Annotated in this window: 46 protein-coding genes and 1 tRNA gene (1 of these 47 running past the window's edge); 24 read left to right on the top strand and 23 right to left on the bottom strand. The window is 45.1% G+C overall.

Annotation, left to right across the window (positions count from 1 at the left end; all coding sequences use genetic code 11):
* From CVU62_12210 to rimO, 3 genes are all read left to right on the top strand, one after another.
* A protein-coding gene (locus CVU62_12210) for a hypothetical protein (GenBank protein ID PKN36858.1) crosses the window boundary here: on the top strand, window positions 1–747 show its end. Its footprint begins 4302 nt before the window's first position; the window shows 747 of its 5049 coding nt (coding positions 4303–5049); its start codon lies off the left edge, out of view; the stop codon is at window positions 745–747.
* A 159-nt stretch (window positions 748–906) separates the two neighbouring features.
* Complete coding sequence (locus CVU62_12205) at window positions 907–3174, top strand: cell division protein FtsK (GenBank protein PKN36857.1); 2268 nt, start codon at window positions 907–909, stop codon at window positions 3172–3174.
* Window positions 3175–3194: 20 nt separating this feature from the next.
* Window positions 3195–4520, top strand: coding sequence for a 30S ribosomal protein S12 methylthiotransferase RimO (rimO, locus tag CVU62_12200; protein ID PKN37040.1), 1326 nt, complete (start codon window positions 3195–3197; stop codon window positions 4518–4520).
* Window positions 4521–4544: 24 nt separating this feature from the next.
* Here rimO and CVU62_12195 read toward each other — a convergent pair whose 3' ends face one another.
* A complete protein-coding gene (locus CVU62_12195; protein ID PKN36856.1) occupies window positions 4545–4736 on the bottom strand; it encodes a hypothetical protein in 192 nt (63 codons plus the stop codon).
* On the opposite strand from CVU62_12195, the gene CVU62_12190 reads away from it, so the two are divergent.
* Both CVU62_12190 and CVU62_12185 read left to right on the top strand, forming a co-directional pair.
* Window positions 4720–6657, top strand: coding sequence for a hypothetical protein (locus CVU62_12190; GenBank protein PKN36855.1), 1938 nt, complete (start codon window positions 4720–4722; stop codon window positions 6655–6657). The genes CVU62_12195 and CVU62_12190 overlap by 17 nt on opposite strands.
* Window positions 6654–7358: a hypothetical protein gene (locus CVU62_12185; protein ID PKN36854.1), complete on the top strand. Its 705-nt coding sequence runs from the start codon at window positions 6654–6656 to the stop codon at window positions 7356–7358. The genes CVU62_12190 and CVU62_12185 overlap by 4 nt, the downstream gene beginning before the upstream one ends.
* Before the next feature lie 95 nt (window positions 7359–7453).
* Here the strand turns inward: CVU62_12185 and CVU62_12180 are convergent, their stop codons facing one another.
* Window positions 7454–7786: a hypothetical protein gene (locus CVU62_12180; protein ID PKN36853.1), complete on the bottom strand. Its 333-nt coding sequence runs from the start codon at window positions 7784–7786 to the stop codon at window positions 7454–7456.
* A 211-nt stretch (window positions 7787–7997) separates the two neighbouring features.
* Window positions 7998–8465: a YaiI/YqxD family protein gene (locus CVU62_12175; GenBank protein ID PKN37039.1), complete on the bottom strand. Its 468-nt coding sequence runs from the start codon at window positions 8463–8465 to the stop codon at window positions 7998–8000.
* Window positions 8466–8938: 473 nt separating this feature from the next.
* Between CVU62_12175 and CVU62_12170 the strand changes: the two genes are divergently transcribed.
* The 5 genes from CVU62_12170 to CVU62_12150 all read left to right on the top strand — a co-directional run bounded on the left by CVU62_12170 (window position 8939) and on the right by CVU62_12150 (window position 16090).
* The gene (locus CVU62_12170; GenBank protein ID PKN37038.1) at window positions 8939–10498 is read left to right on the top strand and encodes a biotin carboxylase; all 1560 of its coding nucleotides are present in this window, start codon (window positions 8939–8941) and stop codon (window positions 10496–10498) included.
* A 19-nt stretch (window positions 10499–10517) separates the two neighbouring features.
* Window positions 10518–13460, top strand: coding sequence for a hypothetical protein (locus CVU62_12165; GenBank protein ID PKN36852.1), 2943 nt, complete (start codon window positions 10518–10520; stop codon window positions 13458–13460).
* 421 nt (window positions 13461–13881) lie between these two features.
* Window positions 13882–14172: a hypothetical protein gene (locus CVU62_12160; GenBank protein PKN36851.1), complete on the top strand. Its 291-nt coding sequence runs from the start codon at window positions 13882–13884 to the stop codon at window positions 14170–14172.
* Window positions 14106–14780 carry a hypothetical protein gene (locus CVU62_12155; protein ID PKN36850.1) on the top strand — a complete coding sequence of 225 codons (675 nt, stop codon included), beginning with the start codon at window positions 14106–14108 and terminating at the stop codon, window positions 14778–14780. The genes CVU62_12160 and CVU62_12155 overlap by 67 nt, the downstream gene beginning before the upstream one ends.
* 275 nt (window positions 14781–15055) lie before the next feature.
* Window positions 15056–16090 carry a hypothetical protein gene (locus CVU62_12150; protein PKN36849.1) on the top strand — a complete coding sequence of 345 codons (1035 nt, stop codon included), beginning with the start codon at window positions 15056–15058 and terminating at the stop codon, window positions 16088–16090.
* Window positions 16091–16253: 163 nt separating this feature from the next.
* Here CVU62_12150 and CVU62_12145 read toward each other — a convergent pair whose 3' ends face one another.
* The 13 genes from CVU62_12145 to CVU62_12085 all read right to left on the bottom strand — a co-directional run bounded on the left by CVU62_12145 (window position 16254) and on the right by CVU62_12085 (window position 31149).
* The gene (locus tag CVU62_12145) at window positions 16254–17816 is read right to left on the bottom strand and encodes an AMP-dependent synthetase (GenBank protein ID PKN36848.1); all 1563 of its coding nucleotides are present in this window, start codon (window positions 17814–17816) and stop codon (window positions 16254–16256) included.
* A gap of 544 nt (window positions 17817–18360) precedes the next feature.
* A complete protein-coding gene (locus CVU62_12140; protein PKN36847.1) occupies window positions 18361–18630 on the bottom strand; it encodes a DNA-binding protein HU in 270 nt (89 codons plus the stop codon).
* Window positions 18631–18792: 162 nt separating this feature from the next.
* Window positions 18793–20361 (bottom strand): bifunctional ADP-dependent NAD(P)H-hydrate dehydratase/NAD(P)H-hydrate epimerase, encoded by a 1569-nt coding sequence (locus CVU62_12135; GenBank protein ID PKN36846.1) that lies wholly within the window; start codon window positions 20359–20361, stop codon window positions 18793–18795.
* 72 nt (window positions 20362–20433) lie between these two features.
* Window positions 20434–21468: an alcohol dehydrogenase gene (locus CVU62_12130; protein PKN36845.1), complete on the bottom strand. Its 1035-nt coding sequence runs from the start codon at window positions 21466–21468 to the stop codon at window positions 20434–20436.
* A 61-nt stretch (window positions 21469–21529) separates the two neighbouring features.
* Window positions 21530–22924 carry an aldolase gene (locus CVU62_12125; GenBank protein ID PKN36844.1) on the bottom strand — a complete coding sequence of 465 codons (1395 nt, stop codon included), beginning with the start codon at window positions 22922–22924 and terminating at the stop codon, window positions 21530–21532.
* 21 nt (window positions 22925–22945) lie between these two features.
* Window positions 22946–23884, bottom strand: a complete 939-nt coding sequence (locus CVU62_12120; protein ID PKN36843.1) for a fructose-bisphosphatase class I — start codon at window positions 23882–23884, stop codon at window positions 22946–22948.
* Window positions 23885–24081: 197 nt separating this feature from the next.
* Window positions 24082–24732: a nitroreductase gene (locus tag CVU62_12115; GenBank protein PKN36842.1), complete on the bottom strand. Its 651-nt coding sequence runs from the start codon at window positions 24730–24732 to the stop codon at window positions 24082–24084.
* 119 nt (window positions 24733–24851) lie between these two features.
* Window positions 24852–27509 carry a DNA mismatch repair protein MutS gene (locus CVU62_12110; GenBank protein PKN36841.1) on the bottom strand — a complete coding sequence of 886 codons (2658 nt, stop codon included), beginning with the start codon at window positions 27507–27509 and terminating at the stop codon, window positions 24852–24854.
* The gene (locus CVU62_12105; protein ID PKN36840.1) at window positions 27500–27910 is read right to left on the bottom strand and encodes a phage holin family protein; all 411 of its coding nucleotides are present in this window, start codon (window positions 27908–27910) and stop codon (window positions 27500–27502) included. The genes CVU62_12110 and CVU62_12105 overlap by 10 nt, the downstream gene beginning before the upstream one ends.
* Before the next feature lie 71 nt (window positions 27911–27981).
* Window positions 27982–28848, bottom strand: coding sequence for a MipA/OmpV family protein (locus tag CVU62_12100; GenBank protein PKN36839.1), 867 nt, complete (start codon window positions 28846–28848; stop codon window positions 27982–27984).
* A 182-nt stretch (window positions 28849–29030) separates the two neighbouring features.
* A complete protein-coding gene (locus CVU62_12095) occupies window positions 29031–29528 on the bottom strand; it encodes a rubrerythrin (GenBank protein ID PKN36838.1) in 498 nt (165 codons plus the stop codon).
* 157 nt (window positions 29529–29685) lie between these two features.
* The gene (locus CVU62_12090; GenBank protein PKN36837.1) at window positions 29686–29844 is read right to left on the bottom strand and encodes a rubredoxin; all 159 of its coding nucleotides are present in this window, start codon (window positions 29842–29844) and stop codon (window positions 29686–29688) included.
* Window positions 29845–29937: 93 nt separating this feature from the next.
* On the bottom strand, window positions 29938–31149 hold the full coding sequence (locus tag CVU62_12085) for an MBL fold metallo-hydrolase (protein PKN36836.1): 1212 nt from the start codon (window positions 31147–31149) through the stop codon (window positions 29938–29940).
* A 188-nt stretch (window positions 31150–31337) separates the two neighbouring features.
* Here CVU62_12085 and CVU62_12080 point away from each other — a divergent pair, with 188 nt between their 5' ends.
* Window positions 31338–32276, top strand: coding sequence for a hypothetical protein (locus tag CVU62_12080; protein PKN36835.1), 939 nt, complete (start codon window positions 31338–31340; stop codon window positions 32274–32276).
* Between the two features lie 33 nt (window positions 32277–32309).
* Here CVU62_12080 and CVU62_12075 read toward each other — a convergent pair whose 3' ends face one another.
* Entirely contained in the window at window positions 32310–32573 is a 264-nt protein-coding gene (locus CVU62_12075) for a hypothetical protein (GenBank protein PKN36834.1), read from the bottom strand.
* Between the two features lie 288 nt (window positions 32574–32861).
* Here CVU62_12075 and CVU62_12070 point away from each other — a divergent pair, with 288 nt between their 5' ends.
* Complete coding sequence (locus tag CVU62_12070; GenBank protein PKN36833.1) at window positions 32862–34973, top strand: tail-specific protease; 2112 nt, start codon at window positions 32862–32864, stop codon at window positions 34971–34973.
* Window positions 34974–35015: 42 nt separating this feature from the next.
* On the opposite strand, the gene CVU62_12065 is transcribed toward CVU62_12070, so the two are convergent.
* From CVU62_12065 to CVU62_12050, 4 genes are all read right to left on the bottom strand, one after another.
* Complete coding sequence (locus CVU62_12065) at window positions 35016–35486, bottom strand: hypothetical protein (GenBank protein ID PKN36832.1); 471 nt, start codon at window positions 35484–35486, stop codon at window positions 35016–35018.
* Between the two features lie 236 nt (window positions 35487–35722).
* Window positions 35723–36334, bottom strand: coding sequence for an indolepyruvate ferredoxin oxidoreductase (locus tag CVU62_12060; GenBank protein PKN37037.1), 612 nt, complete (start codon window positions 36332–36334; stop codon window positions 35723–35725).
* 221 nt (window positions 36335–36555) lie between these two features.
* Window positions 36556–38496, bottom strand: coding sequence for an indolepyruvate ferredoxin oxidoreductase (locus tag CVU62_12055; protein ID PKN36831.1), 1941 nt, complete (start codon window positions 38494–38496; stop codon window positions 36556–36558).
* A gap of 137 nt (window positions 38497–38633) precedes the next feature.
* On the bottom strand, window positions 38634–39794 hold the full coding sequence (locus CVU62_12050) for a hypothetical protein (protein ID PKN36830.1): 1161 nt from the start codon (window positions 39792–39794) through the stop codon (window positions 38634–38636).
* A 356-nt stretch (window positions 39795–40150) separates the two neighbouring features.
* Between CVU62_12050 and CVU62_12045 the strand changes: the two genes are divergently transcribed.
* Window positions 40151–40226, top strand: a tRNA-Asn gene (locus tag CVU62_12045).
* Between the two features lie 357 nt (window positions 40227–40583).
* Here the strand turns inward: CVU62_12045 and CVU62_12040 are convergent.
* On the bottom strand, window positions 40584–43703 hold the full coding sequence (locus tag CVU62_12040; protein ID PKN36829.1) for a hypothetical protein: 3120 nt from the start codon (window positions 43701–43703) through the stop codon (window positions 40584–40586).
* A 400-nt stretch (window positions 43704–44103) separates the two neighbouring features.
* Between CVU62_12040 and CVU62_12035 the strand changes: the two genes are divergently transcribed.
* From CVU62_12035 to CVU62_12005, 7 genes are all read left to right on the top strand, one after another.
* The gene (locus CVU62_12035) at window positions 44104–44502 is read left to right on the top strand and encodes a hypothetical protein (GenBank protein ID PKN36828.1); all 399 of its coding nucleotides are present in this window, start codon (window positions 44104–44106) and stop codon (window positions 44500–44502) included.
* 11 nt (window positions 44503–44513) lie between these two features.
* Window positions 44514–45770, top strand: coding sequence for an acyl-CoA dehydrogenase (locus tag CVU62_12030; GenBank protein PKN36827.1), 1257 nt, complete (start codon window positions 44514–44516; stop codon window positions 45768–45770).
* Window positions 45771–45809: 39 nt separating this feature from the next.
* The gene (locus CVU62_12025; GenBank protein PKN36826.1) at window positions 45810–46598 is read left to right on the top strand and encodes a hypothetical protein; all 789 of its coding nucleotides are present in this window, start codon (window positions 45810–45812) and stop codon (window positions 46596–46598) included.
* Between the two features lie 3 nt (window positions 46599–46601).
* Window positions 46602–47423, top strand: coding sequence for a hypothetical protein (locus CVU62_12020; GenBank protein PKN36825.1), 822 nt, complete (start codon window positions 46602–46604; stop codon window positions 47421–47423).
* A 121-nt stretch (window positions 47424–47544) separates the two neighbouring features.
* Window positions 47545–48807 (top strand): thiolase, encoded by a 1263-nt coding sequence (locus CVU62_12015; protein ID PKN36824.1) that lies wholly within the window; start codon window positions 47545–47547, stop codon window positions 48805–48807.
* Window positions 48808–48818: 11 nt separating this feature from the next.
* A complete protein-coding gene (locus CVU62_12010; protein PKN36823.1) occupies window positions 48819–49649 on the top strand; it encodes a short chain dehydrogenase in 831 nt (276 codons plus the stop codon).
* A gap of 192 nt (window positions 49650–49841) precedes the next feature.
* Window positions 49842–51410: an AMP-dependent synthetase gene (locus CVU62_12005; protein PKN36822.1), complete on the top strand. Its 1569-nt coding sequence runs from the start codon at window positions 49842–49844 to the stop codon at window positions 51408–51410.
* Between the two features lie 195 nt (window positions 51411–51605).
* On the opposite strand, the gene CVU62_12000 is transcribed toward CVU62_12005, so the two are convergent.
* Complete coding sequence (locus tag CVU62_12000; protein ID PKN36821.1) at window positions 51606–52280, bottom strand: hypothetical protein; 675 nt, start codon at window positions 52278–52280, stop codon at window positions 51606–51608.
* A gap of 521 nt (window positions 52281–52801) precedes the next feature.
* Between CVU62_12000 and CVU62_11995 the strand changes: the two genes are divergently transcribed.
* From CVU62_11995 to CVU62_11980, 4 genes are all read left to right on the top strand, one after another.
* Window positions 52802–53731: a hypothetical protein gene (locus CVU62_11995; GenBank protein PKN36820.1), complete on the top strand. Its 930-nt coding sequence runs from the start codon at window positions 52802–52804 to the stop codon at window positions 53729–53731.
* A 197-nt stretch (window positions 53732–53928) separates the two neighbouring features.
* Complete coding sequence (locus tag CVU62_11990) at window positions 53929–55023, top strand: C4-dicarboxylate ABC transporter substrate-binding protein (protein ID PKN36819.1); 1095 nt, start codon at window positions 53929–53931, stop codon at window positions 55021–55023.
* On the top strand, window positions 55023–55187 hold the full coding sequence (locus tag CVU62_11985; protein ID PKN36818.1) for a benzylsuccinate synthase: 165 nt from the start codon (window positions 55023–55025) through the stop codon (window positions 55185–55187). Before CVU62_11990 ends, CVU62_11985 begins: the two co-directional genes overlap by 1 nt.
* 70 nt (window positions 55188–55257) lie before the next feature.
* Window positions 55258–57671 (top strand): formate acetyltransferase (locus CVU62_11980; protein ID PKN37036.1); only part of this gene is annotated, 2414 nt, incomplete at its 3' end.

The following is a 57671-nucleotide window of genomic DNA, read 5'->3' as shown; positions in this document are numbered from 1 at the left end:
CTGGGCAATGCCTTGAAAGAAGGCCTCTTTACAAGCGACCCCTACATCATGAGAGTACAGTGCAAATCCATTCTCTGTACCCCCATCATGAGCAAGGGCAAATTATCGGGCATCCTTTATATGGAAAACAACCTGAGTGAGAATGCTTTTACGCCGGAACGTCTGGAAATTCTCCGAAGCTTTTCCGTTCAGGCCGCCATATCCATCGAAAATGCAAGACTCTTTGACTTGGCCACGACCGACGGCATGACCAAGCTCTATGTGCACAGGTATTTTCAACTTCTCCTGGATCAGGAAATAAAACGTTCGCGCCGTCATAACAAAAAGTTTTCGCTGATCATGATGGATATTGACAATTTTAAATCTTTCAACGACACCTATGGCCATCAACTGGGCGACAAGGTGTTGAAGGACGTGGCCGTAGCCGCCAAGAGAATCTCACGCTCCGAGGATATCACGGCGCGTTATGGCGGTGAAGAATTCGTCATGATCCTGCCCGAAACTGATTCCCGCCAGGCCATGATCGTCGCCGAGAAAATACGCGCGAGCGTTGCCGAAATAGAAATACCCCATGAGAATCAAAAACTGCATGTCACTATCAGCCTGGGAGTCTCTACTTTTCCGGGAAATGCCGATGAAAAGGAAGCTCTTATCCACGCGGCCGATGAGGCTCTCTACACATCGAAACATAGAGGAAAGAACTGTGTGAGCCTGTTTGAAAAGAAAAGTACGGCTGTAGAAAATTGAAAACACAAGCACTAAAGAAAGTTAAGCAATACCCTTCATCAATATAAAGACAAAAGCCGGATGCGGAAAATAAAGATTCTTACTTTACTTGTCAAATCCTCTTTTTTCTGAAATAATTCTTGCGGTTGACAAATTATTATTTTAAAGTACAAAAATAATATGGAAGAGAAAATAACCGAGAAACAAAAGGATAATAAAAGAACCAGGGAGATTAAAGGAGTGGTTTGTCTTTCCCTGGCTTTATTTTTGCTTTTGTGTCTGGTTTCCTACCGTCCGCAAGATCCTTCATTTACCCATTTTGTTGTTAGTGGCCAGGCAACTCATAATTTTACCGGCAAAGTCGGATCTTATACAGCCGATTCTCTGATTCGCCTTTTGGGCATTTCTTCATTCCTTTTTCCGTTCATTCTTCTGGCTTGCAGTTTTAAATATTTTTTAAGACCGGCGTTTACTATTAACACCAAAAGAATTGTCGGGTTTTTATTTTTTGTTCTCTCTTTTGCCGGCCTTATGGCTCTTCTTTTCCATGGAAGCATTACCGTTTACGGAGAATCGCTGAAGAACGGCACCGGCGGATTAATAGGTGTTTCCCTTGTCGACTTTCTACGAATATCTTTTAACGTTGCGGGAACGTATATCATCTTAATTCTGACTTTTGTGGTAGCACTGACTTTCATGATTGAATTTTCAATTATGTCTGTAACAGAAAGAATCACTCAATTTTTCGCAGCACTATTCAATCTCTGCAAAAGCCGTATTTCTTCATTTGTAAATTATGTTCTCAACAGTGTAAAAATAGAAAAAAAACCGCAAGCGGTGATTATCGAAGATACTCCACCGGTTGTAAAAAAAATAAATCTCAAAAAAATCGAGCAAACCAATTTTAATTTCACTAAAAACACCACAGACGAAAAGTTCCAACTGCCTCCATTTACATTACTGGAAGAGGCCCAGCACAAGGATGTCCGGGTAAAACGTGACTCTCTGGTTACCAACTCCCGTATTCTGGAAAAGAAATTATCCGATTTCGGTGTTGACGGACGTGTGGTAGAAGTAATGCCCGGACCTGTAATCACAATGTACGAGCTGGAACCGGCCCCGGGTGTTAAAATCAACAAAATAGTCAATCTCTCCGATGATCTGGCTTTAGCGCTGATGGCGCCGAGTATTCGTATCCTTGCCCCCATTCCAGGCAAATCTGTCATCGGCATCGAAATACCCAATCTAAAAAGAGAGCCGGTTTTTCTCAAAGAAGTCCTCGACAACGAGTCTTTTCTGGAATCATCTTTCCGTCTGCCGATTGCGCTGGGTGTTAATTTTGTGGGCACACCCGTGGTCGCCGACCTGACAAAAATGCCTCATCTGCTCATTGCCGGCACTACCGGCTCCGGTAAAAGCGTCGCTCTCAACGCCATGATCTGCAGTATCCTTTTTAAAGCTCAGCCGGATGACGTCAAATTCCTGATGATTGATCCCAAGAGGCTGGAGTTATCTTCTTACGAAGGCGTTCCACATTTAATACATCCTGTAGTCGTTGATCCGAAAAAAGCTTCGCAGGTGCTGCGCTGGACGGTAGAAGAAATGGAAAGACGCTACAAGATACTCAACGATCTCAAGGCAAAAAGTATTGACGCCTATAACGAACTGCTTTTAAAAGGCCTGAAGAGCAAAACTGTTCTGGCGCTACCCAAACAGGTTGATCCTGATATAGAACCTGAACAAACAACCGACACAACTGACAGTGCCAACGTTGAGCAGCAAATAAAACACACAAAACTTCCTTACATTGTCGTAATTATCGATGAATTAGCCGATCTGATGATGGTTGCGCCGCGGGACGTGGAAGAATCACTGACGCGTCTGGCGCAAATGGCTCGTGCAGCCGGTATTCACCTTATCATCGCCACGCAGAGGCCTTCTGTTGATGTCATCACCGGCTTGATTAAGGCTAATTTCCCCACGCGTATTTCATTTCAGGTTTCTTCCAAAATTGACTCGCGCACAATCATTGACCAGCAGGGAGCGGAAAAACTTCTCGGGGCCGGAGACATGCTTTTTATTCCACCGGGCACATCCAAACTTTCCCGCATCCACGGCGCTTACGTTTCGGACAAAGAAATCTCGCGTATTGTTGATTTTATTAAAATGCAGGCGCAGCCGGCGTACGATTCTTCCATCGAAAAATTCGCACTGGCCGCCGCGCAGACTCAACATGAAGGTGATGATGATTTCGATGTAAAATATGACGAAGCCGTGGCGTTGGTCGGAGAACTGGGACAGGCATCCATATCACTTGTCCAGCGGTACATGAAAATCGGTTACAACAGGGCGGCGCGAATGATTGAAAAAATGGAGTCCGAAGGAATTGTCGGGCCGTCGGATGGCGCAAAACCCAGAAAAGTTCTCATTAGAAAGCTCCCCAGTTGAAGAAATCAAATAATAAAAAAATACGTATCATTAGTCTGGGCTGTCCAAAGAATCTGATTGATTCGGAAGTTATGGGAGGCCTCTTAAATCAATCCGGCAGCATACTTGTTGATAGTAATGATTCCGCTGACATTGTCATCGTCAACACCTGCGCCTTTATCAATCCCGCCAAGGAAGAAGCCATCGAAGAAATATTAATGCTGGCCGAAGAAAAAAAGAAAAACCAGCGGCTGCGGATTGTCGTCGCCGGTTGTCTCGCCCAACGCTATGGCCGAGAACTTTTCACCCAGATGCCGGAAGTGGATTTATTTATCGGCACAGGAGAAGTTGGCAACATCGTCAGCCATATAGACAAATTAAATCAGGAAAAACACAAACGGAATACAGTAATCACCAAACCTGATTTTTTAATGAACTTCAAGCACCAGCGGATATTATCTTCAACCGCTGCAAGCGCGTATTTAAAAATTTCCGACGGCTGTTCCAATCGCTGTTCCTACTGCGTCATACCCTCCATTCGAGGTAAGGCACGCAGCCGCAAACCGGATGATATTCTTCAAGAAGCCGAAACACTAATCAGAAGAGGAATAAAGGAAATAATTATCACCGCTCAGGACACCACAAGTTTTGGCAGGGATTTAAAAGGCCGCCCGCGCCTGTCCGCTCTGTTAAACGATATGACTAAAATCAAAGGCGTTAAATGGTTACGTCTGCTTTACGCTCATCCGGCGCGTGTCACCACAGAATTACTGGAGACCATTGCCGCCAATGAAAAAATTTGCAACTATATTGATTTGCCCATTCAGAACATCGACGACGATATTTTAAAAGCGATGAACCGTAAAGTCACCGGCGCAAAAATCAAAGAAGTTATCGCTCAGGCGCGCCAAATAATTCCCGGCATCGCTCTGAGAACATCTCTCATTGTCGGATTCCCGGGCGAGACGCCGACAAGATTTAACCGTTTGCTTGATTTCGTGAACGAAACAAAGTTTGACCATCTTGGCGTTTTTACCTACTCGCGGGAAGAAGGAACAATCGCCGCGAACTTAAAATCGCAGGTATCAGAAAAGGAAAAGGAACGTCGCCGCGAAACAATCATGAATGAGCAGGCGGCAATTTCCGCCGCTATCAACAAAACGCTGATCGGCTCGATTCAGGAAGTGCTTATCGAAGGGGAAAGCGACCGCGAAGATTACGCCTACATTGGCAGATGCCGCAGACAGGCACCGGAAATAGACGGCGTTACCTACATAAAAGATTCCACTTCTGCAATCGGCAACATTGTAAAATGCAAAATAACCGCTGTTGACGAATACGATTTATTCGGCAAAACAATCAGCTAAATCAAATGAATATGGTGGCCCAGGTCATTTATCCAGACGTAATTTGCTTTTTTTCTTGAGCATAGTCGCTTTTATATCTTTTCTGCAAATATTCCATTGACACACGAAAACCTTCTTCATATAATTCCATCCAATAAAAAAAGAATGTTCTTTTCCAACAAACAACAAGTTTTGTTTTTTATCAAACAAGGAGGCTTTTATGCGGCTTGTAAACACATTGACCGTAGTCCTCGTCAGACTTGTTCTTTTCTCTTTATTCTTTTTCATTACAAACATATCTCTTTACGCAGGAACAACAACGGAAACTATCGAAATAGGTTCATATCCCGTCACGATGAAGGATATAAAAAGCGGAGCAGAAAGCACGGAAATGTGCCATGTCGATGTCGAGACGGAGTTTTTCGTCTGTGACGAGCAGGAAAAGGAGATAAGCACCGCTCAACATGATCTCGGCAAGGTATTCTGCGAAAGGCATTGTCTGACTTGCCCCGTCTGCGGCGGTCCCGGCAAAGACAAATGCGATAAGGATCATTCTCTGGAAAAAGAAGTTCCCGTAAAAAAATGCGACCGTACCATCAGCCAGATTGTCGATATGGCCAAAAAGCAGGTATTAAAGGATTTGCAGGGTAAGAAAATAACTTCTTCCAAGGGCAAAAGTGTTTATCTGTTCAAAGCCGGTGAAAGCGGTAATATTCTTGCCAAGCTCGACACGGCCATAAGCAACGCCATCAAGGATGGAGAAATAGATCATTCGGACTTTGTCAAGGCTGGCGAAGAAAAGGGGAAAATCAAAATCAACGCGGAGGGACACGCGGGGATCTGTGAAAAAAGTGAGAACCAACTTTCCTATGAACAGAAAAAATACAAAGTTACGGTGCACGTAAAAATAACTATTAAGCTTGTAAAATATTATCCTTTCAAAAATCCAATAACCGGCAAGCCGGAAAAAGATTTGGTCACTCCGGAGCAGGACAACGAAGTTTTCACTTACACTTACGACGAGAGAATTCCCGTCGGTTACCGGTATAAGTACAATGGAAAATCAAGCGGCTGGCGTCTTATAAAACGCTGCCCCTGCTGTCATCAGGGTGAAACTGTTAAGCCCGTTTCTACGACACCTACCGTTACACCTATTACACCCACACCCATTGTAACGCCTGCACCTAAACCTACGGCTAAACCTGCAGCTACTCCTACACCCACGCCTGCACCTACGCCCAAACCCACAGAGGGAACACCTCCAAAGAAAGCGGACGAAGCAAAAACGACCGGATCTGAATATCGCGAGGGTATTAAACTCCCCGCCAGTGGCGCGTTGGGCAGCTTTGTCATATCACCGGATACAACTGTTGCTGTAAAAGCCCGCGGAGCAAGCTCCTCTTTCTTTATCAATGAAGAAGGCAAAAAAACTCAGGAGATGGAAAAGAAGGGAGATTATTTTATCGGCAAAGTTCCCAAAATAATTACCGGTGGAATCGTTGCCGGAGGAGTAATTACGGCGATTCTTTCAGGTGGAAAGAGTGAAACAGCAATTTCCCCATCCGGAATTGCTGCAAGCGGCTTTTACGACGGAACAGTCTCTCCACCGGTAACGGCCACCGTACCGAACGTCGACATCGGCAATCTTAGCAATTACCACCTTACAGCAACACCGACAGCGAGCGGCAAATCCGTCAACTACGGTTCACCGGATATGTATCTGATAGACAATAAAACAAACACCGCTTCGGCTGTTTATGATATTGCCGCCGGAGACCGGCTTCCGGCGGGTACAACACGTTTAACGCTTACCGACCCCAAAGGGACCGTCGTTGATGAAAAGAAAATCTCCGTTTACTCATACGGACTGACTTTTAGCCCTCCGCAGGTGATGCGTGGTGTGCCTGTTACAGGAAATGGAACCGTCACTGGAGTGGATGCAACAACTCCGCTTGAAGTCACCATCACCTTCGACCCAATACTTGATGTAAGCGTGCAGGGCGGAAAAATCATCAAACAGGCCCCCGGAATGGTGACATTTGAAACCAGCGCCGGCCAGATCAACGCGCTTCCCGCGGACTTCACTTTCGATACATCCAAAGGCCTCGGCAAACAGGATGTCATAATGACTGTAACGCCGAAAGAAGTTGATAAATGAAAAAATATCTACCGCAAATATTCCTGTTTTTTCTGATAACTATTCCGGTCATCTTCGCACCGGACGCAATCAGAGCAGACACCATGTCGTCTTTTACCATCGAGCAGGAAAAAGCCGGCCAGCGCTGGGAAATCATGGGAGAGTTTGAGAGAAGCTGGATTTCCATGACAGCGGCAAACAACTATATCTCCTGGATAAACACCACATGGGGTGGCAACATTTCCAAAATGAATACAGCCGATGGTTTTTCCGTGCGGGCGATTTACCGGATAACCCCGATTATCGGCGTCGGTCTTGGTTACGAACGTTTCTGGGCGGAAGCTTCGGGTTCACACAGTATGGGAGCTTATAAAATGGAGACATCTGCTAACGGAGCACTGGCAATATTCTCTGTCCGCTATCCGGTCGCGGCCTCACGTCTTTCCTTCAACGGAGAATTTGCTCTTGGCTATTACTTCGCAGACTTTAAGGAATCAGAAAATTCATGGGAGCAGAAAGGTGACGATTCGGCGCCTGGTTTCCGATTTGAGGGAAAGGTAAGTTTTGCAGTTACAAAAAATTTCAACATCACAGCAGGAGGCGGATATCGGTATCTCAAAATGGATGATTTCGGCGTAAACTTTTTTTCGCCGCGACATCCCAAAGCGGAGGTGGATTACTGCGGATGGTTCGTTGGTGGCGGCATCAGCATTGGTTGGTAAGACTAATACCCTAAATCAATTATTTTTTACCATTCACTATTTAACTTAGAACTTAGAACTTAGAACGTAGAACATTGAACGATCTTTTTCACCCTTCACTCTTCACCTTTTACATTGCTCTTCCATTGCGGACACAACTCCGAAGATCCAGGATGATATTCACGGCAGACCATTGGCCTTGTCTCGTATATTGAACAGAGAAACACATCACCTGAACTATAAAGAAAGGGACATTCCCGAGGATAATCACCGGTTTCCGAAGAAACCATTCTATCACCCGCCCACATAAGATGACGGTGTTCGATCATTTCCAGAATGTCCTGCCTGTTTTCGGCGCGCCAGCGGTCAAAATCTTCTTTCTCCGCATAGGCGGTCAAATCCACAAAGCAACATTTACCGCAACACAAACAGGAAAGCTGTTTATTCATGACTTTTCCTCTTTGTATTTTTTACTATATTTTTTTGAAATTTTCAATCCACTCGCCCGCACAACGCACGGCTAAGTTTATCATTCTCTATCGATGTCATTCCGGCAGTCACTTAGCCGAAATGAAAAGATTGTGATGCTGAATTGCCAGGAAAGTCAAACAATGACAGAAGCGAAACTTGATTATAGCATTCTAAACTGCATGGTATTTTTCATTTTGCCCCGTTTTCTAATTTTAACTGCCGGATTAAAAAGCTGTCCAACTGGTTGGCAAATGCCTGTCGGTCTTTTTTGCTAAACTCAGCAGGACCGCCTGTCATCAGGCCATTATCTCTTAGTTCATTGAGTAAATCACGCATGGCCAACCGATCTTTGATGTTGTGTTCCGTGTAGAGCTTGCCGCGAGGATTAATAGCAAAAGCTTTTTTGGCGACTACCCGGTCGGCAAGCGGGATATCGGCTGTTATCACGAGGTCGCCCGGTTGTACTAATTGGGCAATGCGATCATCAGCCACATCAGCCCCCTCAGGAACCATAATCAGGGATACATTTGGCAATTTCTCCAGGCGCAACGGTTTATTAGCCACAAAGATCAGGGGAATGTTTAAACGCAAGGATGCTTTGATTAAGATGTCTCTGATAACATTCGGGAACGCATCCGCATCAACAAATATCTGCATAAAACCTCTGTTTAGATTTGTGCATAGCAAAGTCATGTGTCATCTCTTATACCATTTTTAATTTAAAGATAATATCGCGACGTACAGTGAATTGCCTATGCCATAATGTCCCCCGCTGGCGGGGGCAGGGGGTGGAAATTTCAAGGCATCCATAATGTTTATCCAAATTATAAGCCGAAAGTTATTTTTCCACCTCCGTCACTACGTGACACCTCCGCCAGCGGAGGAGAGGCAATGATATTTTCTCCCATTTCTACAAAGTCTTATACGCTAGTCATGCCACCTAGGGAGGGGAAAAATAACTGTATTCCGGCCGGAGTTTATCCCGCGCATGGGGGCCGGAATGACAAAACAAGGATCTGAATTTACCCTTTGAAATATGCATATAATTGTTATATTAATTTATATATAAATACTTTCAGTTAATCAATGGAGTCCGCAGTAAAATGAAAAAAGACACAGACACGAAAATGATACGTCCTGAAATGGCAGAAATGATCATAAGGCATTCTTTCGGCCTTGATGAAAATCGTCCTGACGCAGTGGCAAAACGTCAAAAAAAGAATCAGAGAACAGCCCGCGCCAATGTTGAAGATTTATGCGATGCTGGAAGTTTTATTGAATACGGTGCTCTGGCCATCGCTGCTCAACGAGGGCGGCGCTCTGAAGAAGATTTAATCAGCAAAACTCCCGCCGACGGCATGATTGCCGGTGTCGGCTCGGTAAACGGTTCTTCTTTCAAAGATGACAAATCCCGCTGTATGGTCATGGCCTATGACTACACAGTTCTGGCCGGCACGCAGGGTTATTTTAATCACAAAAAAATGGACCGGATGCTGAAACTGGCTTTTGAGCAGCGCCTGCCTCTGGTTTTATTCGCGGAAGGCGGCGGTGGAAGGCCGGGAGATGTTGATGCTATCGGCATTATGACAGCTGGCCTTGATTTATCCACCTTTGGCGCTTTCGCTAAATTAAGCGGAAGAGTTCCGTTGGTCGGCGTTGTATCCGGACCATGTTTCGCGGGAAACGCGGCTCTGCTGGGATGTTGCGATGTTATTATCGCGACAAAAAATTCCAATATTGGCATGGGCGGACCGGTAATGATTGAAGGTGGAGGTTTAGGTATTTTTAAGCCGGAAGAAATCGGTCCGATAGATGTGCAAAGTCAAAACGGCGTGGTGGATATTGAAGTAGCCGATGATGAAGAGGCGGTCGCTGTCGCCAAAAAATATCTTTCCTATTTTCAGGGAACAACTCCCCAATGGGAAGCTGCTGATCAGCTTCGTCTTCGCGATCTGATTCCTGAAAATAACAAACGCGCTTATAAAGTGCAGACGGTCATTAAAGCGCTTGCCGATACGGATTCGTTTTTAGAGCTACGCCCCAAATTCGGGCCCGGCATTATTACTGGATTTATCCGCATCGAAGGCAGGCCTTTCGGTCTAATTGCCAATAACTGTATGCATATGGCCGGAGCCATTGAAGCGGAAGGCGCGGATAAGGCGGCTAAACTTATGCAGATTTGTGAAACGCATGGTTTGCCGATTTTGTCTTTGTGCGACACGCCCGGTTTTATGGTTGGTCCGGAAATAGAAAAACGCGCGCAGGTGCGCCACGTTTGCCGGATGTTTGTCATCGGCTCGCATTTGACAGTGCCTTATTTCACGGTTGTTCTGCGCCGCGGCTACGGACTAGGCGCAATGGCCATGACCAAGGGAGGTTTCCATGAATCCTTCTTCACGGCCGCCTGGCCGACCGGAGAGTTTGGCGCCATGGGCATCGAAGGGGCCATCAAGGCCGGTTTTAAAAAGGAGTTGGCCGCGATCGAAGACCCGGCTCAACGCGAAAAGTTATATAAACAACTGGTTGATGAACTATACAAGCGCGGCAAGGCCATCAATATGGCTTCTTATCTGGAAATAGATTCTGTTATAGATCCGGCCGATACCCGCAAGTGGATTATGCAGGGCATTAAATCCGTGCCCGCTCAACGATTACCGGAAGCAGGCCATTCTTTTATTGATCCCTGGTAAGAATAAGAAAGGTGAGGTTATGCGTGCTTTCAAAAAGATACTTATCGGCTTGGTTGTTTTTTTGGTTATTTTCGGCATTGCCGGTTTTTTTATTGTACCCGCTGTTCTCAAGCCGCTGATCACTGAAAAAATTTCAGAGGCTCTGCACAGGAAAACATCAATCGCCAAAATCGACATAAATCCTTTTGCACTTTCTGTAACCATCAAAGGGTTTTCGCTGGAAGATCCCGGCAACAAATTGCCGTTCGTTGCGTTTGACGAACTCTATGTGAATGCTGATGCGGCTTCTTCAATTTTCCGCAGAGCATTGATTCTGAAAAAAATCAGCTTGAAGAATCCCTACGTCGGCATATTCCGTAAACAGGATGGCTCATATAACTTTACCGACATTATCACTATGTATGAGAAAAAACCCAAACCTGTCAAAGAAGAGAAGCCTTTTCTTTTTTCTTTAAACAATATTCAGATTATCAAAGGAAAAATTGATTTTCATGATGGGCCCAGGCAAACCAATCATACCGTGCGGGAGATGAATCTTTCCATCCCCTTTGTTTCCAATATTGAATACTATCTTCAAGAATACGTCGTACCGAATTTTTCCGCCATCATCAACGATGATAAATTTGAGCTTGCGGGCAAAACTCAGCCCTTTCTCACATCACGCGCCACGAGTTTTGATCTAAATGTTCAGGATTTAGACATCCCCTTTTATCTGAATTACTCTCCTGTAAAAATGAACTTTAAACTTAACTCCGCACGGCTCGACACGAAAATGAAATTAAATTTTGTCATGCATAAAGACAAATCGCCTTCTCTTGTGTTATCAGGCAATGCGATTTTCAAAAAAATAACTCTGGACGACTTGCAGAAGAATAAAATTCTGCATATGCCATACATGAGCATAAACATGACATCCGTCGAGCCACTCGTACCGGATATTCATCTTGCTGATATTACCATTCAATCGCCGGAATTGGTTATCCACCGCAATAAGCAGGGTGATATCAACTTGCTCAAGCTGGTGCAAAAGCAAACAAAAAAAGAAAAGACTACCCCCAAAGGAACCGCCGCCGCAACCCCTGCAAAGGAAACCGGATTAAAATTCCGGCTGGATAATTTTTTCATCGATAAAGCAGATTTTACTTTTATTGACGCCAAAACACATAAGCCGGTAAATATTCATCTCACACCGCTGCAATTGAAAGCGACCAATCTTTCCTTGGAAAAAGGCGCACAGGGCAATATTGATCTGGCGTTCACTCTGGATAAGAAAAGTGAATTATCAGCGCATGGACCGTTAGGTTTGGAACCGCTTAATGCCAATTTGGCATTGGATGTAAAAAATATCAGCATCCGGGCATTTCAGTCCTACTTTACCGATAAAGTTAAAATTGATGTGACACGCGGTACGGTTTCCACTGCCGGAAATCTTACTTTGGCTAAAGACAAAAAGAATGAACTTATCATTAAGTATTCCGGCAAAGCTTACGTAAACAATCTTGCTACTATTGACAAGGCCCAATCCAATGATTTTCTAAAATGGAAAGCGCTTTCTTTTGATCAGCTTCAGACAGGATTCAATCCTTTTTTCCTGCGTATTAAGACTATCTCGCTTGCTGATTTCTATTCTCGCATTATCATCAACCCAGACAAGACAACTAATATTCAGAATATATTAAGCGATGACGGCAAAAAAGAACCGGAGAAAAAGCAACCTCCCGCTAAGCCTGAAGAAAAGAAAAAAGAAATAAAACCTTCTGAAAAACCAGCTGATATCAAAATAGGCAAAATAATATTTCGCGGCGGCAACATTGATTTCCGTGACAATAACATAAAGCCTAACTATGCGGCAAATATGCTCAACATGACTGGCAGCATAACCGGGCTTTCTTCTCAGGCTATGACGCGTGCTAATGTCACGCTCAAGGGCAACCTGGGTTACGGCTCGCCTATCGACATTGCAGGCAAGATTAATCCGCTGGCCAAAGATCTTTTCGTTGATATTAAAATCAGTTTCAAAGATATTGAAATGAGTCCGGTTACACCTTATACGAACAAGTATCTTGGCTATCCCATAACCAAGGGAAAGCTTAGTTTCGATGTGACCTATCTGGTGGATAAAAGGAAACTCGAATCACAGAATAAAGTGACGATCGACCAGCTCACCTTTGGAGATAAAGTGGAAAGTCCTGACGCGATTAAAGGACCGGTAACGCTGGCGGTATCTCTTTTAACTGACCGCAAAGGGCAAATCAATCTGGATGTTCCCGTATCCGGCAGCCTCGATGATCCCAAATTTAGAATCTGGCCGATCATCTGGCAGATACTTGTAAACCTCATCACTAAAGCCGTTACATCGCCTTTTGCACTGATAGCCTCTCTTACCGGCGGCGGCGAAGAGTTGAGCTTTATTGAGTTTGATTACGGGAATGCTTTAGTTACAGATGAAAGCCGTAAAAAAATAACAACCATCGGGAAAGCTCTTTATGAAAGACCGGCTCTGAAGCTGGATATTGAAGGATATGTTGATCCCGTAAATGATAAGGCCGGTTTTAAAAAAGATGAATTAAACCGCAGGATCAAAGCGCATAAACTCAAAGAAATATTGTCGAAAGGCGGCGAACAGATTGCTCTTGAACAAATTCAGCTTACACCTCAGGAATATGAGAAGTATCTGAAGAAAACTTATGATGCCGGGAAATTTACCAAGCCGCGTAACTTTGTTGGCATCGCCAAAAAGATTCCGGCAGAGGATATGGAAAAATTGCTGTTGAACAGTATTGAAGTGACGGATAGCGATTTGCGACAGCTTGCTGAACGGCGCGCGCAAAACGTCAGAGAACTGCTTCTTCAGTCTGGCAATGTCGACGCCAGCCGCATATTTATTGTGGAATCAAAAACACTTTCTCCGGAGAAAAAAGAAAAAGTTAAAGACAGCCGTGTAAATTTCAAGCTGAAATAACACGTCAGTAAAGCGGCAAAAAACGAAAATGGAAACGATCAGACAGGAATCGTTTCACTCTTTTATTGATCCATGGTAAGAATAGAATAACAGCACTATAGTTCTCTGTTAAATAATTTAGTATGGTGCTACGTAATTAGAGGAATATAAAATGGATACCGGCCGGAGTTTATCTCGCAGGGAACCCCGGCAAATGAGACTGTGTAGTAATTAGAATAGATGTCATTCCAGGTGCAGGCGAAGAAGCTTAAAATATTGATGTCATTATACGGAAAGATTTCTCCCTACGGTCGAAATGACATTAAAAAGCATTGTGACACAGTCTCGAATGCCCGCGTATGCGGGACTCGATTTGACAAAAAAAGAACTGGATTGCCGGATCAAGTCCGGCAATGGAAAATTAATTAAGGTACGGTTATAAATGCTCATTCAGGATGTTTTTTCCGCATATAAAAACGACCTCCAAAAGGTCGAAAAATGTATCAATAATAATGCGACTTCCGAAATTAAATTAATTCCCGAAGTCTCGCACCATTTAATAGACAGCGGAGGCAAAAGATTCCGGCCTCTTCTGCTTTTGATTAGTTCCGGTCTTTGCGGTTGCCGTAATGAGAGCCGCTTTCCGATGGCCGCGGTTCGGCCAATATCATCTGGGGAAACGCCGCGAGCGTCCTGGTCGGCGACTTTCTTTATTCCAAGTCTTTCATTTTGATGACATCCATTGAAAATATAGCCATTTTGAAACTGATGTCTGAAGTCACGACCATTATGTCCGAAGGCGAAGTATTTCAGCTCATCAAATGCGGTGATGTCAACCTGACCCGGGATGAATATTTCAGCATTGTCGAAAAGAAAACGGCCGTTCTGATTTCTGCAGCCTGCGCGGCGGGAGCGATTCTTGGTGAAGCTTCAAATGAAAAAATAGATGCTCTGAAGCTATTCGGCAGGAACATCGGCATGGCTTTTCAAATTACGGATGACACTCTGGATTATATGGCCAAAGAAAAGAAATTCGGCAAGTCCATCGGCAAAGATCTGGAAGAAGGCAAAATAACCCTGCCGCTAATATTCGCCCTCCAACAAAGCACGCAGGAAGAGAAAAGCAAAATCAAAGAAATAATAACCGGCAAAAAAGGCTCACAAAAGGCGGTGCGGGAAATTCTCAGATTAATTAAAAAATATAAAGGAATTGATTCTTCCCTTCAAATTGCGTCCAGATATATCAGCGAAGCCAAATCACAACTTAGTATTTTCAACGACTGTCCTGAAAAAGATCACTTAAACACGGTTGCCGAATATATCCTCTCCCGAGATTTATAACTGTAAAGTTTGATCTTCTTTACCCATCTAAAAAAGTCATCCCCTTGCTTTCTCTTGCCTGTAAATCTACATGATGCATTCCCGCGGTACCTCATCATTTACCTTGTCATATTTACAATTGGATTTTTCTTTCGTGCAAACAAGAAGAAAAAGATTTATAATAAAACAATTAGATATCAGATTTTGAGATCTGATATCTAAAGAAATAATATAAATCTAAATTTGCTTATATCGTAAAGAAGACATTTATCCGAAAAATAGTATGAGGTTTTATAATGACTGATTTTTTCTTTGAAACCGTGACAGGTACAGAAAAACCATACGTCGCAGTTCTACGACAACTTTTAGAACAATTCCGGACACCTTTTATTTCCGGTGACAGCGTCGGAATCAAGCTCCATTGGGGCGAGCGGGGCAACAAAGGCTATCTGCCTCCTGACTATGCCAAAGAAATAGCCGGCTGGCTTACCGCACAGGGAGCTAAACCCTTTGTTTTTGATACAACAGTGCTTTATTCCGGCGGCCGGCGCACCGCCGAAGATTCCCTGAATACAGCGGCCAACCACGGTTACACGGCTGATTTTCTCGGATGTCCGATCATTATCGCCGATGGCATTGATGGAAGAAATATCGTTTCCATCCCGGCAGATTATAAACATTTTAAAACCGTCCAGGTAGCGTCTGTCTTTGACAAGACACAGGGTTTTGTTATCTTTTCCCATTTCAAAGGACATATGGTTTCTCTGTTTGGTGGCGCCATCAAAAACATTTCCATGGGATTTGCATCGCGCGCGCAGAAACAGCGTATGCATTCCGATTATCATCCTGTTCTGAATAAAAAGAAATGCACCAGATGCAGTGTTTGCGTCAACATCTGCCCGACAAAAGCAGCCAGTCTTTCTGAACCAGATTATCCCGAATATGATTTACAAAAATGCATTGGCTGTGCTCAGTGCATTGCCATGTGCCCGGAAATGGCTCTAAAAATATTCTGGAATTCGGATATGACGGTTTTTCAGGAAAAGCTCGTCGAAACAGCGGCAGCCGTCTGGAAGAAGATTCAGGAGAAAAGCATTGTCATCAATGCCCTGCTTAATATTACGGTAGAATGTGACTGTCTGCCGGGTAAACATCCCGTCATCAGCGAGGATTCCGGTTTTATCGGCGGCTATAATCCTGTGGAAGTGGATGCGGAATCCCTGAAGATGATAGGGCCGGATGTTTTTGAGAAAGTTCATCAAGGTATCCCCTGGCAACGTCAGTTTTCCTACGCCCGGGAAATTGGATTTATGAACTCTATAAATGATTAGCCGGATTAAAGCGGGGGATCAGGAAAAGCTGCTGTTTCTAACAGATCGTCAGGTTCCTGATCAAAAAACAAGGCTGCGAAAGATGAATCACCTTCCGCAGCCTGTGTAAACAAAATAGTTGTCTTCTGATTTTTTCAAATATATCCCGATTATCTCTATATGCTTAATCCACCTTATCCAGGCGAACTCCATGCTTCTGCTTCAAAGCGACCTTCATTATTTTGCCGGTCGCTGTCATGGGCATTTCATCTATCATTTCAACATGGGATGGATATTTGTACTTGCTGACTTTATCCTGGAGAAATGCGTGAATTTCCTCCTTAGTTATTGGTTTTCCGTCTTCACTCACGACAAAGGCTTTGCCCGTTTCACCCCATTTGTCATCAGCTATACCGATTATGGCAACATGTTTGATTCTCGGGTAGTCGTAGAGAACCTTCTCTATCTCAGCAGGATAGACGTTCTCGCCTCCGCTCCGATACATGTCCTTGGCCCTGTCCGCAATGTAGAAATACCCTTCTGCGTCCATATAACCTAGATCTCCGGTATGGAGCACACCGTTGACAATGGCTTTTGCCGTTGCCTCAGGCATATTCCAATATCCGCTCATCACTTTCGGACCAATAGCCACTATTTCGCCAATTTCACCCGGAGGCAGTTTATTGCCATCCGCATCTTCAATCCACATGTCGCTCCATTCCCTGGGTTTGCCGACAGAAGCGGGTTTGAGTTGAAGTTCTTCGTATGAAAGAACCGTCATGGCCGAATTCTCGGTCTGTCCGTAACCTACACCCACTTTAATTCCTTTTTCTTTTAATTTATCCAATAGAACCTTGGGCGTTCTTTCACCGCCTCCGATAGACATAAAAACGCTGCTGCGATCGACTTTGTCCAACATGCCCGAATCCAGAATAAGACGCCACATCGTGGTCAGGGCAAAAACTACATTTGCCTTGTATTGTTCAATATCAAGACAAAAACGCTCCGGATCAAATTTTTCTCTCAAGATCATCGTCATACCGCGGCCAACGCAGGATAATAAACTGATAAAAAGGCCGCCGGAGTGGAATAGCGGCAGTTGCGAAAGAAATACAATGCCATGAGCCGCTACACCGGTTAAACTTAAGACCTTAAAATAAGACTGATTATGACTTACGACCGCACCCTTGGGAGCTCCGGTAACTCCCGACGTGTAGATAATACCCAACGGGTCGTCCATAAATACATACTCCTCCAGAACCGGTTCATTTGTGGAAAAATTATCAAAGTGATCGTGGAGACGAACGGCCCAATCGGGACAATCAGGAGCATCTTTATCACTGCCGGGCAGCCAGATATATTTGTCCTCGTCCACCTGAATATTATTTTTAATTTTGGTTACATTGTCGATAAATTTGGCATGGAAAAAAAGCATACGGGACCCGCTGTTGTTTAGTTGGTATTCAAGCTCACGGCCTACCAACCTCAGGTTCAGAGGAACAATAATAAGACCAAGTTTGGCTACGGCAAAGAATAAGTAAATAAACTCGGGACAGTTTTGAAGGTAAACGGCTATTCTATCGCCTTTTTTGACTCCTGTGCTCTGTAAGTAATTGGCCATTTTATTAGAACGTTCATTCAATTCTTTAAATGTGATAGGCTCATCTTCAAAAATGAAAGCTTTGTTATTCGGTATTAAACTGGCCTGTTGTCTCGTTATGTATCCAATATTCCACACCTGACTCATACTAAATCTCCCTTCTTCATTGATATTTACAGTGAACAAATATTTAATCGAATCTTTATCAACAACTCTATGCAACCTCATTTTACTAGCAAGGATAGTGCCAACCAATAGATTATAACTTTTTATAATGTTTTTATTTATATACCAACTCAAACCTTATAATTATATTTGGTGTAGCTACCTCCAAGGAACAATAATTAGTCATTAATGTCCCCTAAAAAGCCCTATGTAACTTGCTAAAACTAAGAGAACTAAAGTAGTCGGATTATTCAAGACTCTAGACTAGTTAAGCATCAGCTAAAGTTATAAAAAGTTATCATGACAATAAGTAAAAAGCACCTGAAACGTTCAAGATTGTCCGAGGCCAAATTCAGAGATTTAGTCATGTATTTTTCTCCCGATTTGGACACTCATAAAAGTTACTTTTAAAACTGGTCTTAATCGTAATACGGTCAACCGTGTTATACCGATTAAAATAAAAAAGCCGCCTCTCCAAACACAGAGACGGCTTTTTAAACATATCCGGATATGTTTAATTGCCGATCTACTTTACCGCGTCTTTCAGACCTTTCCCTGCTTTAAATACAGGAACCTTCTTTGCGGCAATCTTAATGGCCGCTCCCGTCTGGGGATTCCTGCCTGTGCGGGCTTTTCTCTTACTTACACGAAATGTACCAAAACCAACAAGCGTAACAGTAGCGCCTTTCTTAAGTGCTTTCTGGATTGCCGCAAATGTTGCGTCTAGTGCCTGTTCGGCTTCTTTCTTAGTACAGGTAACTTTTGCCACTTCATCGATCAATTGAGCTTTGTTCATTGACTACCTCCTGTTTTTTATTTTAATTAGATTTATGACAAACTATACATTACCATTAGCCACAAATCAATCCAAATCACAACAATTAATGAAATTTGTCATCCAACGACATCTCTTTCCCCTCGGGATATACACAAGAGCGGAATGTAGAATACTACGTCTCTAAAATATTACCGGTGGATTATAATATTTCGCCTCAATAATTTCTTCGCGGTCATGCTTCAGCGCTTTCGGCAGGAATTCCATGATATCCGTTGCCGTGATGCCGTCGACGCCTTTTTTTGCCGCAGCCAGATCCCCGGCATAGCCGTGAAGAAATACTCCCTTGCGCACCGCCTCATCAGGTTTTAATCCCATGCCATACATTGCCGCAATACAGCCGGTAAGAACATCGCCCGAACCGGCTGTTGCCATACCGGCGTTACCGCTCAAATTGATATAAACATTGCTATCTGGTTTGCCAATCAGCGAATGCGCACCTTTCAAAACAATCGTTGCTTTGAGTCTTGCTGCAGTTTCCCGCAGAAATGTAACCTTATCACTATTGATTTGGGCTGCTGAGCAACCGGTGAGCCGCGCCATTTCGCCCATGTGCGGCGTCAGGATTGTCGCTGCTTTACGGTTGCGCAATATTCCGGGATTTTCCGCAATCGCCGTAAGACCATCGCCATCGATGAGTAACGGCACTTTTATTTTCTCTGTCAATTCCCTGACAAGCTTTACTGTTTCTTCTTGTAGGGAAAGACCCGGACCAATGACGACCATATCAACTTTTGCCGCAACATCAAGCAAAGTTTTTTTATTTTTCAGGGCAATGCTGCGCGTTTCTGTCTCTTCCTGCGGTAAATAGACCATTTCTCTACCCCGCTTCGCCACAACAGGAACAACTGATCGGGGCGCGGCAAGGCGAGCGTAACCGCCACCTGATTTTAAAAAGGACATGGCCGCGAAATAAGGAGCTCCGTAATAGTTAGCCGCTCCCGCAATAAAGAGAACATCTCCCATTGAACCTTTATAAGCTTCGACAGATCGCTGAGGAAGAGCTACATAATCATTGGTTGCAACTTTTAACTTGTTATCTTCAGTTAGCGATGGTGGAAAAGAAATGTAACTGACAAACAATTCCCCGCCAAGCCCATAACCCGGATAAAACATGTTGCCGATTTTGGGCAAACCGAAAGTAACGGTATAATCAGCTCTGATAGCTATTCCCATTACTTCGCCGGTATTGCCGTTAATACCGGAGGGAATATCGAGAGATAAAACTTTCTTTTTACTTTTGTTAATCAGTGTAATCACTTCTTCCGCCAGGCCGCTAATCGATCGATCAAGACCCGTACCGAAAATGGCATCAATAACCGCATCACAATGGGCAACTTCTTTTTTGGCTGCCGCGGCACTTTCCAGTCTAATTACTTCTATAGGTAGTTGCGCAATTATAGAGAAGTTTGTCTTAGCTGCTCCCTGATACTTACTGACATCGCCAATTAAAAAGACTTTTACGCAGCCGCCATGGGAATTAAGCAGGCGGGCAATTACCAGTCCGTCACCACCGTTATTACCGGAACCGCAAAAGATAACATATTTTTTGTCTTGTATGCCGATTTTATCTTTCAATACATGCACCGCTGCCATACCTGCATTTTCCATGAGAATTTCTTCGGCGATATTTAGCTTCTCTATGGCGTAACGATCCATAAAACGCATTTCGTCAACACTGGTTATCTTCATAATCGGTTCCCCGCAAATAGTATAACATCCTCCGGCCGAAGCCGGGGTTTTCTTAATTAAATATGCACTGGTTCAGTGGCCATTTATTCTCAAAACTTTAGCACCGCGGATTTTGCCTTCTTTTATTTCGACAAGAGCACGATTGGCTTCGTTAAGCGGATATTCTTCCACTTCCGGTATTATTGGTATCAGAGCAGCCAGAGTTAAGAATTCTTCGATATCCTGGCGTGTCACATTGGCTACGCTTTTTATTTCTTTTTCCAGCCATAGATGATCACCATAATCCAGTTGCATAAGATGATTCTTGTCTCTGTCTTCTTTACGGATAGCGTTAATGACTAATCTCCCGGCCGGTTCCAGATTTTTCAAAGTGTCTATAATCGTTTTCCACACAGGCGTCGTATCGATAATGGCATTAAGTTTTTTAGGTGATTGGGCACTTATATCCCCCGCCCAAACAGCACCCAGATCACGGGCAAAAGTCTGTTCATCTTTATTACGGGCAAAAACGAATATTTTCGTGTGAGGGTAGCGGTAACGAACCATCTTCAATACCAGATGAGCGGACGCGCCAAAGCCAGCCAGTCCCAACCGTTGTCCATCGGCTAAATTAGCCAAACGTAGCGACCGATACCCTATAGCTCCGGCACACAATAGCGGAGCTGCCTGAACATCGGAAAAAACAGCCGGAATAGCGAAAGCAAAATCCTCCGCGATCGCCAAATATTGGGCATAACCGCCGTGGACATCTCTGCCGGTTGCCCTGAAATCAGAGCAAAGATTTTCATTTTCGGAAATACATGCCGGGCACTGACCGCAAGCATAGTTAATCCAACCTATTCCAACTCTGGCGCCAATATCAAATTTTCTTGCCAGATTACCTCTTTGGGCAACCGTGCCGACTACTTGATGCCCTGGAATGATTGGTAGCTTCGATGGACGAGTTCTTCCTTCGATCTCATCCAATTCCGTGTGACAAATGCCGCAGGCAGATACTTTTACCAGAATTTCTTCCGCCCCAACCACAGGCTTAGGCAATTCAACCATTTTCAAAGGTTGTTTGTTTTCTTCTAAACTGGATATCTTCTCTAAGATTGCCGCTTTCATCTAGTCATATTCCATCAACCAATTTAACCCAGTTAGCGGGTAACATTAAAGTTGATTTAGTTTAGCCCTTCAGGGCAGCAGGCAACTCTATTTGCACATCTATCGGACGAACATATTTTTTAATGACGTCCTGTGTCGAATTCACTTTGAGCTTTTCGAATAAGAATGAGAATTGTTTTTCTAATTCGGCGCCCAACTTTTTGCGCGTTTCCGCCGGAAGATTCCACATGTCCAGTTTGAACGGACCGAATCCTTTCTTACGCGTCTTGTAAATAAATTGTTCCTCGGTATCTTTTTCTTTCCATTCGTCCTTCATTTCTTTTTTTATGTACTCATAAAGTTTTTCTCTTAAATCTCCGGGGAAATTAGGACTGTCGTAAATGATGTTCTGGAAACCAGTTGCCAGATGAATTTCAGCTGTGCCCATAGCCGGAAAGTTATCAAAGGCTTCATTGGGCAGAGTAGATGCACCGTGCTGGACCGCTCCGGCGAGGCCGTATTGAGAACGCGCCAGCGCGGATAATTTCTCCAAAACCGCAAAATCAATTTTAACTTTGGCCACGCTGCCGTCCGCCAGAGGAACGCCTCCATGCGTTGTTCCCGTCTGGACGCTGATTTTACTTATTCCTTTAAGCGATTCACCGCCTTTTTTGAGTTCTTCCAGATACCCTTCCATAAAAGCCTGGAGTTCTTCAACCGTGCTGTTTTTACCGCCGACCTCGCCGATTTCACCGCCTACGGATACAGTAATTCCTTCAGGCTCTAAATCGCGTATCATAGTGGTAAGCTCCGCCGCTAGGCTGTAGTTTGTCTTTTGCTGCTCTTTGGTGGTTGCTTTTGCCAGGTCCACCAGGGTGGAAGTGTCTATATCAATATTGTAAAATCCGGCTTCAATCGCTTCCCAAATTAAGTTTTTTACCGCCTGCGTTTCTTTAACGGCATCAGCGGCAAACTTCTTAGCATTAATTTGGAAGTGATCGCCCTGGAGGAAAATCGGGCCGTGATATCCGGTTTTGATCGCGGCAGCGGTTACAGCGCAAGTATATTCAAGAGGCTTTTGCGACGTATAACCTATCTCGGAACGGGCAATCTCGAAAATAACCGGACCTACCTGACCTTTAATTATTGCGCGAAAAACAGCCTGAGCCGTATCGTACGTTATTCCCCGAATGTTAATCGCCGGAACCGTGAAGCCTTTCAGTTCTCCTCGTCCCATTGCCTCATAAACAGATTGAATCGAAGCAGAAATAATTCCCAAAGCCGCGCCCGCGCGCCGTATCAGCCAGCGAGAAGCCTCCTGAGTCGCCTGATCAGGACTGAATACCGCTGTGTAAATCAAATCATCAATGAGTTCACTTTGAAGTCTATTTTCATCCAGAATGCGGACATCATTGCCATCCAGTTCAATTATCTTAGCACACCCATTTTGTAACTGATTCTTGTCTTTGTAAATCATAAATACTCCTTATAATGTGTATTATGCTGATAACATTTTTTTCGCCATTTGTACTTCCGTCACACTGCCAATGTAAATCGGCGAGAGCTGATTAACATTTTCTACTTTTAAAGATAAAATATCTTGATTACCGTCTGTCGCAAGACCTCCGGCTTGTTCTACAATAAAAGCCATGGGCTGTAATTCAAACAGCAAGCGTAATTTCCCCTGTGGAGATTTTTTTAGAGCGGGATAAGTAAATATGCCACCTTTTTTTATCAGGATTTGATTAATGTCGGGAACAAAACCACCACTGTAACGTAATTTGTAACCATCCTTTTCCAATTGTTCGACAAATTTAAGATGCTCCGGTATCCAATCACGGCGCAATCCACCCGGTGAAAAAATTGAGCCCTTCTCCTTCAGCCTGATATTCTCCTGAGACAAAACATACTCGCCTTCACGATCGAGAACAAATTCATGTGTACCCTTCCCTGCCGAATAGATCATCGTAATCAGCGGACCATACGTAATATAAAGCGCGGCTACCATTGTTCTTCTGCCGGAATCCAGTATGGACTCTTTATGAATGCCGATAATTGTTCCGATAGCCAGATTGGTATCGACGAGCGATGAACCATCAAGCGGATCGGCCGTTACAATGTACTTTTCTTTGCCGGTGCCGATCTTAACTATATCTTCCAATTCTTCCGAAGCGTATTCCCGCACGAACCCGGAAAATTTTAACTGACTTTTTAATATGTCATCGGAAATACGATCCAGCGCCAGTTGCTCGTCACCATAAACATTCTTGAATCCGGCAAGTTTTCTGTTGGACTCATGAATCTTTGCAGAGATATATTTACCAACAACGGCAATTTGCCAAATAAGACGCCGCAACTCTACTTCCACACCCTCCATCCACATGTGCCGTCTTAAATCAACGAAGTTTTTAGTATAATCACTATTTTCTTCTCCCATTTTATCCTCCTTTTTTGCAGAAAAATTCACGAGTTACGGCTGCCATTCCTGCATAAGTAAATATAGCAAAAAAAGTTTCTGTTATTTGTTATGCCCTGTATTATAAATCGAGCAAAATGTGCATATTTATTAACCAATATTCATTATCATTACAAGCAAATATTTACGCGGATTTAAACCGCATTAACTTATCCTGATTATTCCGGATAGCCTACAGTCTGCGACATAATAATCTTTTGATTATCACTAAGCCGCATAGCTTTTGCCAGAACATCTCTATCGATCGAACCTCTGATGACCGTTGCCAGCCCCTCTGAGGCACAGTATAAATAAACATTCTGCGCAATAAACCCGGTATCTGCGGCCGAGTAGAAATTTCTTTCTTCTGCGTTAGCTTTGCCCATTCTGGTATAATCGGCGACATATATTAAATTTACAGGCGCTTCTTTTACAAAAGCCTGCTTGCCCGTCAGCTCCCGGATATCGTTTTTGATAACCGGTTTTAATGTGTGTTCCTTGGCATTATAAAGATAGAGGCCGTCGGCCATGGCAACATAAATATCAACTTCCTGCCAATTTACAGCGGAAGGAGCGGTTCTTTTCCCTGATTCCTGCCTGTTAATTCCATTGGCAGCCCAGAGCAGATTGGAAAGAACTTCTACCGGCAGTTTTCTTGTACTGAAATCCCTCGATGATTTTCTAGCCTGCAGAGCTTGCATCAACGATTTACCACTCTTCAGATTCGGCGGCGGCAGTTTGATGGGTGATAATTCCGCTGCCCATAATGCTGTAATAAATGAAACTATAATTAACACTACAGTGCCTGTTAAAAATGTTTTCTTAAACATGATCAGCCCTCCTCTTTGAATAATGTTGGAAGTTATCTTATTCTCATAATTAATCCTTATATGTTTGACCGGATTGCCGGTCGAGATGAAGAATGATATTGAAAAATAAAATATCTGTATTAATCAGATATTTTATTTTTCAGCTCGTTCAATTTATTGAGTGCTTCCAGCGGCGACATGGAATGAATATCAAGAGTTTTAAGTTCAGTAACAATCTCTTCATTTTTATTTTCCCGCGCAATCGCGCTTTCTTTTCTCGCAAAAAGATTCAACTGGGGACTTGCATTTTTACCTTCGCGGGTTCCCCGGACTATGCGGGGCATGCCGATTTCGTCAAATTCTCCTTTTTCCAGATTGCGCAATATTTCTTTGGCTCGGGCAATTACTTCTTTGGGCACGCCGGCAATGCGCGCCACTTCGATGCCGTAACTGCGGCTGGTTCCACCCTCCATGATCTTGCGCAGGAAAATTATTTTTTCTCCCCATTCCTTAACCGCGATATTATAATTTTTTGCCCCTGATTTTGTTACCGTCAGATCCGTCAATTGATGATAGTGAGTGGCAAAAAGCGATCGAACGCCCCTTCCTTGAAAATCATGTATGTATTCGGCAACCGCCCAGGCAATGCTCAATCCATCAAAAGTGGAAGTGCCGCGTCCCACTTCATCAATTATAACCAAAGAACGTGATGTCGCATTTTTTAAAATTTCGGCTGTTTCCGTCATCTCCACCATGAAGGTGCTCTGACCTTTAATCAAACTGTCGGACGCACCGATGCGGGTGAATATTTTATCAACAATACCTATTTTAGCCCTGGCCGCCGGCACGAAACTTCCCATTTGTGCCAGAAGAACAATCAAAGCCACCTGCCTGATGTAAGTGGATTTGCCCGCCATGTTCGGGCCGGTAATAACAAGCAGTTTATTGCTTTGTAAATCCATCAAACAATCGTTCGGTACAAAGCCTTCTTTGGTCAATGCCACCTCCACGACAGGGTGGCGTCCATCTTTTATATCGATGGTATCGTCTTCATTTATTTCCGGACAAGTGTAATGATGTTTTTCGGCAACTTCGGACAGAGCGGACAAAGCATCAAGCTCGGCAACGAGAGATGAATTATTTTGAATGTCGGCGATATACTGGTCAAGACTGTCGCGCAGGGCAATAAACAGTTCCTGTTCTCTTTCCCTGATTTTTTCTTCCGCATTAAGAACAGTTTGCTCAAATTCCTTCAACTCCTGATTGATATAACGCTCGGCGTTAACCAGCGTCTGTTTTCTGATGTAGGAATCTGGAACCAGTGTGGCATTGGCTTTGGTCACTTCGATATAGTAGCCGAAAACGTTATTGAAACCGATCTTCAGAGAGTTGATTCCTGTTTTCTTCCGCTCCTCGGCTTCCAGGCCGGCTATCCATTTTTTACCGTCGCGGCTTATAAATCTCAATTTGTCCAGTTCTTCATCATAACCGATAGCAATAAAACCGCCATCCTGAGTTTTGGGCGGCGGATCGTCAATAATCGCCCGCGAAATCAACTCAACGACCGCGGACATTTCCGTAAACCGGGAACGGATCGCAGCAATCGCAGGAGAGGTGCAATCCCTAAGCATTGCTTTGAGCTCAGGTATCGCCATAAGAGAAACTTTCAGTGCGACCAAATCGCGGGGATTAGCCACCCGTAAAGAAACCCTGCCGGCCAGCCTTTCCATGTCATAAATGCGTGATAATATTTTACGCAGATTTGCCCGCAGGCTGTGATCGTCCTTGAGTTCGGCAACTGCAGCCAACCTTGTTTTGATTCTTTCTGTATCCACCAGCGGATAGTTCATCCACCAGCGCAGGCGGCGGGTTCCCATCGGCGTCAGCGTTTCATTAAAAAGTGAAAAAAGAGAGCCTGCTTTAGAGTTGTCCTGAATTGTCGCGAACAGCTCAAGATTACGGCGGGCGGTATCATCCAGCAGGAGAAAATTTTCCGTAGAGTACCATTTGATTTCGCTTATATGCTGAGGATTGATTTTTTGCGTCTGGTTGACGTAGCTTAAAATCGCGCCGGATGCGATCATTGCAGCCGGATATTCTTTTATTCTGGAACTCATCAAAACTTCGGCGGGGAAAATCTGATTCAGAGTATTCTGAACCATCGCGGTTTGAAAACAATCATCCTCCAGATAATTAATCCGGAGCTCGGGCATTTGCGTCTCCAGCGTTTTTAACAAAATCTTATCAGGGAAATCACGCGGAAGAATTAATTCCTTAAAATCCAACCCGGCGATAGCGGTGAAGAAAAATTCGCGGTCGGTAAATTCGCTGATTTGGAATTCTCCCGTGGAAATATCCAGAAAAGCCAGACCCAGTGTATCCTTGTGTGCACACAAGCAGGCCAGATAATTATTTTCACCCGCAGAAAGATTTTCTTCATCCAGAACAAGCCCGGGAGTGATAACCCGGATTACTTCTCTTTTAACAATTCCCTTTGCTTTTTTCGGGTCTTCAACCTGCTCGCATATCGCCACCTTGAAGCCCTTTTCCACAAGTTTGGTAATATAGGCGGAAGCGGCATGGTAGGGAAAGCCGCAAAGCGGCACGCTGTCTTCTTTGCCTTTATTGCGCGAGGTAAGAGTGATTTCCAGAACAGGCGCGGCAGTCACCGCGTCTTCAAAAAACATTTCGTAGAAATCACCCATACGATAAAGCAAAATACAATCGGGATGATTTTCCTTGATTTTTACGTACTGCTTCATCGCCGGAGTTAAATCGAGTGTCGCGTCTACCGCCATTTGCCGTCGTCCCCTTTTTTCAAGTCAATATAGTCAGGATCATCCGGCTTATCTATTTTATGAGTGATGATAAAGGAATTGGCCAGCCAATTGACCACACTGATGATCAGTGAACCGAAAAATGCAGCGAAAAAACTGGATACTTCAAATCCCGACACAAAATAAGCAACCAGTTTCAGCAAAAAAGCGTTGATGAAAAAATAAAACAATCCCAGCGTCAGAATGCTCAAAGGCAGAGTCAGAAGAACTACAACCGGTCTGATAAAAACATTGATCAGACCCAAAACACAGGCGGCAATAACCGCCGTTGAAAGAGAATCAACTTTGATGCCCGGAACAAATTGCGAAGCAAGCAGAATTGCCACCGTTATGATTAACCACCTTGTTATTATAACTATCATTACCCTACCTCTAATTTCAATTCACTCTTCACTCTTCACTATTCACTCTTCACCATTCACTTTTTTTCTTTTCACTTTTCCACATTAACAGTTTTTGCCGATTTGAAGAAAACCCAGGAAACACTGACACCGCTCATGATGGAAGTTTCCCTTTTTACCAAAGGACTGTCTTCAAAAGACGCTCCCTGAAGAAAATCAGTGCTGACAAAGGCATTAAAATTGAATTGTTTATAAGATTTACCCAAACCAACGGTGAGCGTTGAACCGCTGTATCCGCCACCGGCCGAATACGCGGGACGCGCTGGTGTCGCGTAAGCCGGTTCCACGGTGTAGTAATATGCATGATAACCGCTATCGGCAAACATGGGACCTACGGATATTCCCAGATTTAAACCGGTTTCGGGGATTAAATCATCTTTTACAAAATTAATTCGCGGACTGAATACCCACCCCTCGCGACGCACGGAAGAAAAATCAGTGGAAAAAAAAGCTCGCACCGGCAAGGACAAACTTAATTTAAACTTATCTTCTTTGCTTTCCCAAAGTTTAATCTTTAAGGCCGGTCCTAATTCAAAAGTTGCATCCAAATCCTCCATTCCGTTGCGGGCGGAGTTATCGGAACTCTTTACCGGCACAGCGCCAAAGCCGCTAAAATCCAGCAAAATCCGATCTGTTTTAAAAATCTGTCCGGTTATGCGCTGTTCGTCTACTTTTAAAAAGTCGCCGCGATAAACGAGATAAGGATAGGGCAGCAGATACAGCCTGTTTTCATCCGAGCCCCGGTAATCTGGCATCTGGAGCAGCCCCAAACCTACACCTAATTCCCACAAAGGCTTACCTGGCGGCTTCTCGAGAGGTTTTTCTTCGCAAATTGCACTGACGGGCAATAAAAAACTCAAAAGCAATAAAGCAATTATTACCCTGTAACGAATGCGCATATTTTCACCTACTGCCAATCCTAAATCAAATCTCTATTTATATCGTGTCATTCCCGCGTAGGCGGGAATCCAGTTTTCTTTTTTCTGGATGCCGTTCTGCAACGGCATGACAAAAATGGTGTCATTATCCGGCTTGACCGGATAATCCAGTATTTTACTTTATTGGGCGTTGATCATAATTTCTATTTATCAAAGGACACAAACATCTTCGCCTTCGCGCCGCAAACGGGACATTCATCAGGCAGAACGCCGTCGGCGACATAGCCGCATACTTTACAGACGTAGTAAGTCGTTTCCCTTTCTTCCATGTAGTGCGACATTGCCTCTTTATAAAGCTTGGCGTGAGTTTCCTCCACATCCTTGCTCTGGCTGAAATGCAGCACAGCCTCCTTATTGCCCTCTTCCTCCGCCAGTTTGACAAACTTGTCATAAGCAACTTCGGCAACCTGTTTTTCCGATTCGAAGCTGGCGGCCAGATTCTCTTCCGTGCTTTTTATTTCCTTAAGCACCCTCAAAGCTCTCGCGCCGTGAATCTCTTCCGAAAAAGCTATAACTCGGAAAAGCTTTGCCATTTGCTTGTAGCCTTCATCTTCCGCTTTCTGCGCGTAAACCTTGAGCCTAAGTGCGGCCTTTGCTTCACCTGTATACGCCTGATTTAAAGCATCCTGAATTTTATCCATATTGTTATCCTTGATTATAAATTTTTTTCCCCCAGTTTCAAATCAAAGATGATATCAAGGCGGCAAGGAGGAGGCTCCGCAGGCGTATATGAAAATACGTTGAGGAAGCTGACGACGAAGCCAACAAAGGTAGCGCTTTGATTTGAAATTGGAATCGTTATTCCGGAGAGAATTCACTCTTCGCCGCCCCGCACACCGGACAAGTCCAATCATCGGGTAATTCTTCAAATGGAGTTCCCGGAGCAATCCCACCATCATTATCTCCCTTTGCCGGATCGTAAACATAACCACATACACCGCAAACATATTTTTCCATCATTCACTCCTTAATATTTTTTAAGCTTTAAAGATTTTTGAAAAATCCCCCTCAATCCCCCTTTATAAAAGGGGGAAGAATGACACGTATTCTTTAATTGGTAATCGTTCTTTTTAGCAGTTCCTCTGCAATATTTTTCCCCAACTCATGACACTTCTTCAGGACATCGTCTCCGGGAGCGTTCTTCACCGCAATTGATTCAAAAACAATATTCACCTTCATTTCCTTGAGTATTGTCTCCAAATGTTTCACTGATTCTCCGCTCCATCCGTATGAGCCGAAAGCCGCGCCGATCTTATTTGCCGGTTTCAATCCCTTCAGATAAGTCATCACATCCGCCATCTGCGGCAGAATATTGTTGTTGAGCGTCGGCGAACCGACAATCAGCGCACCGGCGTCAAGTACTTCATAAACTACTTCACTGCGGTGAGTTTCATTCATGGACAGAAGTTTTACCTTCACGCCCGCCTCCGCCAAAGCCTCGCTGATGGCACGAGCCATTTTCTCGGTGGAATGCCACATCGTCGCATAAACCACAACCGCTTTGGCCGTAGGTTTTTGCGAAGCCCATTTTTTATAAAGATCAATTATCCAGCCAAGATCTTTGCGCCAAATCGGTCCGTGATCGGGAGCAATAATTTTGATTTTTAGCCCCGCTGCCGCAACCTTTTCCAAAGCCTTCAGAACAATTGCCGAATAAGGCAGAACGATATTGGCGTAGTAGGTCGCCCCTTCATATTCCAGAGTTGCTGCCGGAATTTCATCGGCAAAGCGCTCCAGCGTTGCCAGATGCATGCCGAAAGCGTCCTGCGAAAACAAAAGTCCATCATTGGCCAGATATGTAAACATGCTGTCCGGCCAGTGAATCATGCGTGTTTCCATGAAAGTCAGGTCCATATTGCCAAGGCTGAGAGTTTCTCCATCCTTGACGGGCATGATTTCATGTTCATCATGAAACAATTCTTTCAAAGTTTTTACGCCAGTTGCCGAAGCGAAAACCTTTTGAGGTTTGATTAAATCAATTACTTCGGGCAGACAGCCGGAATGATCCATTTCGGAATGATTGGAAACGATATATTTTATTTTGGAAGGTTCGACGACGGATTTAATACGGGCCAGCATCTCACCCATAAACGGCGCTTTGACCGTATCGATTAAGGTAATATCATCCGCCATCACCAGATAAGCGTTATAAGTACTGCCGTGCGGCGTGGTGTATCCATGAAAATCGCGGATTGTCCAATCGATGGCACCGACCCAGTAAACATTATCAGTCACTTTTACAGCCGAATAAATATCCTTCATTATTTCACCTCTTCCTTGATTTACGTTGCGAATAATATAAGTTCTCATAAGGCAATGTCAATCAATACTTATACCAATTTGCCTGTATTTCACACCTTGCAGAAATAACTGCCATTTTGCTTTTTTATAATATTGACATACCTCTCTTTTATTCCTATAGTTTTCAGAAAAGAGATATTGTTTTCCAAATGATTGACAAAAGAAAATTAAAGACTACACGCTTCCCCTGGCCAATTGACCTGTCATGGTTCTTACTGCAGCGGAAAATATTAGGGCGTAAACTACCGCTCCTGGCCAGCTTCAAGGTTACTTATCACTGCAATCTTACCTGCCGTGCCTGCCCTTTTCATCTGCGCTCTGATGATGAAAACGCTCAAATGTCCTGGAATACGGCAATCGGGGCATTGGAATCACTGCACCGCTTCGGCACCCGGATGGTCGTTTTTGAAGGTGGAGAACCGCTGCTGTGGCGCGATGGATCATATCGCCTTCACGACCTTGTCTTTTATGCCAGAAAAAACTTCCTGCGCGTGGCGGTGACAACCAACGGCACACTGCCGCTGGATGTTCCATGCCATACACTGTGGGTGAGTCTGGATGGCCTGAAGGAAACTCACGATTCTTTGAGGAGCAATTCCTTTGACCATATTTGCTCCAATATTAAAAAAACCCGGCATCCCCGGGTTTTTATTCATTGCACGCTTAATCGACACAACTGGCGTGATGTAGAATCTTTGGCAAAGTGGGTACAGAAAATGCCGACACTAAAAGGTATGACCGTCCAGTTTTTCTATCCTTATAATCAGGGAGAAGATGATCTTTCTCTTTTACCGGAAGAACGCCGTGCCGCCATTGAAAAATTGCTGGAACTAAAAAAATCGGGGTTGCCCATTTTAAATTCGGCAGGCAGACTCAAGGCCATGGTTGAAAATCGCTGGTCCTGCCATGATGATATCCTGATTAATATCGATCCTGATGGCACTATTTCGAAAGGCTGCTATGTCAAAAGCCGGGGCGAAATAAATTGCGACGCCTGCGGATTCACACCTGTCGCTGAAGCATCCGGTGCTTTGGACCTCATTCCGGGATCGCTGTATGCGGGATGGCAGTTGTTTCTGAAGACTTAAGTACAAGCTAAAAAAGAAATTTACCGAACAGGGCTACATCTTGGCGTCCTTTATGATCTTCAAAGCTTCCTGATACAATTCTATAAAGGAGCCGATGATGGCAAGGAAAAACAAACCCAGCATGAATTTCGGGCCAGTGCCCAGCAATTCATCCAGAAGGTGACCGAGCCAGAGGAACAGAACAGAAGCAAGCACCAGCGCAAATCCCCAGGCCGAAAACATAATGATTTCATGAAACGACACAGAGTCTATATAGCGTCTTTTGCGTCTGCTTATTGACATCATTGATTTCCTCATCTCCTCTGTTTGCCTTTGTTAACGAAATAATCCTGCCAAAATGTTAACGCGTCCCGAAAATATCGTTCTTCCTTAACTATAAGATAATTATCAATTCACAGTCTTTCAAGAGGAAACCGTATTTTGTTTATGAGCTTTGATAATATATTTAGACTGTTGAACAAGTCATGAAGCAATTCCCCTTTTTACTTGACATAATCCCTCCACCCTTCTATCTTTGTTTTTGTCATTTTTCTCGCATAGAGTAAATGTACTTTCGTCCGGGTTAAAGTAAAAAAGAGCATAAGCATGTCCGATAGAAATTATAAAAATATCTCCGTAAACAATCACATCAGCCGCAGAATAGCTTGCGGTAGCAAAAGCAGGTCCTATTCGTGGAAGTTTTTATTGCTTCTGGTGCTGATTTTGATTTTGCCTCTTTCCTCAGTGGCCAAAAATATTACCTGCAACCGCCTGCCCCTGCTGATGAAAAGTTTCCTGTATAATCATTACGCGATAAAGAATTTGACCGGAGATGTTAAAACTCACGCCATCGATAATATGATTCAACGTCTGGATCCCTCTAAAACGTTGTTGTACGCATCCGATTTGGGAAGATTGAGACCATATCTGCAAAATTTGTTCGCCAGTATGCAAACTGTCAATTGCGCTTCACTCAATCCGGTTTACGATTTGCTCGTCTCACGGGCGCGGGAAAATGAGGCTATTGTCAAAATGATTGTTGGTCCAGACTACCGCCTTGATGAAACTTTGGAGTTGGACATCGACGTGAAAAAGCGACCCTATGTGAAGACGACGGCAGAAAAGAAAATACTGCTGAAAAAAGTGGTACAATTCCAGATCGAAAACGATCTGCTGGCGGGTATCGATTTGGCCGAAGCCAAGAAAAAACAGATTCATCGTTATGAACTGCAGACTATGAGAATAGTCGAGCGTAATCCCGAAGCGCTAATTATGCTCGCCGCTGAGGCTTTCGCTCAATCCTTAGATCCGCATACGAGCTATTTATCTCCTGACAACCTTGAAGATCTCCGGATTCAAATGCAACTTTCCCTGGAAGGGATTGGAGTTGTCCTCAGAAGCGACAACGGTTTTACCATCGTTGAGGAATTGATCCCCGGTGGAGCCGCTGAACGCTTAGGTCTGCTGAAGCCTGCGGATAAAATCATTGCCGTGGCTCAGGTAAAAGAAAAACCAGTTAATATTATTGATATGGACCTGCGCGATATTGTCAAGATGATTCGCGGCAAAAAAGGTACACCGGTAACCCTGACAATTCTAAGACAAGCAGAACGCACATACCGCTTCGACACCACCATCATACGTGACAAAGTCGATATCAAGGAGCAGGAAGCTAAAATTACCTACGAGTCTCGAAAGGTGAACGGAAGGCAGTACCGGTTTGGCATTATCGACCTTCCGTCTTTTTACGGCGACGAGAAAGGCGACAAGTCCTGCTATGAAGATGTGAGAAACCTTCTTGTTGAGGCCCGGCATCAGCACGTCGACGGCATTGTGCTGGACCTGTCACGTAACGGAGGAGGACTACTCGCTGAAGCAGTGCGTGTTGCCGGTCTTTTTCTTGGCGAGGGTGCAATCGTGGCAACCAAAAACAGTCGCGAACAAGTCGCGATTTATGTCAATAGTTCAGCCAAATCGGAAACAAAAGGTAAATATAAAGTTATTAAGTTCCCTGCCGGGAATTCCCGCGAGGTATACACGGGCCCCCTGGTCGTGTTGACGAGCCGTTTAAGTGCCTCGGCCAGCGAGATCGTGGCGGGCGCCTTAAAAGACTACCATCGCACGGTTATAATTGGTTCTGACCACACCTTCGGTAAGGGATCCGTGCAGATACTTACGCCACTACCTGAAGATCTGGGTGGTATGAAAGTGACAACGTCATTGTACTTTCTTCCTGGCGGCAAGTCCACACAAAAGACTGGCGTAGAAGCAGATGTGCGGCTGCCTATCTTTTTCACCCTCGAAGATATTGGTGAAACGTCGCTGGATTACTCTCTTCCCTCCCAAACTATCGCACCCTTCCTGGACTTGTATGGAAATTCCGTGCCGCTGTGGACAAAGGTGGAACAGCCTATGCTAGTGAAGCTGTCAGCAAGGTCTAAGGATCGGGTAGCTAAAGATGCCAAGTTCGCCGAAATCATCAAGAACAACAAAGAGGCCGCCGGAAAGAAAGGCATTATCCGCCTCGCGGACTTGCGCAAAGAAGTGGAGAAGGAAGGCGGCGGCAAGGAAAAGAAGACGCCGACTGAACTTAAACAGAAAGCCCGGGATCAGTATGCTCCCTTCGTGAATGAGAGCGTCAACGTTCTCTTCGATATGGTGATGCTGAGTTCGGTCCAGTCTGTACCCCGTAACTTAGGTGCCCCGGCAGGGCGTTGAACAAAAACGTCGATTTCTCCGATAATCGAACATTAGAAGACACTATTTCTTTATTGTCTTTAAACTCTTTCCGGCACTACAGACTATATTCTTAAGTTTATCAGCATTGGAATCGAAAGGAATAGCATTCCATTTACTAACAAATGATTTAGGTTCCGGCGCAACAACAACACCTTTTGCATCATTAATAGTCATACGAGAAGATTTTACTTTATCATTAACGCAGTCAATTTCGATCAGCATCAACTGATGATTCAACATGTCAGGATTCTGGGGAGCTTTACCTATGCTTCTGAGAGATAAAAAATTATTTGTTTTAGCGTCTTCGTTTAACATTATTTTAATCCATACGCTAACAATGTTTTTATCTACTTTCTTAATGCTGGTTTTATCATAATATTCTTTACCTATGTTAGATGACGCATAGAATATCCAGTCGGCCGCCCATGCCTGATTAGCGAATAGAAAAAAAATTGCTAAACAAATAATGCTCTGAACATTTTTTATTTTCATCATCTCTCCTTACAATAATATTTCAATTCAACTTTTTTTACCGATAACCTGAATAAGCTGACGCATTAAAGGCCCTCGAGGTTATTTGGAATCATGCGTAAGTTGAACACACAATAGCACAAGTCATTATTTTAAAGAAATGGAAAATACAATGCGTCTTCAATAACGAATTGAAGTCTTAAATATTCTTTGAGGCTGATAATTTGGATATTTCCAAAAAATGGCAATAATTGGCATTAAATCATCTTAACGCCGGCGTCAAATGCGGTTAAATTTATTTTGCGTTTATTGGCAGGGAGACTTTTTGTTATTTCTTTTTCAAAAGCTTGACGGTTAATCGGCAGCAATGATGCACCCGCCAGTGCTCCGATCATAACGATATTACTCAAGACGGGATTGCCCAAATCAACCGCCACGGATGTAGCGTCAATAATCCAGCTTTTTGCCGCCAGTTTTGAAAACATTGATTTAACTTCATCAAGAGAAGGATAATTAAACTCACCGGTGATGACGCCCATAGGATAAACCATGCGCGAATTAGCCAGAACCACGACATCAGGATTGCCGTATTTAGTGAGCACTCTGAGCGCTTCGACGGGCTCCAGTGCAATGACAATGTCCGCTTTGCCCTGCGGAATCTGCGGACTTAAAACGGAAGTTGATGACACGCGCAAATGACTCATCACGGAACCGCCGCGCTGGGACATGCCGAAGGTTTCGCCGATCGTGACGATAAAGCCCGCGTTCACCAGCATTCCGGCGAGTACTCTGGAGGCCATGACATTGCCCTGCCCGCCAACACCGGTAATGATAATATTTGTCGGTTCTTTGGTTAAAGATATCTTCATCTCGCTGTCTCTCATTTTTTAATTTCCTCCCTTGAGGGGAGGAAATTAAAAGGAGGGTGGAAATTATTAATCAAATCCCCCGCCCTTTAATTCCCGCCCACCAGGGGCGGGAAACCTTACTGGCTACCAAATGTCTGTGCCCCACGCATACGGAGTTGCCTCTTCCTTGCCGCCTCGGTATACTTTTTACTGCAAATTTGTACTTAAAATTCTTTTCCTCATCATCCCGCCGCCTCCGTTCTGGTAATCGCTTTTTGCGGACAGATTGAATAGCAGACGCCGCATCCCGCGCAGATGACTTCATCAACTGCAGCTTTCTTCTTTACCCGATCCCATGTCAACGCCGGACAGCGGAAAATTCTCGTGCATAAACGGTTGCAACCGCAATTATCACCCAGACAAAGTTCTTCACTAACTTTCATCTGGTATCGTTTCTTGCCTTTCTTTTCGGGACTCAACGCGCAAGCCTGCTTCAATATGAGTACCTTCAACGAGCCGCGCTCGGCCATAAAAGACGTCAGAATTTTACTGGTTGCTTCCAGATCGAAAGGATCGCTGACGGCAACTTTTGCTCCTATCGCTTCGCAGATTACGGCAATCTCTACAGACGGAAGAGGTTCACCTATGGCGCTCTCATTAATACCGGGATGCGGCTGGAATCCGGTCATAGCCGTCCCCGCATTATCCATAACTATAAAAGTTATATCAGCTTTGTTATGCCGGGCGTTAATCAGCGCCGGAATAACGGCGTGATAAAAAGTGGAATCGCCGCAAACCGCCATGACTGGTTTATCCAAACCGAAAGCTTCCAGTTTGGCAAATCCGCTGGCCAGGCCTGTGCCCGAACCCATGGAATGAAGAGTGCGCACTGTATTGAAACCGATTGCCGGCCAAAGCGAGGCCATCGCGTAACAGCCGATGTCTCCGCAAACAATGCCCTCACGGCCGTCCAGTTTCAGCGCCGTGTTGATATTCCAGAATGACGCGCGGTGCGGACACCCCGGACAAAACGTCTGTTCCCTTGGTGGAATCAATGGCGCTATTTTTTTTATTTCCTTAAGATAACCGGCGGGCAATGATTTGGTTTTGATCTTCATTATTTTGCCCAGAGCCGCGGCAACAATTTCGGGATTCAACTCGCCGACTGAAGGAAAAGTCTTATCTATTTTCCCGTAAAAAGTTTTGATGCCCGTATCTTTGAGCATGCCCATCGCGGCGACTTTGATATTTTCTTCGAGAAATGGCAGGACTTCTTCCACAACCATAATCTTATCGGTCAGGCACAGATATTTTTTCAAAAGCTTAACAGGCAGAGGCCAGGTGCAACTGAGTTTTAAAATTCCGACCCGTTTCTGCAGGCCCAGCATTTCAATGGCTTCCCTGCTGTAAAGGAAACAGGCGCTGCTGGTAATTATCAGAAGCTCCGGACGTTTGGGACCCGAGTATCCATTGAAAGGACTTTTTTCAAAAAGTTCTGCGGCTTTTTGTATTTTTTTCTGCTGAAGATTGTGTTTGATAACAACGGGTGTGCTCACTACCGGCCCTTTCAAAGGATCCATAAATGATCCGTCGGAAATAAAAAGGGCTGTTCTGGTTTTTTCCGGCAGTCTGCCGCAAATAACGTTACCGCTGGCGTGAGACATACGTGTCACCGAGCGCAGGATAACCACATTTCTGATTTTTTCCGATAACTCAAATGCCCATCTGGTTAAATCCTTGGCTTCCTGAATATTGGCCGGCTCCAAAAGCGGAATTTCGATCATGCGAGCAAAATATCGCGATTCTCCCTCATTGACACTTGATAGAGCGCCGGGATCTTCACATTCGACCAGAACTATTCCGCCGCGCGTTCCCGACGAGGACAGATGCAAAAGAAAATCGGAAGCAACATTGACGCCATTTTGCTTCATCACGCACATCGAACGTAAACCGGAGAAAGATGCGGCGGCGGCTACTTCCAGCGCAACCTTTTCATTGGTTGACCATTCCACATAGAGGTTTCTTTCACGGGCGACCTCCGACAGGCGCTCAATGACTTCCGAAGAAGGCGTACCGGGATAACCGGAGACAACACTAACGCCGGCCTCCAGCGCGCCGCGCGCGATTGCTTCATTGCCCATGAATAAAACTTCTGTTTTGGCCGGTGACAATAATTTGTTCATAATCTTATTCTCACATTTATGTCATTTCGATGCGGAGCGAGAAATCTTATCTTTAATTTGTTACTTAAAGATTTCTCATCCCGATAAATCGGGATTCGGAATGACAAAAAGGCATCTCAAAATCTTTGTAGGCCCTTCTATTTCTTGCTTTTCTTTTTAACTTCCAAATACTTTTTTACTGCCGGATCACGGCCATCTAAATACAACAGTTTTTTTGCCGATCCACTTTTTTCAATAATATTTTTCAGAGCTTCTTTTTTCTTCTTTACGGCCGCGCCCTTAAGCTCATTTAAACTTTCCAGTGAGGCTTCACGAATTTTCAGAACTCCTCTTTTCACGGCCAAGTCAACCAATTCTTTGCCTTTTGCTGTTCGCACAATCAATTGATTCCAATGACGAACTTCTTCCCAACTTCCGGCAAAACGCGCCGAGCCGACCGAAACATCGGCATACTCCGCTGTACTGTCCATGCAATATCGGCAGGATTCGCGAATACACGTCTGGATTTCTTCCATCGGAAGCAATTTAACACCATCATTAGTGTAAAATTCCAGAATATTTTTACCTGCCGGGACATCCATTTTGGTGATTGATTCCAGAGCAATATTTCTCTCCAAAAGTAGCTTTGCATATTTTTCCGCGGAAAGTGTCCAGCCGCAGTACAAACCAATAACCAGTTTCAATTGATTGATTTTGTTTTCATTCTCATTTATTTTGTTCAGTCTTATCTTGGCCAGCGCCAGCGCCTGACAGGGGGTTACCACAACTCCTATATTTCCATACTCTTGCGTGACCAGTTGATGAAAAGCCGCCACCGTAGGCGACACAGTAAATTTACTTCCGGCATTTTTCCTTATCTCTGTTTTATCTTTTACAATAGCACCATTTTGCATAAAGTCCTGATTGCGGATAGAAACGATAGCAGAATCAATCAAACCTTCGGCCAGCGCCAACTCCATTAAAACCGTCACCGTTGCTCCATGCTGTGCGGTCGCGCGTAATTCAGGATCAACAGCCTGAGTAAAATAATAACCTTTTACAGCGCCGATTTCCGGCGTCATATCATCCTGTTCGAAAAGAAGTTTTCTTAGAACCGTAAGATCTGTTGCCGCTCTGGGGCAAAAAGCATAACATTTGCCGTCTTCCAGATCACATTTATGTAATTGCACCGTGCGATCGTGATAAATAACCTGATATGGACAAAGATTAACGCAAGCGCCGCAACCGGTGCATAATCCCTCATCCAGTACGTGCTTTTTTAAAAATTCCTGACTTCCTGCTTTGGCTTTCGAACCCATTCCCTGTACCGTTCTTTAAAAAGTGAGCTTTTATATCCTATCGTGATTTATGAGGCAAGAAAATGATAAGGTTTAATAGAAAATATTTTAGTAATAAACTATGCAAAATTGTTAGAACAATTTAATTTTTTGATAACTTACGAACTAATTTTAAATTTTACATTAATATTTAATAGAGGTTGACATCCGCTTCTTCTTGTATTATGAAGCGCGGGACGAAAATAAACATGTTCCCCAGTAGTCCCGACATGGTCGGGATCGGTAGAGTCCCGATTGCATCGGGATTAACCAGCAGTTCCGGGAACTAAAACGGTTAGATTAGTTCTTTAAAATTATGTTCCCCAGTAGCTCAGTCGTCCCCAGTAGCTCAGTCGGTAGAGCGGCTGGCTGTTAACCAGCATGTCCGTGGTTCGAGTCCGCGCTGGGGAGCCAGAAAATAAAAAGCCCAACTTTAAAAGTTGGGCTTTTTAGCATATTTCGTTATTATATTAAGTTAGATAAATCTGAAGTGTCGACTTCTTCCAGTTATCAACGGTAATCATTCATTTTCTTTTCAGAATATACTATATAAATACCACGTTCTATGTAGGGGTGGGATCAATTATTGTATGGTTGAAATACTGTGGCGCCGCTTCAATAAATCATTCTTACAGGATCTTTTATTGGTATAACATTTCTTCAACATCAAATGATAACTTCATCGTAAATTCTTCTACTTCTATAGCGTTAATTATTATCCTGAATTAAAACTATTTACATAGTCAGATTTACTACTATTAACAGGTGGAATTATTTTTGTATTCCCAGCGCCTTCATGCGGGAATAAAGGCTTGTGCGTTTCATGCCAAGAATCTCAACTGCGCCACCTGATCCGCTAACCTTGCCCTTCGTGTATTTGAAGACATGCTGTATATAGCGTCTCTGTAGTTCATCTAAAGTGGGAAAGTCATCAAAGGTCCCCTTTAAATCTACATGGGATCCTGCCGGAAACAGCGGAATATGGAGCTCGTTATCCTTTGAAAGGATGATCGCTCGTTCGATGACGTTCTGTAGTTCCCGGACATTTCCAGGCCAAGCATAGTTCATCAGCATGTGGTGGTCCTTCGGGGAAAGTTCAAGGCCAGTTCTGCCGTTCTTCCTCGCATAAAAGTCAACAAAATACGTCGCCAGTTCAATGATATCATCTTCGCGTTCCCTCAGGGGTGGTATGGATATGGGAAAGACATTAAGACGGTAGTAGAGGTCTTCCCGAAAACGGCCTACAGCCACCTCATTCTTCAAATTGCGATTGGTGGCCACGATAAGGCGAAAATCAGACCTAATGGCCCGACCACCTCCTATCCTGACAAAAGTCTTTTCTTCTAAAGTCTTCAAAAGCTTTGTCTGCATATGTAGCGAAAGTTCGCCTATCTCGTCCATAAAGAGAGTGCCGTCATGTGCAAGCTCAACCCTACCTAGCTTCTGTCTGTCTGCTCCCGTAAACGCTCCCTTCTCATAACCAAACAACTCGCTCTCCACCAGGTTCTCCGGGATCGTCGTGCAGTCTACCACAATGAACGGCCCATCAGAACGTCGACTGTTTTCGTGAACCCACCGAGCAAAAACTCCTTTGCCAGTACCTGTTTCACCCAGAAGGAGCACATGCGTATCTGTTGAAGCCACCTGGCTTGCCATGGACAAATGCTCTCTCATAACCTGGGAGGAAGTGATGAGTTGAAATTTCTTAAAATCCTGCTGGCTGGTAGCACGCTCCCTGGACAGCTTTTTCTTTTCTTCGCTGATCCGCATGGTATTCAGGATGGAACCCACCATGTCAGAGGTGTGTCTGCCCAGAAGTATAAGCATCATGGGGTCAAGAAAATCGAAAGCGTCCTGCATGTAAGAATTGTCGTGGTAGAGGACGCCACGGGTCACACCCTGCACCTCAAAAGGAATGCACAGAACAGATCTGATTTTCTCGCCTTTCTTGGAGCACTCCGAAGGGTCATTCCTGACAACTAGCGGTTTGTTCGTACGGAATGCCTTGAGCACGAATTCCATGTTCGGCCTGAACTGGGGTGACTTCACCTCCTCTTTTGTTAGATTGATTACCGCCCGCAGCTCTGGGGTTCTGGTGTACTTACCCTCGGCAAACCAAAAGAGGCCGCCTCGTTCAGCGCCGAAGAACCGGTTCGTTGAGATGATGGTCTTACTCAATGTCTCTTCCTGGCTCATGCTGGATTTGATGGAAGTCATCTCTTCGAAATATTGCTTTATATAATCGTCTCTGTCGATTCGCGTATCAGTTGAACACTGCTTTTGCTCAAGAAGTGTCTTGTACTGGTCAGGGAAGAAATCGGCTGCATAGCCGCCAAACAGACGCCATGCCTCCTGAACATATCTCCTTGCTTCTTCTTTATTTTTGTTGAGGAGCTCAATGTGCGCCATCTCGAGGACCGTCTTTGCCAGCTGTATGTTATTCCCTGATAGCTCGAGACATGTCCTGCTGGCTTCGAGGTCGGCCATTATCGGCATCTTATCCACGATGCCATGGTCCATTTTCTCCCGCACCCGCAGACGCAGCGCAACGCCTCGAAGATGTACATTAATACCGTTCAGTGTCTCTTCCAGGACATCGGAATAATTCCAGTGTGGAAGAGACTTGAATCCAAGCCGATGATATTCATACAACATCTCGAGGATCCATGGTGAAGAATACTGTTGGATGAGTCCTGTACGCACTGCTTTTTCAACGGTATCTTTAATGACTTCATAGCTCTTTTCCAAGTCATTGGTCATGAAATAGAGAAGAGCAAGACCGCCCCCAGAATAATGGTATCCGAAGGCATTGTTACTGTCCAAAGACTCTTGACGGGCCTTCTTGAGATGAAACTCGGCTTCATGGTATTTTCTTACCAGGATCAGCGTAGTGCCCAAAACACTTCTCAAGACAGAAGCTAGGGCTTTATTAGATTTCTCCTCGGCCAGACGGAGATTGGAATCGAGGAATCCGAATGCGCGATGAAACTGACCTAGATACAATGCGCTATAACTAAATTGTATATATGTCATAGGCTGGATAGTCGCTTTGCTTATGTCGATGAGGTTCTCAAGCTGTTCCAAATGTTTCATTACTTCACGGAACTGGCCTTTCATGAAATAGAACACAGCGATGAATTCGGCGGACTGGGAGAGGATATCCTCATCTCCCAGCTCATTCACCTCTTCCAAGCCCAGAGACAATGCAAGGAAGGCCTCATCTCTACGGCCGGTGAAAGTATAAAGCATGCCCATATGTAGGTTGATTAGAGCCTGAGAACGTTTATCACCAAGCCTGGTTGCAAACGCTTGGGCTATATCCAGAATCTCGCCCAACTCAGTGATCCCCCTACCCAGGACATAACAGAGGTTCGAGAGCTTCAAGGCACGGGAAATGTAAAGTGAACTGGTTTCATCATCCAGGTCGATATTTTTCAATCTGCTGACAGCGTTCAGAAGCAGAGAGTGAACTGTTTCCATGTTTTTGCCATTTACCAGTTCTCGATCAGCCAAATCGAATTGCACTTTGCTAGCTTCGACGGTCCTTCCTGCTTTTTCCAGAAGATCTATGAGAACATGCGGGATCAACTCTCTGTCGATCTTTTGTGCATAGACAATGTCCACCAAGACTGAGAGGTGTTTCATTGAATTCATCCCCTCGATCTTTTTTACAACTGCCTTAGGTAGCGAAGTGTTCAGTGAAAACATGTCATTGTCGTCCTGAATGAGTAAGCCAGGGTCAGTTGTTTTCTTCAAAAGATCAATAAGCTGTCTGGCCGTAAGAGGAGCCAGGACATCGAGAATATTGATATGCGCAACACCGCCCAGAGCATTAAGAGTAGCGAGAAATCTCCATTGCTCCAGAGCAAGGTCAGGATATGGTTCCTTCATGGTTCACCTCTCAATAATATTATTTGCTATAACAACATTCCAAAATAAATCAATAAATGATTTGTCTGAATAAAGTCAAAAAGTGTCTTAATAAAAGCAATCGACACCATCTGTAATTAATTAACTTGTATAATCAAATAGATATCAACGATGCTAGTTTGGCACAGCCATTGCTTATAAGAACGAATAAAAAAAAAGTGGAAGTCCTGATGCAGGGTCACGATGAGGGAATCAAGTTCGAATGCCACCGTCTGAGCATTACGGGAAAGCACGCATGGCTCGTATGGAATACTGAACAAAAATCTAAGAAAGGAGGTATTGAGTATTCAGATTTCCCAGTACAGCAGGTTCTTATACAACTCATTATTATAAAGATGTTTTAAATTAAAAAGGAGGATGTATGGCAATATTTACCAAGAAAGTAGCGGAAGAACTGTTCGGCGAACTCTGGACAAGGATGATAAAGGAGTTCGGATTTGGGAAGAATCTCAAGGAGTCAGGAATATCAATTTATTTTGTCGTGACTGATCCTGATATGGTCATGTTTGTCGATGAAAACGGTCCCATTTTCGGTGCCGAGGCAGAGAAGAAAATACCTGTGGTTACCATGAAGATGAAAGGCGACATCGTACACAAATTCTGGTTGAAAGACCTGAACGTTCCTATGGCGCTGGCTTTACGCCAGATCGTGGCAAAGGGGCCAGTGAATAAAGTCCTGCAGCTTATGCCCTTAATGAAACCAGGCATGGAAATATATCCCGAGTACTGTAAAAAATTCAAACTGCCTATGAAAGCGTAAGGAGGCCAGATATGGAATACTTCGATATTCAATTCATGAATCTAACAGAAGATGACATAGCCATTAAAAAGGCAGCTCACAAGTTTGCTGAGGAGGTCATGAGACCTACAGCAAAGGAACTAGATAACATGTCCGCCGCTGATGTGGTGGCCGACGGCTCGCCCTTGTGGCCATTTTTGAAGAAGGCTTTTGAGCTGGGCTATCACAAGACCCTGCTGCCGGAGTACTACGGTGGTTTAGGCTTGAGCCCTCTCCAGGTCCACATTGTGTTCGAGGAGTTGGGCTGGGGAAGCTTTGGGCTGTCCGTACTGCTCGGTGTAATCTGCTTCCCGTTCTACGTTTCGTGCCTGGCCGGTAATGAGGAACTCCTCGAGAAATATGTAAAACCGTTCTGCGCATGCACCGATGCAAGCATCAGGGGGTGCTGGGCTATCACGGAGCCGGACCATGGCTCGGATTACATTGCCTCGGGTGAGGATTACTTCACCACTCCCAAGATGCGGGGGAATGTCCAGGCGCGGCTGGAGGGAGACGAATATGTCATCAACGGCCAGAAATCAGCATGGGTTTCTGGCGGCACCATTGCCACCCATGCCCTGTTGTTTTTGCAGCTCGACCCGAAACATGGTTTCGGCGGAAACGGCATCTGCGTTCTTCCTCTCGACCTCGACGGTGTAACCAGGGGCAAACCACTGGAAAAGATCGGACAGCGTGATCTGAACCAGGGTGAGATTTACTTCGACAATGTGAGGATCCCCAAGAGCTACATGCTTGCAGAACCGACATTCTATGAGCCCCTTTTGGAGATGATCCTTGCCGCAGCCAACATGTGCATGGCCACCTGGTCAACGGGCATTGCCCGGGCCGCATTCGAAGAGGCCCTTGTATATTCGAAAGAGCGGGTCCAGGGTACACGGCCACTCATCGAGCACTATGTGCATAAACAACGTGTCTTCAAACTGTTCGCGCGTACAGAGGTCATCCGGGCACTCTCACGCAACGTACTCAACCTCAACTTGAATGTTTCCCCCCCTCTTGCGGAATATTCGCTGGTGGCAAAGAGCCAATGCACGGAAATGGCCTTCCAGAACGCCCATGAACTGATCCAGATCATGGGAGGCAATGGGTTAACAAAAGAATATATCGCCGAGAAACTCTTCAGAGATGCCAGGGCCACTCTTATTGAAGATGGCAACAACGAGACATTGGAGCGGCATGGCGGACATATCCTCGCGGAGACGTACCCGCGTCCGCCGCTGGATTTCTAACCCGTCTACAGAACACTGGATCTTAAAAGGAGGAAAACGATGTCAAGGATTCATATTCAAGAATTCCCCCAATATACGCCATCTGAACAGGCAAAGAAGGACAATGTGCTGCTGGCGGCAAAACTCATGACCAACGCCGCTCTGACAGCACCGTTCACAGGCGGTGTAAGCGGGATTGAGGCTGAAATAGCCTATGGAGAGAAAGAACTGGAATACATTGCCAGAGAGATGGAGCGATTGGCTAACCACGAAGTACCGGAGAGACTAAGAAAGCCGTTTCTCTATGAAGCGGTAATGGTCAGAGAAAGCGATGCCATTGTCTTCATCGGCAACTTCAGAGCCCACAGTACACCGATGGATGCGGCATGCGGATTGTGTGGCGGCGAGCAGGATTGCTCGTTTGTCTACAATAAGGTTAAGCATGTCAATGGACTTGTCGATATCACCGACCGCCAGAGAAAAACTGCGATCAAGGGTCCCCTCTGCACGCTAAGGGCCCACGATGTCGGATATGCGGTAGGATCGGCCCTCTGGGTTGCGGCCAACCTTTTTGTAGATACCAAGCCATGCTACTCGGTGGGGCTGGCAGGAAGGAACCTTGATTTCTGCATGAAATCAGAGGTGGTCGTGGGCATCCTCGTGGGTGCCATGGCAAAGAATCCCTATGCTGACATCCCGACGGACTATCATTTAACGAACATGTCCAAGCAGATAGATGCCGTCAGAAAGATCTCCATCATTACCCGTCAGATGGCAAATCATCCGTATCACAGGTTCGATCCCAGCAAGTCCAAGGTATCCAAAGATAAAAAAAAGAAGGAGGAATAGGCCATGGCAATATATAGTGGAGAACAAGCCACCAAAGAATATCTCCTGGAAGTTACCAAAGGATGCGCCGTGGCAGCCGCCAAGGCCCCGACCCTTACGAACTCGTTAGGTCTTCGTACCGAAATAGTTACAGGAGATGATCTCAATCCCATAATCGACGTCCTGGAGACCTTCGGGCAGACATCCACGTTCCAGATGCACGATGCCGTAGCATTGAAATCCATGGCCGAGAAAGGTGTACTGCCACCCATACTGCTGATGGGTGCAGACCTTTGCAAGCCGGTCTTGTGGGACTGCGGGGCATGCGGTTTTCCTACATGCGGAGAGTACATCAAGTTTGTCAGCAGGAACAAAGGCCTCGGAATAGGAGCTTATGGCCCGTCATGCGTGTGGAAGGTTATCGATTTTGGAATGGCCGCAGACTATGCCTGCGCGGCAGCTGCGATGCACCGTGTCGAGGCCAGATTATTTTTCAGTATCGGAGCAGTGTCCATGTTCCTTGGACACCTAGAGGGATCATCGTTCGTTCTCGGATTGCCGGTTGGTCCTGTTGGTCTCAACAACTGGTTCGACCGTGAGAGCTGGGTGAATGCGTTTAATTACCAACAGAGGACAATGGGTCAACTGGCCGGCGGGCCCAATCTTTCGATGGCTTTTTCCGGAGGTGGGTATCCAGTTATCAAGACAAAACCCAACTGGTGGGAAAACCCGACCTTCTTGAAGGTGGAAGAGGATGAAGCATTCGTACAAAAGGACGCCGAGGGCAAAGCAAAGGTCTTTGAGAAGATCATGAGATACCGTGGCGCTATTTCTGAGGACGAATAATATCATTATGTGAAGAGTGGTTTTCCTCTGCGCTGGCGGAAGAAAACCATCTTTCACTATGAAATAATTAAACTAAAGATGTGCAAAGATCGGCACAGATGATGGAAAGAGGAAACTGAAAATGCGTGACGTATACATAGTTGCAGTGGGCATGACCCGCTTCGGGAAACACATGGACCGTACGGAAAAGGACCTTGTGGCAGAGGCCTTTGCGAAGACCATGGGTGATGCGCCCGATATAAAAATCAGTGACATACAATCGGCCTTTTTTTCAAACACGGCTTGGGGATTCTTCAACATGCAACATTCCATAAGGGGCCAGGTAGCGCTTCGGCCACTGGGTATAGAGGGCATCCCCATAACCAACGTTGAGAATGCATGTGCCTGTGCATCCACTGCGCTCCACTGCGCATACAAGGATGTGGCCGGCGGCATGTACGAATGCTCGTTGGCCATCGGAATGGAAAAGCTATATAACGAGGACAAAGCAAAGACCTTCATGGCTTTTAGTTCAGGCGTGGATGTTGCCAACATAGATGCACACATGAAAGCCCTGAGGGACATCATGGACGGGGTGAAGCTGGATATACCGGATGATGATGGCGGCTCCGGAGCAGGTAAAACCAGAAGTGCCTTCATGGATGTTTACGCCAGCGCCGTCAGGTGGCATATGGCCACCTTCGGAACCACCCAGCGCCAACTGGCAATTATTGCATCGAAGAACCACTTCCACAGTTCGATGAATCCCAATGCCCAGTTCCAGAAGACCATGACCGTGGAAGAAATCCTTGAGGGGCGCCCTGTAGTCTGGCCATTGACCGTGCCCATGTGTGCTCCTGTGGGTGATGGAGCTGCCGGCGCTATCGTGTGCTCACGAGATTTCCTGAATAAACTCAAGTCGGCGCGACCGGTAAAGATACTGGCATCGGTCCTGGGTTCGGGCACTAATCGGAAGCATGACCAACTTGATCTGGACATCGGAGTGAGACTTTCCAGACAGGCATACAATGTCGCTGGAATTTGCCCAGAGGATATCAGCCTGGCAGAGGTCCATGATGCTACTGCGTTCGGTGAACTTCATCAATGTGAGTCCCTGGGATTTTGTAAAATTGGTGAAGGCGGTCCTTTTGCAGAAACCGGCGCCACGAAGCTGGGCGGAAAGATTCCTATAAATACCTCAGGCGGACTAGAATCACGCGGACACCCTGTGGGTGCTTCCGGCCTCGGCATGATCCACGAACTGGTTACGCAGCTACGACACGAGGCAGGTCCTCGGCAAGTAGAAAGGTGCAGGCTTGCGCTTGGAGAAAATGGTGGCGGAAACATTGCTTTTGAAGAGGCCTCCATGACTATCCACATCCTCGAGCGGATGAATAATAAATAAAGGAGCGTTTCATGGAGCGTTTCAAAACAAAAACCGTGGCAATAACTGGCGCAGGAAGCGGTTTCGGCAGAGGCCTCGCATTGGATTTTGCAAAATTGGGATGGAAGGTGGCTGTCAGCGACATCAACATGGACAGGGCAGAGGAGAGTGTCCGGCTTGTCAATGAAGCTGGCGGCCAGGGCATTACCATTAAATGCGATGTTACAAAGCCCGAAGAGGTGCAGAGCCTTGCTGATACCGTGATCTCGAAGTGGGGCACCGTGGATATAATCATAAACAACGCCGGAGTCCCCGTGTTGGGATTCATGGAGAAAATCTCCCTTGAAGGCTGGCGGTTCGAGATCGATGTTATGCTCATGAGTGTCATCTATGGATGCAGGACGTTCATCCCCATCTTCAAGAAGCAGGGATGGGGGCATATCGTAAACACAGCCTCTTCTGCCGGGATTGTCTCATTACCCGAAATGTCACCCTATAATGTGACAAAAGCAGGTGTCATCTCTCTCTCCGAAACACTCCGCGGAGAGTTGAAAAGAAACAACATCGGGGTAACGGTCGTGTGCCCGACATTCTTCAAAACAAATCTCATGGATCAGGCACAGTGCACTGATGAACACCAGTTCAAGATGGCAGAAGCCTTTTTCTGCAAATTATCCTTTGGGACAGTGGAAAGTGTGTGCGCCTCCACTCTCAAGGCCATCAAAAAGAACAAACTCTACGTTTTTCCGCAACCGGATTCCAAGCTCTTCTGGTTCATGAAGAGAATGGCACCGAACACATACTACAATGGCAATGCATTTCTGTACTCACGGGGCATCTTGGATAAGATACTAGGGATTTAGGGGGCATTAATTACATAAAGAATGAAATCCGTGGAAAGATAACGACTTTCGGCTTCATCGAGCAACCATACGCATGAAATCGAGTTACCGATTCTCAAAGTATTTCAAGACTATCGACCATGGTGATTTGAATCTGCCGAGAATGAAACAGGACTCACAAAGGGAGAACAAATATCAGAAAAGGAGAACATTATGTTTGCTACAATCAACTGGGCAACCCTACTTGAAGAACAGGCAGCCAAGCTGAAGGACAAAACTTTCTTATACGTTGTGTATCAAGACCGCTTCGTCAGTTATGCCGACATGGACATGAATGCCAACAGGATTGCGAACTACTTGCTGAAACTGGGGGTAAAACCGGGCGATGGTATTGCTACGCTCATGAACAACTCATCTGAGTTCCTGGATATATTCTTTGGCATTCAGAAGATCGGAATGTACGTGAATACTGTGAATACCTCTCTGCGCGGCGACCAGCTAAGTTACACGATAGACAACAGCGACACGAAATATCTAGTGGTGGATTATGACCTCATAGATATCTACAAAAGTATAGCGGATAAAACCACAAAGCTGGAACGCGTGATAGTGAATACATTGGAAGCACCTGAGGGATTCAAGGTTCCCAATGGCATGTTTGATCTCAAGGATGCATATCATAGAAATATATCAACAACAAAACCTGAGATGAGATTCGACGAAAATTCCATCCTTATGCTCATGTACACATCCGGCACCACGGGTCTGCCCAAAGGTGTGGTTATGCGCTACAACAAGAACATCATCGATCGACTCAAGATGATTGCAAGCATAATACTTACGCCAAACTCTATATATTATACCGCACTGCAGTTGTTCCACGGCAACGCGCTCTATATAACCGTAACCTCCTCACTTATTGAGGGATGTACGGTCGCTCTGTCCAAGCGGTTTTCTGCCGGCAGGTTCTGGGAGGAAATAGTGAAGTCCAAGGCTACGATTTTCAACACTATCGGTGCCATTATTCCAATCCTCATGAAGCAGCCGGAGAGTCCCTATGAAAAAAGTCATCAGGTCGTGAGGATATTGTCGGCCGGGTGCCCTGCAGCCTTGTGGGTGCCATTCGAAAAAAGGTTTAATGTCAAAATATGGGAGGCCTATGCGGCCATCGACGGTACCGGATTCATCGCTAATTTTGGCGACGGACCAAAGGGATCCATCGGAAAGCCCATGAATTCCATTATCAGGCTCGTTGACGATAAAGGTATTGACGTGCCTGCAGGTGTCACCGGCGAACTTCTCTTCAAAGTGGATCCGAACAAGAAGAGCTCGGTGGAGTATTACAAAAATCCGAATGCATCAGGAGAGAAGACAAAAGGCGAGTGGGAATACACCGGCGATCTCATGTACCAGGACGAGCAGGGCTACATCTACTTCGTGGGCCGCAGTACGGATTCCATGCGGCGCAGAGGTGAGAACGTGTCGGCTTATGACGTGGAACAGGCCATCCTCAAACATCCATCGGTACTAGAAGCAGCCGTGTATGCAATACCTTCCGAGATGACCGAAGATGATATCATGGCCTCTGTCAAGCTTGTGGAGGGTAATAAACTATCCGGCAAAGAGCTATGGGATTTTCTCCAAAACAAGCTCGCTAAATTTGCCATACCACGCTACATTCGTATGGTAGATGACTTCCCCAGGACCGAAACCTTCCGGATCAAGAAGGGCGAACTGAAGTCTACGGGAGTCACAAATGACACATTCGATGCGGAGGCATAAACGAGACACAGGGGCCTCTAATCAATACATTCCAAAAAGTGCGGTTATGAAATTTTGTACGTTATCGACATAATTTCCGGCCGTCAGGAAAGAGCTTTGGGTTCAAAGTCAGGAACACTAGTTGCCCGATTGTCATCTATCAAATGTCGCTATGGTTCTTACGAAAAACTTCGACCCGACTATACTCACAATCGCTTATTTTGCGTAGCCTTTTTCACGTAAATATTTGATTGCATTCTTTGCCTCATTCTCGACTAAGTTTCGCATTTCTCTGGCTGTCATATCAGCATTTTTATCATTAAAGTATTTTAGAGCACGCTCGAAGTACTTCACGTTCTTTTTTAACTCTTCTTTTTTGGAGATGCGTGAAACATATTGAATTCGGCTGGCTATAGGCCAGAAGTAGAGAACCACCTTCTCCAAAAATGGATTCTTGGTCGCTTTACAGGCCGAACGGACAAAATCCAGTGTAGCATTAAGATAACCTGAAATATCTCCTGTTTCGGCATATTCCCCCAACGCTTTTCCTCCCTGAGTAATTATCTCATAATCTTCTGCGTTTGCATTTTCTACACCACGCTGCGCAAGAAGGCCTATGACTTCTTTGACCACATCGTTAATTAACAGAATAGATTTCTCCGTCATTTCGCTTACCCTGACACCGCGCCTGGGCTCAAATTCTACAAGGCCGTTCATCTCGAGTATGCGCAATGCTTCACGCAAAGGCGCTCGGCTGACACCCATTTCCTCAGCCAATTTTGCCTCAAGGAGACGTTCACCCGGCTTCAGCTCCATGTGAATGATACGAAAGCCGAGATATTCAGCTATCTGCTGCGCCAATCCTTTTGATGCCTTGAATTCTATAGCCATCCTATACCTCCGACGTTGCGATAAATATTTGTTCAATCGTGTCAGTAATATTTATCCTAAATAATATTGGAGAGCAACAGGAATGTATGGTCTTCTCCAAGTGTTTCTTTTTACGAGAATTTTAAAGAAATTCTTGACAATTAAAATATTCTATATAATAAAAGTCGTGAATTGTCGACAATAGTATTTTTGAACATGATTTAATATTCCTGATAATGGGATACGTTTATGAGTATCGCTGACCGAACTTTAAACTAGCAACGTATTCACATGGTTATTAAAATCAGTGTTGCAGAACAACCAACCGTATGTATGCCTATCAAAGCCAGATTAGATAAGCGGGTAAATATTTGCTCTGAACAGGTTGATCTCGTGACAGAATCTTACCGTAAACAGAAAATCAGCCCTAGATCATCAGACACGCCAGAGGGCTGAATTACTTGCTGTGGAACATTACAGTATTCATAACTAAAGATGTGTAGTTGCTTTCAGAATAAAGTTTAAAGAAGGAGGTCGGACTGATGATGAAAGGGATTAGGCTGTTTTTTAAAGGTACTGTAATTCTCTGGTTGATTTTTTTTCTTGTCGTAGGTTTATCCGGCTGCACAGCAACAAGGCACACTGTGCAGAGAACCGTCGTTCCTATGCTGGATAGGTCGGTGGACGATCTCGTGGATAATCTTCTGAGACAGAAAAATGGCGATTTTCTCAAAGACGGTCTTCCCGGTGCTCTGCTGGTAATTACCGGCCTGACCGAACTGGCTCCAAACGATTATAACCTTTTGGCAACAACATCTTTCTTGTATGCGGGCTACGCTCTTTATGTAGAGGATGAAGATCCCGAATATGCCATATCACTGTACAGAGTCGGAACGGAATATGGTATGCGGGCACTGAAGGTCAATAATTCCAAATTCCGTAAAGCGGTAGAAAGCGGAACTCCTGTTCCTGACGCCGTCAAGTTCCTGACAAAAGACGATTTGAAGGCTCTGACCTGGTATGGGGCTAATCTTGCCAAACGCTGTACGTTACAGTTGGAAACGCCGGAGGAGATTGTTGATATTCAGTACGGTGTTGCCACGGCTTATCGCTCTGTCGAGCTCGATCCTAAGTATTCCTGGGGGGTAAACTGGCTTATTCTGGGTATTTTTCACACACTCGTGCCCTCATTCGGCGGTATGGGCACTGGACCGGAAGCGTCCAGGGAAGCGTTTGCTAATGGCAACAAGGCGGAAAATGGTGAATTTGGAATGGTGGATGTATTGCAGGCAAGATATCTTGCCCCGCGCATCAAAGATTCACAATGGTATGACCAGTTGAACAACCGGGTGCTGGAGATGGACTCCTGTAAGGTGGGAGGTGGCTTGTGCATCCTTAATGAGCTGTCCAAACAGAAAGCGCGGTACAACATGACACATAAAGACCAGTGGTTTGATTATTATAAGAAGTAGTTTTCTCTTAAAAGAGTGGATGTGATTTATAGCTTCACTCTGGTTTAGCATTTGAAGCCAAAGTACTTTTCGACAGCGTCACAAGAAGATCAACTGCAATCGGCTAAATTTTTTTATGAACTTGATGCAGTAGAAACATCAAGAATAAAACAAATTTAGAGGTAATCAATTATTATTTCAGAAAGGGGAAGGGATTTATGAAATGTAAAAAGGTTGTGAGGCTTCTTTGTGTGGGATTGGTTGTGCTCTTTCTAGGTTCAGTGTCTTTGCTTCAAGAAGCATGGGGAGCTAATTTGGATAACTTTAAACACACTATAAACGGTAAAACCGTTTATGTTTTAAAGCTGGGTACGCTGGCGCCGGAAGGAGTCGGCTGGGCTGCTTTAATCAAAAAGATAGTTAATCCCGGGATTAAAAAGGTGACGAATGGCCAGGTGGAGTTGGATTGGTATTACGGCGGTGCAATGGGTGATGACCAGGATATATTAGCCAAGATGCGCAACGGGCAATTACAGGGAGGAGCATTTAGCGGACAGGGAATGGTAATGGCCTGTCCGGAGTTGTCATTGATAGAACTCCCGTTCCTGTTTGAGAATTATGACGAGGTGGAATATGTTTACTCTAAGTTAAGACCCCGGTTGAGTAAGTGGTTTGAAAAGAGAGGATATCACCTTATTTTGCTGGCAGAACAGGATTTTGATCAAATCTACTCCACGAAACGCGAAATCAGGACACCTGATGATTTTAGGAATAGCAGGGTCTTAACATGGTATGGGCCTCTGGAAGAGAAGGCTCTGAAAGCCATGGGCGCGAGTCCTTTACCCATTCGCATACCCGAGGTAGCTTCATCAATCCGCACAGGAGTCTGCGATACATTTATCGCCCCGGCTCTCTGGGCGGTCGGTACTCAGATGTATACTGTTATGAAATATATCAATCCTACTCGCATTCGATATTCTCCGGCAGCTGGCATTATAACGATACCGACATGGAACCTTCTTCCCAAGGATATTCAAATTGCGATGGATAATTTTACAATGGAAGTAGAGAAGGATTTCAGGCAGAAAGTCCGTGCAAGCAATATGAAAAGCGTCGATGCCATGATAAAATACGGCATGAAAGAGGTTAAAATGACGCCGGCGGAGATTGATGTTTGGAAGAAGAGACTCATTCCTCTTTGGGATGAATTTGCCGAGAAGGGATACTATACCAAAGCCGAATTAGCTGAAGTTAAGGGTTATTTAGCAGAATTCAGAGCGAAAAATAAAAACAAAGGAGGAGGTGACATTTAATGCCAATGTGTAAGGAATGCAAGAAATTCTTTCCTGTGAAGGAAGATCCTAAAAATGGAGATTGCGTTGAAAGAGCGGTTGATCCAAGACAAGCCTACTACAAGGCAAAGCCCGTAGTTGCAGACAAGGATGCAAGTTCATGCTCTTCATTTGAGAAGAAGTAACACGGATTAAACACTTGCCCAAAAAAAAGGAGCTTCAGCTGAAAAGCCAAAAGGCAGGAAAGGAGGGAATATCATGATGGAACCAGCAACGAATGCAAGTATTAAAGAACTAGAAAGAAAACAAGAATGGTGGTGGGCTGCGGAAAAGAAAAGATCGAAGAGATTGGATTATCTTCGAAAGGCCATGTGGAAAAAAGGAGCAATTGGCGGACTTTACCCGGCCGGATTGCAGGTTGATCTGGAGCAGGCAATACTTCATACAGAATCGGCATGCAACCTGGAGGCTTCGCCAGATCCTTATGTTGTCAAGTATGCCAGGATCCTTGCCGATTATCTTGACAAAAAAACAGTCTTCATCACTGATAATGCCCAGCTTGTGGGTTACGTAGGAAGTTTGCCTAATACGGTAGGTTGGAATCCAACTATCGCCACAATGCTAAACGCTGAAGTTCTCAATGATCCTACGGTTATTCCGGAACCTCTTGACGAGAGTCTGAAGGTGATCAATGATGTAACCGCTTACTGGTCCGGAAAAGGCGATGCCGACAGGGTAATGCCTATTGTAGACATGGCTGACATAATGAAGATTATTTCAGGTACGATCGGATGGGGTACTCCGATGGCCAGAGGCGGTTATTCCGGCAAAGATTATGAGTATATCATGACCGGCAAACGGGGATTTGAAAATGTCATTGCCGAAATTGACAAAAATCTCGATGAGGCGGATGCTAAGGCCCATGAACCTGATGCCAATGAAGAAATTGTCGCGTCATATGAAAAGATGGTCAACTGGGAAGCGATGAAAATAGTTCTGGAAGCCTGTATTCGTCATGGGCAGCGTTTTGCACGCCTGGCCAGAATCATTGCCGAAAATTTTGAAACCGATAATAAACGCAAGGAAGAACTCTTACAGCTCGCAAATTGCTGCGAGAGAGTACCGGCCAAACCACCGACTACTTTACAGGAATCGCTCCAGTATGATCTCTTCATTCAACTCTTCAGCCGGAGCGAAGCCATTGAAGGCGCCTGGCCGGCAAGACCGGATTACTATCACGGTCCGTATTACGACAAGGATGTAAATGTTCTCAAGCGGCTCACCAGGGAACAGGCCATGGATCTGGTCGGTGAATTCCTGATCCGGGCCGCCGAAGTATCCCAATACAAAGTCAAATGGGTCCGTGAAGGCTTGCAGGGTATTGAAGGAACCTGGGTCTGGACACTCGGCGGTGTCAACCAGCACGGCGACGATGCCTGCAACGATATGACTATAGCGCTGCTGCAGGCTGCCCGTCTGGTCAGAGTTGCCAATCCGACCTTCAGCTTCCGTTGGCATCCCAAAGTTAAGGAAGAAGTCCTGCGTGAATGTTTCGAGTGTATCCGCCAGGGTCTTGGTTATCCTTCCATGCGCAACGATCCTGTTCTGATTTCCAATTCCATGTACTGGCACGGACATCCTATCGAGGAGGCCCGCACTTGGGTACATCAGGCCTGTATGTCGCCGTCTCCTACGACCAAGCGGGGTTTCCAGCCGATGCGCATGGCTAATGCTACGGCCAACTGTGCCAAGATCATGGAGTATGTCTTTACCAGTGGATTCGACCCCATAGTTAACATGCAGATCGGAGCGGAAACGCCTGACGCGGCTACGTTTACCGATTTCGAGCAGGTATATGATGCCTGGGTTACCCAGATGAAGACTATCTTCTCCACCCTGGTCCGCGCGGTTAATGCAGGCAGAACATATGCCCCGCATTATACTCCGCGACCGTTTCTGTCATCTGTCTCCGAACGCTCGGTAGAAAGCGGTCTGGATGTAAATACGCCTTCGCTCAGCCGCGGCAATTCCTGGATTACGGCATTCACCTGGGTGGAAAACGTCGACAGTTTGGCGGCGATCAAGAAGCTGGTCTTCGATGAAAAGAAATACACCATGGCCCAGTTGAAGAAGGCTCTCGCTGATGATTGGCAGGGTCACGAAGAAATGCGACTGGACTTCGTCAAAAATGCGCCTAAGTGGGGTAATGATGACGACTATGTCGACAACATCATGCTTAGATGTCTGCGGTCTTGTGCCGCTTTCGGACACAAGCTTAGGGATCCCATGGGGAATACGTGGCCGATTCTCCCCGAAAACGTCAGTGGTAATATCCACTATGCCAATGTAGTGGGCGCTCTGCCCAGCGGCCGCAGAAGAGGAGACGCTCTGTATGATGGTGGAATTTCTCCAGGTCCTGGACTCGATAAGAAAGGACCAACCGCGGTTCTGAAATCATGTGGTAAGATAGACCATGTTGCTGACGGACGAGCCTTTCTTTTGAACCAGAGATTGTCTCCGACTCAGCTTGCCGGAGAAAAAGGATACTCCCTCTGGAAAGCTTATATGGATACCTGGTACAATCTGGGACTGGATCACATTCAGTTCAACTGCGTGTCCGATGAGACCCTGAGGAGCGCCCAGAGAGAACCTGAAAAGTATCAGGAAGT

This window comes from Deltaproteobacteria bacterium HGW-Deltaproteobacteria-2, from assembly GCA_002840505.1.
Taxonomy (GTDB): Bacteria; Desulfobacterota; Syntrophia; order Syntrophales; family Smithellaceae; genus Smithella.
This window is presented reverse-complemented; position numbering and strand designations above follow the sequence as displayed.

What these genes read in the sequence shown, in the direction of transcription:
- CVU62_12205 (PKN36857.1), top strand. Translation starts at nt 907, where the DNA reads ATGGAAGAGAAAATAACCGAGAAACAAAAGGATAATAAAAGAACCAGG.
- CVU62_12190 (PKN36855.1), top strand. Translation starts at nt 4,720, where the DNA reads ATGCGGCTTGTAAACACATTGACCGTAGTCCTCGTCAGACTTGTTCTT.
- CVU62_12185 (PKN36854.1), top strand. Translation starts at nt 6,654, where the DNA reads ATGAAAAAATATCTACCGCAAATATTCCTGTTTTTTCTGATAACTATT.
- CVU62_12180 (PKN36853.1), bottom strand. Translation starts at nt 7,786, where the DNA reads ATGAATAAACAGCTTTCCTGTTTGTGTTGCGGTAAATGTTGCTTTGTG.
- CVU62_12175 (PKN37039.1), bottom strand. Translation starts at nt 8,465, where the DNA reads ATGCAGATATTTGTTGATGCGGATGCGTTCCCGAATGTTATCAGAGAC.
- CVU62_12165 (PKN36852.1), top strand. Translation starts at nt 10,518, where the DNA reads ATGCGTGCTTTCAAAAAGATACTTATCGGCTTGGTTGTTTTTTTGGTT.
- CVU62_12160 (PKN36851.1), top strand. Translation starts at nt 13,882, where the DNA reads ATGCTCATTCAGGATGTTTTTTCCGCATATAAAAACGACCTCCAAAAG.
- CVU62_12150 (PKN36849.1), top strand. Translation starts at nt 15,056, where the DNA reads ATGACTGATTTTTTCTTTGAAACCGTGACAGGTACAGAAAAACCATAC.
- CVU62_12145 (PKN36848.1), bottom strand. Translation starts at nt 17,816, where the DNA reads ATGAGTCAGGTGTGGAATATTGGATACATAACGAGACAACAGGCCAGT.
- CVU62_12140 (PKN36847.1), bottom strand. Translation starts at nt 18,630, where the DNA reads ATGAACAAAGCTCAATTGATCGATGAAGTGGCAAAAGTTACCTGTACT.
- CVU62_12135 (PKN36846.1), bottom strand. Translation starts at nt 20,361, where the DNA reads ATGAAGATAACCAGTGTTGACGAAATGCGTTTTATGGATCGTTACGCC.
- CVU62_12130 (PKN36845.1), bottom strand. Translation starts at nt 21,468, where the DNA reads ATGAAAGCGGCAATCTTAGAGAAGATATCCAGTTTAGAAGAAAACAAA.
- CVU62_12125 (PKN36844.1), bottom strand. Translation starts at nt 22,924, where the DNA reads ATGATTTACAAAGACAAGAATCAGTTACAAAATGGGTGTGCTAAGATA.
- CVU62_12120 (PKN36843.1), bottom strand. Translation starts at nt 23,884, where the DNA reads ATGGGAGAAGAAAATAGTGATTATACTAAAAACTTCGTTGATTTAAGA.
- CVU62_12115 (PKN36842.1), bottom strand. Translation starts at nt 24,732, where the DNA reads ATGTTTAAGAAAACATTTTTAACAGGCACTGTAGTGTTAATTATAGTT.
- CVU62_12110 (PKN36841.1), bottom strand. Translation starts at nt 27,509, where the DNA reads ATGGCGGTAGACGCGACACTCGATTTAACTCCGGCGATGAAGCAGTAC.
- CVU62_12105 (PKN36840.1), bottom strand. Translation starts at nt 27,910, where the DNA reads ATGATAGTTATAATAACAAGGTGGTTAATCATAACGGTGGCAATTCTG.
- CVU62_12100 (PKN36839.1), bottom strand. Translation starts at nt 28,848, where the DNA reads ATGCGCATTCGTTACAGGGTAATAATTGCTTTATTGCTTTTGAGTTTT.
- CVU62_12095 (PKN36838.1), bottom strand. Translation starts at nt 29,528, where the DNA reads ATGGATAAAATTCAGGATGCTTTAAATCAGGCGTATACAGGTGAAGCA.
- CVU62_12090 (PKN36837.1), bottom strand. Translation starts at nt 29,844, where the DNA reads ATGGAAAAATATGTTTGCGGTGTATGTGGTTATGTTTACGATCCGGCA.
- CVU62_12085 (PKN36836.1), bottom strand. Translation starts at nt 31,149, where the DNA reads ATGAAGGATATTTATTCGGCTGTAAAAGTGACTGATAATGTTTACTGG.
- CVU62_12080 (PKN36835.1), top strand. Translation starts at nt 31,338, where the DNA reads ATGATTGACAAAAGAAAATTAAAGACTACACGCTTCCCCTGGCCAATT.
- CVU62_12075 (PKN36834.1), bottom strand. Translation starts at nt 32,573, where the DNA reads ATGAGGAAATCAATGATGTCAATAAGCAGACGCAAAAGACGCTATATA.
- CVU62_12070 (PKN36833.1), top strand. Translation starts at nt 32,862, where the DNA reads ATGTCCGATAGAAATTATAAAAATATCTCCGTAAACAATCACATCAGC.
- CVU62_12065 (PKN36832.1), bottom strand. Translation starts at nt 35,486, where the DNA reads ATGAAAATAAAAAATGTTCAGAGCATTATTTGTTTAGCAATTTTTTTT.
- CVU62_12060 (PKN37037.1), bottom strand. Translation starts at nt 36,334, where the DNA reads ATGAAGATATCTTTAACCAAAGAACCGACAAATATTATCATTACCGGT.
- CVU62_12055 (PKN36831.1), bottom strand. Translation starts at nt 38,496, where the DNA reads ATGAACAAATTATTGTCACCGGCCAAAACAGAAGTTTTATTCATGGGC.
- CVU62_12050 (PKN36830.1), bottom strand. Translation starts at nt 39,794, where the DNA reads ATGGGTTCGAAAGCCAAAGCAGGAAGTCAGGAATTTTTAAAAAAGCAC.
- CVU62_12040 (PKN36829.1), bottom strand. Translation starts at nt 43,703, where the DNA reads ATGAAGGAACCATATCCTGACCTTGCTCTGGAGCAATGGAGATTTCTC.
- CVU62_12035 (PKN36828.1), top strand. Translation starts at nt 44,104, where the DNA reads ATGGCAATATTTACCAAGAAAGTAGCGGAAGAACTGTTCGGCGAACTC.
- CVU62_12030 (PKN36827.1), top strand. Translation starts at nt 44,514, where the DNA reads ATGGAATACTTCGATATTCAATTCATGAATCTAACAGAAGATGACATA.
- CVU62_12025 (PKN36826.1), top strand. Translation starts at nt 45,810, where the DNA reads ATGTCAAGGATTCATATTCAAGAATTCCCCCAATATACGCCATCTGAA.
- CVU62_12020 (PKN36825.1), top strand. Translation starts at nt 46,602, where the DNA reads ATGGCAATATATAGTGGAGAACAAGCCACCAAAGAATATCTCCTGGAA.
- CVU62_12015 (PKN36824.1), top strand. Translation starts at nt 47,545, where the DNA reads ATGCGTGACGTATACATAGTTGCAGTGGGCATGACCCGCTTCGGGAAA.
- CVU62_12010 (PKN36823.1), top strand. Translation starts at nt 48,819, where the DNA reads ATGGAGCGTTTCAAAACAAAAACCGTGGCAATAACTGGCGCAGGAAGC.
- CVU62_12005 (PKN36822.1), top strand. Translation starts at nt 49,842, where the DNA reads ATGTTTGCTACAATCAACTGGGCAACCCTACTTGAAGAACAGGCAGCC.
- CVU62_12000 (PKN36821.1), bottom strand. Translation starts at nt 52,280, where the DNA reads ATGGCTATAGAATTCAAGGCATCAAAAGGATTGGCGCAGCAGATAGCT.
- CVU62_11995 (PKN36820.1), top strand. Translation starts at nt 52,802, where the DNA reads ATGATGAAAGGGATTAGGCTGTTTTTTAAAGGTACTGTAATTCTCTGG.
- CVU62_11990 (PKN36819.1), top strand. Translation starts at nt 53,929, where the DNA reads ATGAAATGTAAAAAGGTTGTGAGGCTTCTTTGTGTGGGATTGGTTGTG.
- CVU62_11985 (PKN36818.1), top strand. Translation starts at nt 55,023, where the DNA reads ATGCCAATGTGTAAGGAATGCAAGAAATTCTTTCCTGTGAAGGAAGAT.